42 protein-coding genes and 2 pseudogenes (2 of these 44 cut by a window edge) are annotated in these 57,671 nt (G+C 61.3%); 21 read left to right on the forward strand and 23 right to left on the reverse strand.

All coding sequences use genetic code 11. The features are described 5' to 3' along the window. Both hisZ and Tel_06695 read left to right on the forward strand, forming a co-directional pair. Nucleotides 1–980, forward strand: partial view of an ATP phosphoribosyltransferase regulatory subunit gene (gene hisZ, locus Tel_06690; protein ALP54761.1) — the 3' portion only. The gene continues 205 nt to the left of window position 1, outside the view; the window shows 980 of its 1,185 coding nt (coding positions 206–1,185); the start codon falls outside the window, past its left edge; its stop codon occupies nt 978–980. Nucleotides 981–1,026: 46 nt separating this feature from the next. Further along, complete coding sequence (locus tag Tel_06695; protein ID ALP52867.1) at nt 1,027–2,328, forward strand: adenylosuccinate synthetase; 1,302 nt, start codon at nt 1,027–1,029, stop codon at nt 2,326–2,328. Nucleotides 2,329–2,555: 227 nt separating this feature from the next. Here the strand turns inward: Tel_06695 and Tel_06700 are convergent, their stop codons facing one another. Then, complete coding sequence (locus Tel_06700; protein ID ALP52868.1) at nt 2,556–4,010, reverse strand: catalase; 1,455 nt, start codon at nt 4,008–4,010, stop codon at nt 2,556–2,558. Between the two features lie 416 nt (nt 4,011–4,426). Here Tel_06700 and Tel_06705 point away from each other — a divergent pair, with 416 nt between their 5' ends. Then, nucleotides 4,427–4,735, forward strand: a complete 309-nt coding sequence (locus Tel_06705; GenBank protein ALP52869.1) for a hypothetical protein — start codon at nt 4,427–4,429, stop codon at nt 4,733–4,735. Nucleotides 4,736–4,889: 154 nt separating this feature from the next. Here Tel_06705 and Tel_06710 read toward each other — a convergent pair whose 3' ends face one another. Then, complete coding sequence (locus Tel_06710) at nt 4,890–5,390, reverse strand: hypothetical protein (GenBank protein ALP52870.1); 501 nt, start codon at nt 5,388–5,390, stop codon at nt 4,890–4,892. A 457-nt stretch (nt 5,391–5,847) separates the two neighbouring features. Here Tel_06710 and Tel_06715 point away from each other — a divergent pair, with 457 nt between their 5' ends. Beyond that, nucleotides 5,848–6,801, forward strand: a complete 954-nt coding sequence (locus tag Tel_06715) for a hypothetical protein (protein ALP52871.1) — start codon at nt 5,848–5,850, stop codon at nt 6,799–6,801. A 49-nt stretch (nt 6,802–6,850) separates the two neighbouring features. Here Tel_06715 and Tel_06720 read toward each other — a convergent pair whose 3' ends face one another. Beyond that, the gene (locus tag Tel_06720) at nt 6,851–7,411 is read right to left on the reverse strand and encodes a hypothetical protein (protein ID ALP52872.1); all 561 of its coding nucleotides are present in this window, start codon (nt 7,409–7,411) and stop codon (nt 6,851–6,853) included. A gap of 130 nt (nt 7,412–7,541) precedes the next feature. After that, complete coding sequence (locus Tel_06725) at nt 7,542–8,024, reverse strand: peptidylprolyl isomerase (protein ID ALP52873.1); 483 nt, start codon at nt 8,022–8,024, stop codon at nt 7,542–7,544. Nucleotides 8,025–8,174: 150 nt separating this feature from the next. Between Tel_06725 and Tel_06730 the strand changes: the two genes are divergently transcribed. Next, a complete protein-coding gene (locus tag Tel_06730) occupies nt 8,175–8,603 on the forward strand; it encodes a hypothetical protein (protein ID ALP52874.1) in 429 nt (142 codons plus the stop codon). Next, nucleotides 8,600–8,983 (forward strand): hypothetical protein, encoded by a 384-nt coding sequence (locus Tel_06735; GenBank protein ID ALP52875.1) that lies wholly within the window; start codon nt 8,600–8,602, stop codon nt 8,981–8,983. The genes Tel_06730 and Tel_06735 overlap by 4 nt, the downstream gene beginning before the upstream one ends. A 29-nt stretch (nt 8,984–9,012) precedes the next feature. On the opposite strand, the gene Tel_06740 is transcribed toward Tel_06735, so the two are convergent. Together Tel_06740 and Tel_06745 are read right to left on the reverse strand one after the other, a co-directional pair. Beyond that, nucleotides 9,013–10,095: a hypothetical protein gene (locus tag Tel_06740; protein ID ALP52876.1), complete on the reverse strand. Its 1,083-nt coding sequence runs from the start codon at nt 10,093–10,095 to the stop codon at nt 9,013–9,015. 89 nt (nt 10,096–10,184) lie between these two features. Next, entirely contained in the window at nt 10,185–11,693 is a 1,509-nt protein-coding gene (locus tag Tel_06745; protein ALP52877.1) for a hypothetical protein, read from the reverse strand. Between the two features lie 73 nt (nt 11,694–11,766). Between Tel_06745 and Tel_06750 the strand changes: the two genes are divergently transcribed. The 5 genes from Tel_06750 (at nt 11,767) to Tel_06770 (ending at nt 18,864) form a co-directional block, all read left to right on the forward strand. Then, nucleotides 11,767–12,000, forward strand: coding sequence for a hypothetical protein (locus Tel_06750; GenBank protein ID ALP52878.1), 234 nt, complete (start codon nt 11,767–11,769; stop codon nt 11,998–12,000). 185 nt (nt 12,001–12,185) lie between these two features. Beyond that, nucleotides 12,186–13,802 (forward strand): hypothetical protein, encoded by a 1,617-nt coding sequence (locus Tel_06755; GenBank protein ID ALP52879.1) that lies wholly within the window; start codon nt 12,186–12,188, stop codon nt 13,800–13,802. Between the two features lie 131 nt (nt 13,803–13,933). Next, nucleotides 13,934–14,965, forward strand: a complete 1,032-nt coding sequence (locus Tel_06760) for an RND transporter (protein ID ALP52880.1) — start codon at nt 13,934–13,936, stop codon at nt 14,963–14,965. A gap of 10 nt (nt 14,966–14,975) precedes the next feature. Beyond that, entirely contained in the window at nt 14,976–18,194 is a 3,219-nt protein-coding gene (locus tag Tel_06765) for a multidrug transporter AcrB (GenBank protein ID ALP52881.1), read from the forward strand. 247 nt (nt 18,195–18,441) lie between these two features. Further along, on the forward strand, nt 18,442–18,864 hold the full coding sequence (locus Tel_06770; GenBank protein ALP52882.1) for a hypothetical protein: 423 nt from the start codon (nt 18,442–18,444) through the stop codon (nt 18,862–18,864). Between the two features lie 6 nt (nt 18,865–18,870). On the opposite strand, the gene Tel_06775 is transcribed toward Tel_06770, so the two are convergent. Continuing rightward, nucleotides 18,871–19,782 (reverse strand): D-hexose-6-phosphate mutarotase, encoded by a 912-nt coding sequence (locus Tel_06775; protein ALP54762.1) that lies wholly within the window; start codon nt 19,780–19,782, stop codon nt 18,871–18,873. 423 nt (nt 19,783–20,205) lie between these two features. On the opposite strand from Tel_06775, the gene Tel_06780 reads away from it, so the two are divergent. Together Tel_06780 and Tel_06785 are read left to right on the forward strand one after the other, a co-directional pair. Then, nucleotides 20,206–21,039, forward strand: coding sequence for an SAM-dependent methyltransferase (locus Tel_06780; protein ID ALP52883.1), 834 nt, complete (start codon nt 20,206–20,208; stop codon nt 21,037–21,039). Nucleotides 21,040–21,041: 2 nt separating this feature from the next. Next, on the forward strand, nt 21,042–21,878 hold the full coding sequence (locus tag Tel_06785) for a methyltransferase (GenBank protein ID ALP52884.1): 837 nt from the start codon (nt 21,042–21,044) through the stop codon (nt 21,876–21,878). A gap of 199 nt (nt 21,879–22,077) precedes the next feature. Here Tel_06785 and Tel_06790 read toward each other — a convergent pair whose 3' ends face one another. From Tel_06790 to Tel_06850, 13 genes are all read right to left on the reverse strand, one after another. Beyond that, entirely contained in the window at nt 22,078–22,821 is a 744-nt protein-coding gene (locus Tel_06790; GenBank protein ID ALP52885.1) for a cobalamin synthase, read from the reverse strand. A gap of 1 nt (nt 22,822) precedes the next feature. After that, nucleotides 22,823–23,422, reverse strand: coding sequence for an alpha-ribazole phosphatase (locus Tel_06795; protein ALP52886.1), 600 nt, complete (start codon nt 23,420–23,422; stop codon nt 22,823–22,825). Beyond that, nucleotides 23,422–24,480: a nicotinate-nucleotide--dimethylbenzimidazole phosphoribosyltransferase gene (locus Tel_06800; GenBank protein ID ALP52887.1), complete on the reverse strand. Its 1,059-nt coding sequence runs from the start codon at nt 24,478–24,480 to the stop codon at nt 23,422–23,424. The genes Tel_06795 and Tel_06800 overlap by 1 nt, the downstream gene beginning before the upstream one ends. Continuing rightward, nucleotides 24,477–25,007: an adenosylcobinamide kinase/adenosylcobinamide phosphate guanyltransferase gene (locus Tel_06805; GenBank protein ID ALP52888.1), complete on the reverse strand. Its 531-nt coding sequence runs from the start codon at nt 25,005–25,007 to the stop codon at nt 24,477–24,479. Before Tel_06805 ends, Tel_06800 begins: the two co-directional genes overlap by 4 nt. Beyond that, the gene (locus Tel_06810) at nt 25,004–26,479 is read right to left on the reverse strand and encodes a cobyric acid synthase (GenBank protein ALP52889.1); all 1,476 of its coding nucleotides are present in this window, start codon (nt 26,477–26,479) and stop codon (nt 25,004–25,006) included. The genes Tel_06805 and Tel_06810 overlap by 4 nt, the downstream gene beginning before the upstream one ends. Nucleotides 26,480–26,482: 3 nt before the next feature. Next, complete coding sequence (locus Tel_06815) at nt 26,483–27,358, reverse strand: ABC transporter substrate-binding protein (GenBank protein ID ALP52890.1); 876 nt, start codon at nt 27,356–27,358, stop codon at nt 26,483–26,485. After that, nucleotides 27,340–28,356 carry a threonine-phosphate decarboxylase gene (locus Tel_06820; protein ID ALP54763.1) on the reverse strand — a complete coding sequence of 339 codons (1,017 nt, stop codon included), beginning with the start codon at nt 28,354–28,356 and terminating at the stop codon, nt 27,340–27,342. Before Tel_06820 ends, Tel_06815 begins: the two co-directional genes overlap by 19 nt. Continuing rightward, complete coding sequence (locus tag Tel_06825; protein ALP52891.1) at nt 28,349–29,248, reverse strand: cobalamin biosynthesis protein; 900 nt, start codon at nt 29,246–29,248, stop codon at nt 28,349–28,351. The genes Tel_06820 and Tel_06825 overlap by 8 nt, the downstream gene beginning before the upstream one ends. Beyond that, nucleotides 29,245–30,057 carry an ABC transporter substrate-binding protein gene (locus tag Tel_06830; protein ALP52892.1) on the reverse strand — a complete coding sequence of 271 codons (813 nt, stop codon included), beginning with the start codon at nt 30,055–30,057 and terminating at the stop codon, nt 29,245–29,247. The genes Tel_06825 and Tel_06830 overlap by 4 nt, the downstream gene beginning before the upstream one ends. Then, the gene (locus Tel_06835) at nt 30,054–30,671 is read right to left on the reverse strand and encodes a cob(I)yrinic acid a,c-diamide adenosyltransferase (GenBank protein ID ALP52893.1); all 618 of its coding nucleotides are present in this window, start codon (nt 30,669–30,671) and stop codon (nt 30,054–30,056) included. Before Tel_06835 ends, Tel_06830 begins: the two co-directional genes overlap by 4 nt. 105 nt (nt 30,672–30,776) lie before the next feature. Then, on the reverse strand, nt 30,777–32,126 hold the full coding sequence (locus Tel_06840; protein ID ALP52894.1) for a cobyrinic acid a,c-diamide synthase: 1,350 nt from the start codon (nt 32,124–32,126) through the stop codon (nt 30,777–30,779). A gap of 5 nt (nt 32,127–32,131) precedes the next feature. Beyond that, nucleotides 32,132–32,707, reverse strand: coding sequence for a cobalamin ABC transporter (locus Tel_06845; protein ALP52895.1), 576 nt, complete (start codon nt 32,705–32,707; stop codon nt 32,132–32,134). 25 nt (nt 32,708–32,732) lie between these two features. After that, nucleotides 32,733–34,538, reverse strand: coding sequence for a ligand-gated channel protein (locus Tel_06850; protein ID ALP52896.1), 1,806 nt, complete (start codon nt 34,536–34,538; stop codon nt 32,733–32,735). A 461-nt stretch (nt 34,539–34,999) separates the two neighbouring features. Here Tel_06850 and Tel_06855 point away from each other — a divergent pair, with 461 nt between their 5' ends. The 3 genes from Tel_06855 to Tel_06865 are packed head-to-tail and all read left to right on the forward strand — an operon-like array spanning nt 35,000 to nt 40,372. Next, entirely contained in the window at nt 35,000–35,608 is a 609-nt protein-coding gene (locus tag Tel_06855) for a hypothetical protein (protein ID ALP52897.1), read from the forward strand. 12 nt (nt 35,609–35,620) lie between these two features. Next, the gene (locus Tel_06860) at nt 35,621–37,114 is read left to right on the forward strand and encodes a hypothetical protein (protein ID ALP52898.1); all 1,494 of its coding nucleotides are present in this window, start codon (nt 35,621–35,623) and stop codon (nt 37,112–37,114) included. A gap of 6 nt (nt 37,115–37,120) precedes the next feature. Then, on the forward strand, nt 37,121–40,372 hold the full coding sequence (locus tag Tel_06865; protein ALP52899.1) for a hypothetical protein: 3,252 nt from the start codon (nt 37,121–37,123) through the stop codon (nt 40,370–40,372). A gap of 299 nt (nt 40,373–40,671) precedes the next feature. Here the strand turns inward: Tel_06865 and Tel_06870 are convergent. Further along, nucleotides 40,672–42,207, reverse strand: a pseudogene (locus tag Tel_06870) (hypothetical protein). 157 nt (nt 42,208–42,364) lie between these two features. Beyond that, nucleotides 42,365–43,840: a glutamate synthase gene (locus Tel_06875; GenBank protein ID ALP52900.1), complete on the reverse strand. Its 1,476-nt coding sequence runs from the start codon at nt 43,838–43,840 to the stop codon at nt 42,365–42,367. 183 nt (nt 43,841–44,023) lie between these two features. Between Tel_06875 and Tel_06880 the strand changes: the two genes are divergently transcribed. After that, a complete protein-coding gene (locus Tel_06880) occupies nt 44,024–44,632 on the forward strand; it encodes a hypothetical protein (GenBank protein ALP52901.1) in 609 nt (202 codons plus the stop codon). Between the two features lie 280 nt (nt 44,633–44,912). Here the strand turns inward: Tel_06880 and Tel_06885 are convergent, their stop codons facing one another. After that, complete coding sequence (locus Tel_06885) at nt 44,913–47,762, reverse strand: ABC-ATPase UvrA (GenBank protein ID ALP52902.1); 2,850 nt, start codon at nt 47,760–47,762, stop codon at nt 44,913–44,915. 76 nt (nt 47,763–47,838) lie between these two features. Between Tel_06885 and Tel_06890 the strand changes: the two genes are divergently transcribed. The 4 genes and pseudogenes from Tel_06890 to Tel_06905 all read left to right on the forward strand — a co-directional run. Then, nucleotides 47,839–49,257 (forward strand): MFS transporter, encoded by a 1,419-nt coding sequence (locus Tel_06890; GenBank protein ID ALP52903.1) that lies wholly within the window; start codon nt 47,839–47,841, stop codon nt 49,255–49,257. A gap of 567 nt (nt 49,258–49,824) precedes the next feature. Further along, nucleotides 49,825–50,973: pseudogene (locus Tel_06895) on the forward strand (Ig-like domain-containing protein). A gap of 675 nt (nt 50,974–51,648) precedes the next feature. Then, nucleotides 51,649–52,293 (forward strand): hypothetical protein, encoded by a 645-nt coding sequence (locus Tel_06900; GenBank protein ALP52904.1) that lies wholly within the window; start codon nt 51,649–51,651, stop codon nt 52,291–52,293. A gap of 224 nt (nt 52,294–52,517) precedes the next feature. Beyond that, a protein-coding gene (locus Tel_06905) for a hypothetical protein (protein ID ALP52905.1) crosses the window boundary here: on the forward strand, nt 52,518–57,671 show its 5' portion. The gene runs 2,211 nt beyond the window's last position; only the first 5,154 of its 7,365 coding nucleotides appear in the window; its start codon is at nt 52,518–52,520; its stop codon lies off the right edge, out of view.

Below are 57,671 nucleotides of genomic sequence, written 5' to 3' on the forward strand. Positions count from 1 at the left end.
AACTCACCGACCAGCTCACCGGCCGCCTGATGGGGGTGCGCGCCGACATGACGCCGCAAGTGGCGCGCATCGATGCCCACGTGCTCAAGCGCGACCTGCCCACCCGGCTGTGTTACATCGGCCCGGTGCTGCATACCCGCCCCTCCGGTTTCGCACGCGCGCGCGCGCCGCTGCAGGTGGGGGCCGAACTCTACGGCCACGCCGGTATCGAGAGCGACGTGGAGATCCTGCGCCTGATGGTGGAGACCCTGAAACAGGCCGGCGTGGACAACATCCACATCGATCTGGGCCACGTCGGTATCTACCGCGAACTGGTGAAGGAGGCCGGTCTCAGCGCCGAGCAGGAAGTCACCTTGTTCGAGGCCCTGCAGCGCAAGGCCAAACCCGAGATAGACGCCTGCCTGGCGCAGTGGTCGGTCAAGCAGCCGCTGCGCCGCCAGCTCGCAGGCTTAGTGGATCTGAACGGCGACCGTTCCGTCTTGGAGCGCGCGCGCGAGGTGTTCGGCAATGCCGGCGCCGGCGTGCAGGCCGCGCTGGAGAACCTGACCCGCATCGCCGAAACGGCCGCGCGCCATATCGGCGACCTGCCTTTGTATTTTGATCTGGCCGAACTGCGCGGCTATCGCTATCAGACAGGCGTCGTGTTCGCCGCCTTTGTCCCCGGCCACGGTCAGGAGATCGCCCGCGGCGGCCGCTACGACGACATCGGCAAGGCCTTCGGCCGTGCCCGGCCGGCCACCGGTTTCAGCAGCGATCTCAAGACCCTGGTGGCCCTGAGTCAAAATCATCCGCCCACGCCGGCGGGGATCTTCGCCCCGGCGGTGGAGGATGCCGCCTTAGATGCTAAAATCGCCCAGCTGCGCGCACAGGGAGAGCGTGTCGTCGCCATGCTGCCGGGCCAGACCGGCGAGGCCGCGGATTTCGGCTGCGACCGTCGGCTGGCGCAGGGTGACACGGGTTGGGATGTAATGTCTGTTTAGCGGCTAAGCCACTTTAGCCACAATCTTTTTTAAATGGTGAACAACAATGAGCAGTGGTAAGAACATAGTTGTCATCGGCACCCAATGGGGCGATGAAGGCAAGGGCAAGATCGTCGATCTGCTGACCGACAAGGTCGCGGCCGTGGTGCGGTTTCAGGGCGGCCATAACGCCGGGCACACCCTGGTGATCAACGGCGAGAAGACGGTCCTGCATCTGATTCCTTCCGGCATCCTGCGCCAAAACGTGCAATGCCTGATCGGCAACGGTGTCGTGCTGTCCCCCGAAGCTTTGCTCACGGAGATCGAAGGCCTGGAGGCCAAGGGCGTGCCCGCGCGCGAGCGCCTCAAGATCAGCCCCTCCTGCCCCTTGATCCTTTCTTATCATGTCGCCCTCGACCAGGCGCGTGAAAAGGCGCGCGGCAAGCTGGCCATCGGCACTACCGGCCGCGGCATCGGCCCGGCCTATGAAGACAAAGTGGCCCGTCGCGGCCTGCGTGTCGACGACCTGTTCCACCGCGAGCGTTTCGCCGCCAAGCTGGGCGAGGTTCTCGATTATCACAATTTTGTTCTGCAGAACTACTACAAGACCGACCCGGTGGATTTTCAGCAAGTCCTGGAGCAGAGCATGAGCTGGGCCGAAGAGCTGGAGCCCATGGCGGCCGATGTCACCGGTATGCTGCACGCGTATCACGACCGCGGCGAAGACGTGCTCTATGAAGGCGCTCAGGGGGCCTTGCTCGACATCGACCATGGCACCTATCCCTTTGTCACCTCGTCCAACACCACCGCCGGTGGCGCCGCGACCGGCAGTGGCATGGGGCCGCGCGAATTGGACTACGTCATCGGCATTACCAAGGCCTACACCACCCGCGTCGGCGCCGGCCCGTTTCCCACCGAACTGTTCGACGAAATGGGCGAACACCTGGCCAGCCGCGGTCACGAATTCGGCTCCACCACCGGGCGTGCGCGCCGCTGCGGCTGGTTCGATGCCGTCGCCCTGCGCCGCTCCAACCAGATCAACAGTGTCACCGGGCTGTGCATCACCAAGCTTGATGTGCTCGACGGCCTCGACACCATCCGCATCTGCGTCGGCTACAACTGCAACGGGCAGGAATACAACTCAGCCTCCCTGGCCGCCGAAGTGCTGCAAGAGTGCCAACCGGTCTACGAAGACATGCCCGGCTGGAAGGAATCCACCGTCGGGGTCAAACGCTATGAAGAGCTGCCCGAAAGCGCGCGCGCTTATCTTAAACGTATCGAAGAGATCGTCGGTGTGCCGATTGACATCATCTCCACCGGGCCGGACCGGGAGGAGACCATTGTGCTCAGGAACCCGTTCGAGGACTAGCCCGGACCGATCCCGGTTGTGAAAAAGGCCGCAGCGCTGGCAATGCGCTGCGGCCTTTCGCTTTGAGGGACTGTGCCCACCCTTGGTCTATCACGGCTCAGGCGTGTCTTCGCGCTCCCCTTCACTCAAAGCGTAGTTGACAGCTAGGCCTTGTGCTCCGGCGCGGCGTCTACGAACACGAATCCTGCGCCTGCTCCCACGATCCCGGTGAGAAAGGCGGGCGCGAATTACTTGTCCTTGAACGCCTTGGCAATACGATCACCAACATCCCTATCGACCTTGCGCCAATACTCAAAGGCGCGCTCGAGCACGGCTTGAGTAACCCCGTCCTTGAGGTGGCCCACGACGTTCGAGACCAACCGATCCCTGGCGGCGGCGTCCATGACTTCGCGAACCAGGGTGCCGGGCTGGACAAAGTCGTCATCGTCCTCGTGCGGCGTGTAGGCGGCGTGCATGAACTCGCCACTGGCCTCCCATTTTTCCACGTAGGGATAGCGCTCGGGATCGGCCTGTGGGCCGCCCTTGGAATTCGGCGCGTAGACCGGATCGCTGACGTTCTGCACCCGCATCGCGCCGTCTTTGCTATAGCTGTGCACCGGCACTTGCGGCGAGTTGACCGGGATTTGTTTGTAGTTGACGCCGAGGCGCGCGCGATGGGCGTCGGCGTAGGAGAAGACGCGCGCCAGCAGCATCTTGTCCGGGCTGACACCGATGCCGGGCACCAGGTTGTTGGGCTCGAAGGCGGCCTGTTCGATCTCGGTGTGGAAGTCGGTGGGGTTGCGCGTGAGTGTCAACCGGCCGACCTCCATAGTCGGATAGTCGCTGTGCGGCCAGACCTTGGTCAGGTCGAAGGGGTTGAAGCGATAGTCTTTGGCATCGTCGAAGGGCATAATCTGCACCTTCAGGGTCCAGCTCGGGTGGTCGCCGCGTTGGATAGCGTCGAACAGGTCGCGACGGTGATAATCGGAATCCTCGCCGGCGATCCGGTCGGCGTCTGCCTGGGTGAGGAAGTCGATTCCCTGATCGGTCTTGAAGTGATACTTCACCCAGAAGCGCTGGCCCTTGGCATTGACCCACATGTAGGTGTGGCTGGAGTAACCGTTCATGTGCCGGTAGCTTTTGGGAATGCCGCGGTCACCCATCAGCCAGGTGACCTGGTGGGCCGACTCGGGTGACAGGGTCCAGAAATCCCACTGCATGTCGTGATCGCGCAGGCCGGAATCGGCGCGACGTTTTTGTGAGCGGATGAAATGTTGGAACTTCATCGGGTCCCGGATGAAGAACACCGGCGTGTTATTGCCCACCATATCGTAGTTGCCTTGGCGGGTGTAGAACTTCAGCGCGAAGCCGCGCGGGTCGCGCCAGGTGTCGGGGCTGCCGCGTTCGCCGGCGACGGTGGAAAAACGGATCAGGGTATCGGTCTTGGTGCCCGGCTGAAAGACCGCGGCCTTGGTGTATTCGCTGACGTCCTGAGTCACTTCGAAATGGCCGAAGGCGCCGGAGCCTTTGGCATGAGGCTGGCGCTCCGGGATGCGCTCGCGATTGAAGTTTGCCATCTGTTCGATGAGATAGTGATCCTGCAACAGAAGGGGGCCGTCTGGACCGACGGTGAGCGAGTACTCATCGCTGGGGACGGGTATACCGGCATCGTTCGTGGTGGGTGTGCGGTCATCTTTCTTCATTGTAATACCTCCGTTGTATGATGCGTTTCGACAATTGGCAATCATTGCCATTGAGTCCTGTTTGCGTCTTGAGTATATCGAGTGGCAGCATTGGCATGGAGAGCTTTGCTGCCTGATCGGCTTGATCGTGATGAGGGTCATGCCTTAGCTCATCCCTGCCTGCCCGCATAAAATAACACTTCTCAGGTGTGATCTTGTTATGCCACACTGGGAATCAGTCTTCCAGTTTTCACCGTCGTTCGTTTAGTTTTCTTGCTATGCACCGTAGCCCCTATCCTAGGAACACGTGAAATGACGGGCGTCCGGAATATTTTTCGTCATTGGCACGTCACTTGCTCACTCAGACGTGGGGGCAGCATCGCTGTCGCATCGCTTAGTTTTATATCGTCAATAATCAACCCGGGAGTTTCGCAACAATGAAAATACTAACAGCAGTCCAAGGGGTAGGGGTGTGTCTGGCCGTAATGTTGTTTGCGGCGCCGGTGTCGGCAGGTAATGCTCAGCAAGGCAAATCTTTGTCAGCGCAGTGCAGCAGCTGCCACGGCCCTGAGGGCCAGGGCATGGGCAGCAATCCGGCGCTGGCGGGGATGGACGCGGATGCTTTCGTTCAGAGTCTCAAGGCGTACCAGGCAGGCGAGCGCAAGCACATGATGATGGAGATGATGGCGAAAAAATTGAGCGAGCAGGAGATGGCCGATCTGGCTGCCTATTACGCCTCACTTTGATGCAGTGCCCCGGTTTTTGCACGGTCTTTGATCCATAAGTTCTCATCAGCAGGGGCATCGCGCTCGATGGGGGATTGATCTCTTGAAGCAAGACAGCTGACCCTTGCTGGCAGGCATTAGTAATCCTCACTGTCAGGCGGGCGCTGCCAGAGGCCTATCGTGCTTGGCCGTCATGCTCATCTAACCAGTGGCGCATCGCGTCCAGTTCGCCCTGGAGCAGGGCACGACCTTGGGACGCTACCTGACGCTGATACGTGCCAAGCGGCGCATGTGCCCGGCATGCATCGCGCAGTGCGTCGATATCCTCTTGCGCCCCTTCCTGTAGCGCTGCTTCAGCGGTCCTGAGGGCCTTGCGCGGCACCTCGACGCGGGAATGGTGCATGGTGTTGCCCACCACAAAAACAGAGACGACCAGATACGGCAGCGCGTAGACAGCAATGAACACGATGTCGCCCTCCGTGTTGGGATCGTTGACCACCGGCACCGCCACTAATAGGACGAAGCATACGATGGTTATGAGGGCGGTGACGGCCACGATCAGGAAGCGCTTGTCCAATGAACGCAGGCGTTGGTGCTCCGCCAGGAGCTCCGCCCGTACTGCAGCGATCCGCGCGCTGTCCGGCGGTGCGGACGTGATGTCGAAATCAAGTCCCATGCATTCTCCCCAAGAAAACCTCGTACTGATTTGTTATGAGTCTTATATTTGTATTTTCAGCACCATCCGGTGCCGTGCAAACATCATACTACGTATTTTTTGCAACAGCAGCATATTGGTCTCGGCTTCAAGAGTCTCATACGTTCAATAAACAGTGGCTTACAGCTGCGGTAGCGTGTCTGTGTCTGGAGCCGCCGCGACAGCGAGCCGATATAGTGGGGGAACTCATGGGCTGTATCTGGGTCTTATCGCCGCAATGCCGCAAGCGTTAAACAAATAGCACGTTTCTGGTTGGGTTGTGTCGTGCGTCAGCGGCGACGTCGTCATCTTTACTTTGGCAGGGAGTTGATTTTTGGATTCACTCACGCAATTTGCCCTCGGTGCTGCGGTCGGCGAGGCTACGCTGGGCCGGAAGGTTGGGCGTCGCGCGCTGTTGTGGGGTGGCATTTGCGGGACGTTGCCGGATCTGGATGTGCTGGTTCCGTTCGGGGATGCAGTACAAGACTTTATCTTCCACCGCTCGGCCAGTCATTCGCTGTTTGTGCTGGCTTTGTTGGCGCCGCTGGTGGCATACCTGATTACGCGCATCCATCCCCAGACGCGCCCCCATTACCGGGGGTGGCTGTTGTTGGTGTTCCTGGCCTTGTCCACCCATGTCCTGCTGGACAGCCTTACGGTGTTCGGCACCCAGATCTTCTGGCCCTGGGGCAGTGATCCGGTCACGTGGGGCACCATATTTATTATCGATCCTCTCTACACAGTGCCGTTGCTCGTTGGCGTCCTGGCGGCGTGGTTGTTGCGCTCCCGCTTAAAGGGACGGCAGTGGAACCAGCTGGGACTGACGCTGAGTTGTATCTACCTGGTGTGGACCGTGGGGGCGAAGGTTCATGTCAATGATATCGCCGACCACCAACTTGCGAGTGACGGTCAACCGCCCGCGCAGGTGGTGACCATGCCGACGCCTTTCAACAGCCTGTTGTGGCGTGTGGTGGCCGTGGACCAAGAGGCGTACCGCATCGGTTATTACTCACTGCTGCAGCAAGACAAGCCGATCCAATTCGAGCGTTTCCCGCGTAATCTCGGCGTGCTGGCCGGATTAGAGGACCACGAACCGGTCAGAAAGGTAAAATGGTTTACCAAAGGATTTTATGCCGCTGAGAAACGCAATGGCGATATCTTGATGATCGATCTGCGTGCCGGTCTGGAACCCGACTACGAATACTTTTTCAAGGTCGGCGAGCTTCAGGATCGCCAGGTGCGGCCGGTTCTTTCTCAACGGCTGCCGGTTCAGCGCAGCCTCGCCCGTCTGCCGTGGCTATGGGACAGCCTCACTGAACCCAGACCGATTCTCCGCGGTGCGCTTTTCAAGACCGCCGAGCTGGATACGCATACGTTGCTTGGCCCGCCATAGATCGATGCGGTCGGCGCGTAGCTGGGGCTGAGGGACGAGAGGGCCTAGCTTATTGCCGGTTCTCATCCTCCTTCTCAGTTCCCCATACTTTCTCCAGATACCCGGCACGCCCCGAACCGCTACGATACATCTTGTAGTGCAGCGGATTACTGCGGTAGTACTTTTGGTGATAGTCCTCGGCAGGGTAGAAGTTGGTGTAGGGCTCGACGGCGGTGGCGATGGATCGGTCGTAGCGGCCTGATTGTTCCAGCGCCTGTTTCGATTGTTCGGCGATGCGGCGCTGTTCGTCGTCGTGATAAAAGATCGCCGTGCGGTATTGCGAACCGACGTCGGCGAACTGGCGGTTTTCGGCGGTGGGGTCGATCTGGCGCCAGAAGACATCCAGGACCTCGTCGAAGCTGATTTTGCGCGTATCGAAGGTGACTTGAATCACTTCGGTATGACCGGTACTGCCACTGCAGACCTGTTCGTAGGTGGGGTTGTCCACGTGGCCGCCGGCATAGCCGGAAACGGTGGAGACCACGCCGTCCAAGTTGTCGAAGGGCGGCTCCATACACCAAAAGCAGCCGCCGGCCAGGGTCGCCTTTTCCAGATGCGCTTGTTCGTCCATGCCGTCACCTCCTTGATCACTGAGATTAGTTTGGGCGTGTTGTTTGACCCGGCAATCGGGCGTAGATTCAAACCGGCGCAACGAAAAAAGGAGGCCGGGGCCTCCTTTGTGTTTTTGTTAAGCGGCGCGCTCAGTGCTCGTGGCCGCCGGGGCCGTGCACGTGACCGTGTTCCAGCTCTTCCTCGGTGGCGTCGCGCACCTCCAGCACATCCACGTCGAAGTTCAAGGTGACGCCGGCGAGGGGGTGATTGCCGTCGATGGTGACGTCTTCACCTTCCACCTCGGTGACGGTGACGACACTCATGCCCTGGTTGGTCTGCGCATGAAACTGCATGCCGGGCTTCACTTCGTCGACGCCCTCGAACATCTCTTTGGAGAGGGTTTGTTTCAGATTGTCATCGCGCTCACCGTAGGCCTCGGCCGGCTCGATGGTGACACTCACCTGATCGCCGGCGGTCTTGCCTTCCAGGGCGTTTTCCAGGCCGGGAATGATATTGCCGACGCCGAGAATGAAGGCGAAGGGCTGGTTCTTGTCGGCCTGATCGATTAGGGTGCCCTGCTCGTCTTTGAGTGTATAGGCGATGGTCGCCACTTTGTTGGTTGCGAGTTGCATGATGATGTTCGCTCTGTTGCAGAATAAAGCGAATCAGTTTACGCCCCTGCCACTGTTGTGGCAAGGTTGGGGCCCCGCACAGAAAACGTCGCTTGTTCAAATTTACCGCCAAGTCATACTATTAGCTCTGATACGTAAGTGGATACATGAATGGAAGCCCCGATCGAGCAGACACCATCCAAGCGGCCGCGCCTCTCGGTCGGCGCGATTGTGCGTCACTTCGGCGGGGTGTTGCTGGTCAAGTGTGGCGATCGAGATGGCGCCGCCGCACAGTGGCGCTTGCCGCGCGCCGAGCAAGTGTGGGGCGAAACCTTGCAACAGACGGTTGCGCGCGCCGTGCAGCTGCAAACCGGCATACGGGTGGCGGCCGGGGATATTTTTCAGGTCTATGATTTGATCACGATAGACGGAGACGATCACACGGTAATGCTGGATTTCGAGGCGGCCTACGTGGACGGCGATCTCCGGCCGGGAGATTATGTGGAGGACGTGGCCTGGGCCAGCGGCCTGGCATTAAGATCCATGGAGGTCGAGGAGCACACGTCCGAACTGCTTTCCGATATGGGGTTATTAAGATGAAGCAAAAGTATCTCAGCCGTTATCAGGACATTGAACCGTTTATTACCAAGGACGGCTCGGTGATCCGTGAACTCATGCATCCCGGCCGCCATGCTGCGAAGCAGCAGAGTCTGGCCGAGGCGCGCGTCGCGGTGGGCGCCAAGACCGTGTTGCATCGCCATCACCACACCGAGGAATTGTATTACGTCACCGCGGGCCGGGGCCTGATGACTCTGGGGGATCAACGCTTCGAGGTGAAGGTGGGGGATAGTATTTGCATCGCGCCGGGCACGCCGCACTGTATCGAAAACACCGGCAGCGAGGAGCTGGCCTTACTGTGTTGCTGCAGCCCCGGTTACAGCCATGAGGATACCGAGCTGTTGGCGAGTCAGTTGGCCTAGCCGGCTTTTCTCACTGGGCTAAGGGGGGCCTATTGCATCGCCATTTCCATGAGTACGTCGCGCATCTTGACCTTGAGCATGTATTCGGTTTTTTCATAGACGCGCCGGATGGCGGCGCCTTCATCCAGCCCCGGCACTTCCACTTGCCACTCGGTGCTGCCCAGCACCCGGCCGGTGACCTTGTCTGTCAACACCAGCTTGAGCGTGCCGTGGCCTACGGCCCAGCCGTTGCGTTCACCGATCACCGCCGTCTCCAGGCTGCCGCGCAGCATGTAGTCCGCGTTTTCCGCCGCGGGGTTCAGGTCCTGGGTGAGCAGGCCGCCGCGGATTAATTGCGCTACCCGTTCGGCATTGGGTTCACCTTCCAGGCCGGCGGGTTGGATCTGCAGGGTGGTGAGCAGGTTTTCGGCGTCCTGTTTTATCAGTGCCAGATTGAATTCAGGTTTGATGCCGCGGCCGGTGAGGTCGGCGTGTTGCATGGATTGCTGCAGCTGGGCGCGGATTTGCTGGGCGCGCCAGGCCATGGCAATCGTGCCGGCCTGAACGAAGGGGTCGGGGTCACTGCGCGCCTGTTTCATGTACTCGCGCGTTTGCTCATCCAGGGCTTGAATCTGATCCTGCAGATAGCCTTTGGCGGTGTTGCGCGGTACCGCCGCCAGGGCGTGATACGTATTGGCGTCGTTATCGAACCACTGCTCCACGACCTCGATCTTTTCCAACACCCGTTCGACCTCGGGCGCGGCCACCGTTTGGGCGGACGGTCCCATGTGGCTGCGCTTGAGTTCATAGCCGGCGGCGTCGGCAGCTTGTTGCAGCGTCATGCCGACGGCCTCGGTATCAATGAGGAAGTAATCTGTCAGATTGGCCAGTGCCCGCTGTCGCGCCTGCTCGGCGCTATCGCCCCCGGTACGGCTGGTGAGATAGTGCAGGCGTGGATAGTCCTCGCTTGCGCCGGCCACCCAGTCCGGTTGCGGCCCCGCATCGATGGCGTCGGCCGCGGCTTGGGCGGCCGATGAACCGGTCTGTGGCGCGGCGATCTCGTTCGGTGCGGTGGCGCAGCCGCTGACGATGGTGGCGGCAGCCAGTGCGATCGCGGCAATGCGTCTGGCCATTGCTTCCCCTCTTATGTTTTTTTAAGCGACTGTTATTTTTGTTTGGTTAACTTAAATTCATTGCCCATTGCGGTCAATGATTAATTCGTTTACTGCTGCGCCTGAGTTTCTTGTTGCGCCAGGGCTTGGCGTTTGAGCAGGGTCAACTGGGCCTTGATGCGTTCGGTTTGAAAGCTATTGTCGGCGGCAGTGTGACTGAGGGCGTTTTCCAGCTGTTCGATGGCGGTGCGCAACTGGCCGATCATTTGGTAGTAATCGGCCAGGGCCATATAGGCGTTGCTCTGGCGGTCGGCGGCGCTCTCGGCCTTGGCCAGCAGCTGATAATACGACGGCAACACAAATTGCTGCGGTTTTTGAATCAGCTCGCGCAGGGTGTCGGCTGCCTGTTTGGGCCGGTCTGCCTGGATCAGGGCGCGCGCGTAGAGCACCGTCAGCTGGGGATGCAGGGGAAACAGTTTGAGCGCCTTTTGCAATCGCTGCAGTGCCGCCTCGTGTTCGCCCTGTTCCAACTCGACGTGCGCCCGCAGGGCAATGAATTGCTCCGACTCCGGGGTCTTCTGTAGCAGGGTGCGGCTGAATGTGTCGGCCTGCTCCAGGTTGCCGAGTTGCAGCTGGAACAGGGCGTATTCATATTGTTCCGCCGCCGATAAGGTGTCGGACTGCGACAGCCTGGCCTCGAGTTCCTTGAGCCGATAGCGGTGTTCCTGATCTGCCATGGCGCGCAGGCGCGCCTGAATGAAGGGAAAGCTGTCCGACTGGCGCTGCGTAATGTCGGGGTATTGGCCGGCGCGGTTCTGGGAATCGGCGATGCGGCTGGGCGTCACCGGGTGAGTGCGCAACAGCTCCGGCAGGTTGCTCTCCATGTAGCGGTAGGCCTCCTGCAGACGACCGAAGAAGGCGGGCATGTGGTAAGGATCGAAACCCGAGTTGACCAGGATGTCGATGCCGACACGGTCGGCCTCCTGCTCGTGGGCGCGGGTGAAGTTGAGTTGCTGCTGAATACTGCCCGCCGCCGCGGTGGCGATCATGGCGGAACTGAGCTGCGGCGAGCCCAACAAAATGGCGGCGATGATGGCCGCCGCGGTCTGCAACTGGCTGGCCGAGGCCTTCTGGAAGGCGCGTGCCAGGTGACGCTGGGTGACATGGGCGATTTCATGGGCCATCACCGCCGCCAATTCGCCTTCCGATTGGGCCGCCAGTATCAGGCCGCTGTGGATGCCGATATGGCCGCCGGGACCGGCAAAGGCATTGATGCTCGGGGCATCGACGATGAAAAAGTGAAAGGGCAGGTCGGTGCCCGCCGCCGCCAGCAGACGGTAGCCCAGTGAATTGATGTAGGCATTGAGTTCCGGATCTTCGATGATGTCCACATTCTGGCGCAGATTGCGCATAAAGGCCTGGCCGAGGCGGTAATCCTCTTGCGGCGAGAGGATGGTGGCCGAGGGGTCGCCCAGCTCCGGCAGGTGGGACATCTGGGCCGTGGCAGAGGCGCTGAGCAGCACGCAGAGCGCGGTAAACCAGGCCGCTAGTTGACGCGAGCGGCGGCCGTTGGCAAATGGCTTCATGGAGATGGAGTCAGCGTCTATGGGCATCATCATCAATAGGTGCGAGGTTAGACAGGATGATATCATTGGCCGTTCAATTTTTTGTGGCGCTTGAAGAGGTTGCCGGATGAGTACGCGTGTGGAAAAGGAACTCGACACCAGCGGTTTGAACTGCCCCCTGCCCATTTTGCGCCTCAAGCAGGCCCTGCGCGGCATGGACAGCGGTCAGCGTTTGCGCATGATCGCCACCGACCCTGGCTCCCAGTCCGACGTCGCCGCCTTCGCCGCCCAGACCGGTCATCGCCTGATTGAATCCCACGCCGAGGGCGACACGTTTTACTACTTAGTCGAAAAGGCCTGAGACTCGGCCGGTTTCCTCCCTGCGACGGTGCCAAACCGCCCCCTGTTGCGGTCCTGAAAGTGTCTCCAGTGATCCGTGTTGCGAGCCGTAAAGCTTTTCGCCCGGCTACCGACATAGTATGAGTAGATCGTAATACAATAAATTTATATATAAAAATTATATAGACATACCCCGGAGTATTTGCCATGAGACACCTGACCATCAAGCAGCTTTTCCGGGCGGCGATCGCCCTTATCGGGATACTCATTCTGTGTCAGGCCTTCTTTACGCTTAAGCAAACCGTTGCCGTCGAGCAACAGACCGTTCGCATGTTCAACAGCAGTCTGCCGACCCTGAAGCATGCCCGGGCCCTGCAGTTGCATATCGTGCAGGTGCAGCAGTGGCTCACCGATATCAGTGCCACCCGCGGCTTGGATGGCCTCGACGATGGCCTTAGCGAAGCCGCTCAGCACGCCACCGCGTTTGACAGCAAGATTGATGAATTGACGCAAATGGACCCCGCCCGGGCGGATCAATATCAAAGCATCAAAGCGGCCTTCGAAGGCTATTACCAGCAGGGCCAGATCATGGCGCGGGCCTATATCGATCAAGGCCCTATCGGGGGTAACGCCATGATGGGGGACTTTGACAAGGCCGCCGAGCGCCTGGCCAACCGCTTCGCGCCTACCATCGAAGCCATCGAGTCGGAAGTCACACAACAACAGGCATTTTTAGAGAACAGCGCCATCACCAGCCGGCAAACGGTATTGGGCTTCTCGCTGCTGTACGGGGGGATTCTGGTCGTGCTGTTCGTCAGCCTGAGACAGTTCATTATCAAACCGTTGTGCCAGACCGTGGTGATGTTCCGCGATCTGGCCCGAGGTAGCGGCGACTTGACGAAGCGCTTGCCCGAGAAGGCCATCGGCGAACTGGGCGAGTTGGCCGCCTGCACCAATGTCTTTGTCGCCAAGCTGCAGACAGAGATCTCCTTGGTCGGTGAAGCGGTCAAACAGCTGGACGGGGCCACGGAGCAACTGCACCAGACCACGCAGGATACCCATCAGGTGATGGGCAGACAGAAAGATGAAACCGATACCGTGGCCACCGCCATCGAAGAGATGAGCGCCACCGTGAACGAAGTGGCCAGGAACGCCGTAGACGCTGCTGACGCGGCGCGCCAGGCGGATGAACAGGCCCAAAACGGCGCCGCTGTCGTGAGCAATACCATCGGCGTAATCAATAAGCTGGCCCAGGAGATCGAACGGGCGGCGGCGGTGATCCGCACTGTGGAAACCCAGACCGACACTATCGGCAAGGTCTCCATCGTCATCAGTGAAATCGCCGATCAGACCAACCTGCTGGCCTTGAACGCCGCCATCGAGGCTGCCCGCGCCGGGGATCAGGGCCGGGGCTTTGCCGTGGTCGCCGACGAGGTGCGCGAACTGGCGCGCCGCACTCAGGATTCCACTGCCGAAATCCAGGGCATCATCGAGCAACTGCAAGCCAGCGCCAAGCAAGCCGTGGAGGTGATGGAGACCAGCCAGCAACAGACCGGCGTCAGCGTCGAACAGGCGCGGACGGCGGGCACCGCCCTGGATGAGATCACCGCCCAAGTGGGCAATATCAGTCACCTCAATACCCAGATCGCCAGTGCTGCCGAAGAGCAGGGCGCGGTGTCGGAGGAGATCAACCGCAGCGTGGTGAATATTCGCGACATCTCTGACCAGACCGTCACCGAAATGGACGCGCTGACGCAGTCGGAAACCCAGTTGCTGCACGTGGTCGGCGAGCTGAAAACCCTGGTGGGTAGATTTCATTACTAGCCCGATGAAAAAGACCCGGGAGCACCGGGCTTTTTTTGAGCTTGAAATATTAGATGGTTCTAATATATTATTATTGCCAGGCATTATTCACTATAGTGATAATGTGAACGGAAACTTCGGGGGATGCGAACGTGAGTCACACGCTGACTGCCTGGCTAATCGGACTAGCCTTTCTGTGTAGCAATCAATCTGTACTGGCGGCCGACCTGGCCGTTGCCACGGCCCAAGCTCAAACCATTCAACAGGAACGCGTCTTCGATGCCGTCATCGAGGCGGTGCATCAGTCCACCGTGTCGGCGCAGATCGTCGGCCGGGTGGTGGAGATCAATTACGATGTGGATGATTTCGTGCCCAAGGGCAGCGTCATCCTGCGGTTTCGTGACAGCGAGCAGCGCGCCCGCTTGGAGCAGGCCCAGGCCAGTCTGCAGGAGACCCAGGCACGCCTGAAAGAGGCGCAGGACGAGTACAGCCGCGTCAAGGATATCTACGCCAAGAAATTGGTCGCCAAGGCCGAGCTGGACAAGGCCGAAGCGGGGTTGAAGGCGGCGCGGGCACGGGTCGAGGCGGCCGCGGCGCGCCTGGCCGAGGGCCAGGAGCAGCTCGACCACACCGTCATCAAGGCGCCCTTCGCCGGCGTGGTCACCCAGCGCCATGTGGAACTGGGCGAGACCGTGGGCGTGGGCCAGCCGCTCATGACCGGTTTTTCCTTTGAGCACCTGCGCGCCACCACCCAGATCCCCCAGGCCTTCGTCACCGCCGTGCGCGAGCATGGCGAAGCCCGCATCTCGCTGCCGGACGGCAAGCGCGTGGCGGCCGAATCCTTGCGCGTGTTCCCCTTTGCCGACGAGCAGAGCCACGCCTTTAACGTGCGCGTCAATCTGCCCCAGGGTGATCACGGGGTGTACCCCGGCATGTTCGTCAAGGTCGCTTTCGTCACCGGTGACGCGGAACGCGTGTTGATTCCGGCGGTGGCGGTGGTCAAGCGCAGCGAATTGACGGGTGTCTATGTGGTAGACGCGGCAGGGACGGTGAGTCTGCGTCAGTTGCGTATCGGTGCCCGTCACGACGAACAGGTGGACGTGTTGGCCGGCCTGGAGGTGGGTGAGCAGGTGGCCCTGGACCCCATCGCCGCCGGAATCGCGCTCAAGCAACAACAACGCTAACGGACTTATCATGGCTAAGGAGACGCTGGGCATCTCGGGCAGCATCGCGCAAAAATTCCTGCGCAACCAATTGACGCCGCTGTTGGCCCTGGTCGGTATCCTCATGGGTGTTTTCGCCGTGCTGGTGACGCCGCGCGAAGAAGAGCCGCAGATCGATGTCACCTTCGCCAACGTATTTATTCCCTATCCCGGCGCCACCGCCGTGGAGGTGGAGAATTTGGTCAGCACCCCGACGGAGCAGGTGCTTTCCGAGATCAAAGGCGTGGAGCACGTCCTCTCGGTGTCGCGCCCCGGCATGGCGGTGCTCACTGTACAGTTCGAAGTGGGCGAGGAACGCACCGAGAGCATCGTCAACCTCTACAATCAGATCTATTCCAACGAAGACTGGTTGCCGCCCAATCTCGGCGTAGGGCGCGCCATCGTCAAGCCCAAGGGGATCGACGACGTGCCCATCGTCAGCCTGACCCTGTGGACGGATGACCCGAGCCGCGCCGGGTATGAACTGCAACAGGTGGCCCACACCCTCGAGGCGGAACTGAAGCGGGTGCCGGGCACGCGTGACATCTATACCATCGGCGGACCGCAACAGGTGGTGCACATCCTGCTCGATCCGCAGCGCATGGCCGGTTATGACATCGCCTTCGATGATCTGCGCGCCGCGCTCAGCGCCGCTAACGCCACCCGTGACGCCGGGGAGCTGGTCAGTGACAACCGTGAAATCGAAGTGCAGGCCGGCGCCTTTCTCACCACGCCCGCCGAGGTGGCGGAACTGGTGGTCGGCATGCATGACGGCGTGCCGGTCTATCTCAGCGACGTCGCCGAGGTGGCCTTGAAGCCGGATCAGCCGGAACAGTTTGTCTGGTTCGGCAGCGGCGCCGCCGCCGAACAAAAGGGATTGGCGGCACAAGGTGAGTTTCCCGCCGTCACGATTGCCATCGCCAAACAGCCCGGCACCAATGCCGCCACCATCGCCGATCAGGTGATCGAACGCGTGGAACAGCTCAAAGGCGTATTCATTCCCGCGGGCGTCGAGGTAACGGTGACGCGCAACTACGGCGCCACGGCCACCGACAAGGCCATGACCCTGATCAAGAAACTATTATTCGCCACCGCCTCGGTGGTGTTGCTGGTATTGTTCACCCTGGGTTGGCGCGAGGCCTTTATCGTCGGCAGCGCGGTGGTGATCACCCTGATGATCACCTTGTTCGCCTCTTGGGCCTGGGGCTTCACCCTCAACCGCGTGTCGCTGTTCGCCTTGATCTTTTCCATCGGCATACTGGTGGACGATGCCATCGTGGTGGTGGAAAACATACACCGCCATCGTCAGATGGGCGGCAAGCCTCTGCTGGAGGCCATCCCCCTGGCGGTGGATGAGGTGGGGGGGCCGACGATTCTGGCGACCTTTACCGTCATCGCCGCGCTGCTGCCCATGGCCTTCGTCAGCGGTTTGATGGGGCCTTATATGAGCCCCATCCCCATCAACGCCAGCATGGGCATGTTTATCTCATTGGCGGTGGCGTTTGTCGTTACGCCGTGGCTCACCTATAAGGTTTTCAGCAAACAAAACCAGACACACGAGCACACTGAAGCCGCAGTCGACCAGCGGCTCTACACTCTTTTCAATCGCGCTGTCGGCCCCTTCCTCGCCGGCGACGCCGGCCGTGGCCGCCGTTGGGGACTGCTCGGCGGCGTGATGCTGTTGATCTTGATCGCCGTCGGTCTGGCCTTCGTCAAACTGGTCATTCTCAAAATGTTGCCCTTCGATAACAAATCGGAGTTTCAGGTGGTGGTGGACATGCCCGAAGGCAGCAGCGTGGAGCAGACCAACCGCGTGTTGCAGGAACTGGCGCAATACATCGCCACCGTGCCTGAAGTGACCGACTATCAGATCTATGCCGGCACCGCCGCGCCCATCAACTTCAACGGCCTGGTGCGGCAATACTATTTGCGCAGCGGCGCCAACGTGGGTGACATCCAGGTCAACCTGGTGGACAAGGCCGAGCGTGATCGCCAGAGCCACGCTATCGCGCTATCGGTGCGCCATCCGCTGCAGGCGATCGGTGCGCGCTTCAACGCCAATGTCAAGATCGTCGAGGTGCCGCCGGGGCCGCCGGTGCAGTCGCCGCTGGTGGCGGAGATCTACGGTCTCGACTATTCGGGTCAGATCCAAGTGGCCAAACAGGTGCGTGAGATTTTCGAACAGACCGATGAAGTGGTGGATGTGGACGACAGTGTCGAACATCGCGCCCCGCGTCTGATCGTTGAAGTGGATCGCCAGAAGGCCGCGCGCCTGGGTGTGGCGCAACAGACTGTAGTGGCCACCCTCACCGCCGCCGTCGGCGGTGAGGACGTGGGGTATCTGCACGGCACCACCGACAAGTATCCCATGCCCTTGCGCGTGGAATTGCCGGTGGCCCACAAGGCCGACGCTCAGGCATTGCTTGATCTTCAAGTGCGTAGCCAAAGCGGTACCTTGGTGCGGCTATCGGAGATCGTTGAGTTGGTCCAGGGCGAACGCGAATACACCATCTATCACAAAGACCTGCTGCCGGTGGTGTTCGTTACCGGCAACGTGGCGGGGGAGAGTGACAGCCCGCTCTACGGCATGTTCAGCATCCTGGCAACGTTGAATGACACGCCGGTGCAGGGTGAGAATGTGCTGGAGCAGACCCTGCTGGACCAGCCGGAAAACCCCTATCGCTACAGTCTCAAATGGGACGGTGAATGGCAGATCACCTACGAGACCTTTCGCGACATGGGCATCGCCTATGGCGTGGGCATGATCCTGATCTATGTGCTGGTGGTGGCCCAGTTTCGTTCCTATCTGGTGCCGCTCATTATCATGGCACCCATCCCGTTGACCATCATCGGCGTCATGCCCGGGCACGCCTTGCTGGGCGCCAACTTCACCGCCACCTCCATGATCGGCATGATCGCCTTGGCCGGTATTATCGTGCGCAACTCGATTTTGTTGGTGGACTTCATCAATCAGTCCTATGCCGCCGGTATGCCCCTCGAGGAGGCGGTGATCCGTGCCGGCGCCGTGCGCGCCAAGCCTATCGTGCTGACGGGCCTGGCGGCCATGATCGGCGCCTTCTTCATTCTCGATGACCCCATCTTCAACGGCCTGGCCATCGCGCTGGTCTTCGGTATCTTCGTCTCCACCCTGCTGACGTTGCTGGTGATCCCGGTGATGTATTACGCCTTTATGCGCAAGCGCATGGGCTAATCCTTCGACGAAAGCGCCCGGCGCGAGCGTGTTCCAGTCATGGCGTCGTCTGAGGCGACAGTTAAAAAAACGTATTAAAACAGTGTACTGCATCTATTATGTAAGGTGATGGCTGATATCGGAGGGTGAGGGTATTTGCTTGATCTTTTCACTCAGGAACTATACTTGTGGGTAGAAGGAAACACAGTATTGCCAGGCATGTCGGCAATGGAGAAATTTAGTTGGCAGCCATTAGGAGGGATTCGTTATGAACAGCCAAGTTCAACAGACCCAAGACACCATCGACTGGTCGGAAGTGGTGTTTCTGACCTTCATCTATGCCCTGTATCTGCTCTTTGTTACCGCCCCGATCGGCGCCATTATCAGCGCAATCAAAGTCTACCGCTTTAAGAAACTGGCCGAGCAGGAGGGTGCACAGCTTTCCCATGAACAGGTGCTGATTGCCACCCACCACGAGTGGCTGGCGCGCAGCTTCGTCGTGATGATAGTGCTGTTGATGGTGGCCCTGGGCACGCTGGTCTATATGCTTGGCTACGCGGTATTTTGGGGGGCGGTAATCTGGTGGTTTTACCGCGTGTTCCGCGGTATCGGTGCCCTGATCGCGCATAAGGAGATGCCGGCGCAAATCTGCACCCGGGCGCAGTGCTACGGCCAGGTGAACCCCGCCTGATACGCTTCAAGTCCCGAGCGGCTCGACGGCGTAACGCAGCTGTAGGCGGTGTTCGTCGCCGGGCGCCAGGGTGACCGCATTCTCGGCCGCATTGGCGCTTTCTACGCAGACCATTGTCAGATAGCCGTCTTCCCCCAGGTCGCCCATGCGGGCGGCCTTTTCGGTCCAGGGATTCCATACCACGGTGCTGTCGCTGCCCTGCTTGCTGATGCGGATCTGGCGCGCCAGGCCGGGATCGAGAATCAGACAATCGGCGCGGCTGTCGAGATAGATTCGGTCCACCTCGCCGGCGAAGGTGACGGCGCCGGCCTGCCGCTTGCGCCGAAAATCGTCGACTTTATCGAGATAGTCGCAACCGTCCAGGCCCGTGACGCTGATCTGGCGTACGTCGCTGACATTGAAATAGGTATGCAAGGCCTCGCTGAGGGTAACCGGCTGCTGGCCTTGGTGCTGCGTGACCAGCTCCATTTCCAATGTGTCACCCACGGTAATTCGGCACTGTAGCGACGTGGGGTGGGGCCACAGCCGGCTCGGTATCTGCGCCGCTGGCAGGGCTAAACTGAGCCGGGTGGAACCATCGTCCAATCCCAGGCACTCTTGCACCTGCCACACTGCCGTCCGGGCAAAGCCGTGGGCTGGCCAGTCATTGTGTTCGGCATGAGCGCCGAACCAGGGCCAGCACACCGGCGCGCCGCCGCGAATGGCCTTGCCGGGGGCGAACAGGGCGGCCTTTGACAGCCAGATCACCGGATCGGCGTTATTGGGTTGCCAGGCGAGCAGCTGACTACCCTGCAGGGCGACGGCGGCACTGGCGTGGCGATTGTCGATGCGCGCCAGCGCCCGGCCGTCCGGCGCGGGTTCAAAGCAGAGATGATCGGGCACGGCGAAGCGTTTGTTCAGGTCTGCGATCTCGTTCATCAGGCGTGATCCCGGCTGCGCCGTCTGGTCGGCTATGTACATAGATGTATGCTTATTGAGTCTATGTCAAGTCTTTGTAAAGAGTCTATGTATCGCCGCGGAGTCGCTATGATTCTAAAGTCGATCATGGTCTTTGCGGATGCCGAAGCCCTGCATCACTTTGTGCTTTTCCGCGGTCTGCGTTAAACTATGGCGCTGTTACCAGCTCATAAGCATGCCGAGCGTTGCACCAACGCGATCCGGTGTATGCGATTTTTTCAGGCGGGCACCGCCCCGCCACTCAATTTTGGCCTAACGAGCCATACATCAATTGTCCGCTTGGGCAAATCGATAAGATGAATCTGTAGCAAGACGACGGCCCGTCGCTAACTGGCAGCAGGTGGGTTATTACACCTGAAAATTCCTTAAATTGGTGAAACGAATATGCGAGGCAAATACGTGAACCAGACAACACAAGCACAATCCTTTGGCAAAGACCCAACAACCGTCCGAGACACAAGCCACTACAAAGAAGAATACGTCAAAAGCTTTGTCGAAAAGTGGGACGAACTCATCGACTGGGACAGACGTTGGCAGAGCGAGGGCGAATTTTTTATCGAACAGCTGCGCTCCTACGGAGTTGAGCGCGTGCTCGACGTGGCCTGCGGCACCGGCTTCCATTCCGTCCGGCTGCTGAGCGCCGGCTTCGACGTGGTGAGCGCCGACGGCGCACCCGAAATGCTGGCGCGCGCGTTTCAGAATGCCCGCGACCGTGGCTATATTCTGCGCACCGTGCAGGCCGACTGGCGCTGGTTGAATCGCACCGTCCATGAGCAGTTCGACGCCGTGATCTGTTTGGGTAACTCATTTACCCATCTGTTCAAGGAGCACGATCGTCGTAAATCGCTGGCCGAATACTACGCCACGCTCAATCATGACGGCATCCTGATGCTGGACCAGCGTAACTACGATGCCATTCTCGATGAAGGCTTCAGCACCAAACACCAATACTACTATTGCGGTGAAGACGTGATAGCCGAGCCCGAGCACGTCGATGAAGGTTTGGCCCGTTTCCGTTATACCTTTCCCGATAAGTCCTCCTATCACCTCAACATGTATCCGCTGCGCAAGAAATACACCCGCCGCCTGATGCACGAAGTGGGTTTTCAGCACATCGAGACCTACGGTGATTTCCAGGAGACCTTTAAAGCCAATGACCCGGATTTTCTAGTGCATGTGGCCGAGAAGTCCTATCAGGAAGAAGACGAGGAAAGCTAAGCATGAGCAGTCAATACTCGGACGCGGTGAATACCGCCCGTGAATATTACAACAGCGAAGACGCCGACAATTTCTATGCCATCATTTGGGGTGGTGAGGATATTCATATAGGCCTGTATCAGTCGGACGACGAGTCCATCCCCGAGGCCAGCCACCGCACCGTGCGGCACATGGCGGAGAAGACCAAACTGACGCCGCAAGACAAGGTGCTGGATATCGGCTCCGGTTACGGCGGCCTGGCGCGGTATCTGGCCGAGACCTTCGGGTGTTCCGTGGTGGCGCTCAACCTGAGCGAAAAGGAAAACGAGCGCGCTCGTAAGCTGAATAAAGAGCGTGGCCTGGACGACAAGATCGAAGTGGTGGACGGCAGCTTCGAAAACATTCCTGCCGAAGACAAGGCCTTCGATGTGATCTTTTCCCAAGACGCTATTTTGCACAGCGGCCAGCGCGAAAAGGTGTTGCAAGAGGTGGCGCGGGTGTTGAAACCGGGCGGCAAGTTCATCTTCACCGATCCCATGGCGGCGGATGACTGCCCCGCGGGCGTGCTGGAACCCATCCTCAACCGCATTCATTTGTCTTCTCTAGGGTCGCCCGCCTTCTATCGCGAGACCGCGGCCAAGTTCGGCATGAAAGAGCTCAACTTTGAGGAGCTCACCCATCAGCTGGTGAATCACTACAGCCGCGTACTGCAAGAGACCGAAAAGCACGAGGCCGAACTCACCAAGAAGGTCGACAAGGCCTATGTGGAACGCATGAAGACCGGGCTGGGCCACTGGATCAACGGTGGCAAAAACGGCCATCTCGCCTGGGGCTTTTTCGTTTTCGAAAAAGAGGCCTAAGCACCGCGCTTTGGCGACATGAACAGTCGGGTCCACCGTCACAACGGTAAGACCCTCCCGGATATCAACCTGGCGATATGATTATATCCCCGGTGTTGATTCCGGGGTTTGTGTTGCTCCCCTTCAGCATTGCCCGTGTCTTAAGCGACACAACCCCCTACCGATATAAATTCCCCCCACAGTTGTTTTTCCGAGGTGCTTATTGCACCAGGAGTGCGCTTAGCAGCACAACGGTTTCCGTGATCTCCACCAGCGCGCCGGCAGTGTCACCGGTGGTGCCGCCGATACGTCTGAGCATGAATAGGCGTGCCAGCACCAACGTGACGCCCGCGGCGGCGAGCGGCCAAAGCGCCGCTACACCCAATGCGGCGATGACCGAGGTCAGGGTAATGAGTAGCACGATCTTGGCGCTGCGGCGCGGCAAGTGGTCCGCGAGCATACTGCCGAGCCCGCCGGGGCGGACGTAAGGGGTGGTGAAAAACAGCAGCAACAAGGCCGTGCGGCCGAGCAGCGGGGCGAGCAACAGCAGCGCCCAGTTGGCGTCGGCGATGAGTTGGGTCAGAGCGGTGAACTTGAGCAGCAGCACCAGCACCAGAATCACCACCGCCGCCGGACCGCAGCGGGGATCCTTCATGATCGCAAGTGTTCTGTCGCGATCGCCCAGACCGCCGATCCAGGCATCGGCGCTGTCGGCCAGGCCGTCCAGATGCAGCAGGCCGGTGGATAGCACCCACGCGGCCAGCAGTAGCGCGGCGGCGATGAACGCTGGCGCGCTGCTCAGTCCCCAGCCAAGTCCGGCGAGCAGGGTACCGATCAGCAGGCCGACCAGTGGGTAGAATAGCAGCGAGCGGCCGACCGCTTCGTTGGCCGGTGCGGCCTCGAGGCGTATGGGTAAGGCGGTGAGAAACTGCAGGGCGATAAACATGGGGCGGGGAGGGAGCATGTTATCCCCGACCGAGCGGTTGGAGCGCGGCGCTCCGCTTGTCGCTGCCATCGATACGCAGGCTCAACAATGCGCCGTGCCGGACCTCGATCTCCAACAGCTTGCCGAGCGGGCGGTTCTGAACGTGACTGAGCAGCACCCGGATCACGCCGCCGTGGGTAACGAGCAGCAGCCGCTCGCCGGCGTATTGCCGGGTAATGTCACCCCAGGCCTCCAATACGCGGGCGCGGAACAGCGCCAGGGGTTCACCGCCGGGCGCTGAGTGCTGTTCGGGGTCGTTCCAGAAACGGGCCAGTGCATCCGGGGTGTGCGCCATGATATCGGCGGCAGGCAATCCTTCCCAGGCGCCGAAATGCATTTCCTGCAAGCGTTCATCCACCACCAGGGGCAGAGATCGCTGCCAGGCGAACTCCTCGGCAAAACCGGCGCAGCGTTGCAGTGGCGAAGTGATAACGCGGTCCCAACCACGCTTGGTGCCGGTGGCGCGCCACATCTGCTGTAAGCCGATGTCGGTCAGGGGGTCATCGGTGCTGCCGCGAAACGCACTGCCGCCCTGGACCTCGCCGTGACGCAGCAGATCAATCATTGTCAGCGCACCCATCACAGCTGTTCCGACACCCGGGCCTGTGCAAAGGTCGCCATGTCGTTATGCAGGGCGCAGGCCATGCGCAACAGTGGCACGGCGACGGCGGCGCCGCTGGCTTCACCCAGGCGCATCTGCAACGCCAACAGCGGCCGGGCGCCGAGGGCGTCGAGTACCCGGGCGTGGCCCGGTTCGGCCGAACTGTGTGAGAACAGCAACCACGCCTCCATACCGGGGCGCAGCCGCACGGCGACCAGCGCCGCCACCGAGCTGATGAAACCGTCCACCAGGACCGGCTGGCCCATTTGCGCGCAGGCGATGTAGGCCCCGGCCAGGGCGGCGATCTCGAACCCGCCGAGCCGTCGCAACGCCTCATGGGCCGAGTCGAGGTGGTCGCCATGCCGTTCCAGCGCCGCTTGAATGACCCGCACTTTGTGGGCGATGCCGCGCTCGTCGAGCCCCGTGCCGGGGCCGGCGAGCTGTTTCGGTTCGCAATCGAGCAGGGCGCAGGCGAGCGCGGTTGCCGCTGTGGTATTGCCGATGCCCATCTCGCCACCGATGAACAGCTGGGCGTGGTCCAGCCGGGCGCGTTCGGCGGCGTGGCGGCCGGCCGCCAGGGCCCGCCCCAGCTGGTGTTCGCTCATCGCCGCTTGCTGCAGGAAATTGGCGCTGCCCGGGCCGAGATCGTAATGCTTGACCCCTTTCAGGGGGCCGGTATCGTGCGCCGTGCCCAGATTGATGACCTCCAGCTGCGCGTCGATCTGCCGGGCCGCTGCGTTGATGGCGGCGCCGCCGCGGGCGAAGTTCTTCACCATCTCGGCGGTGACGGCCTGGGGAAAGGCGGACACGCCCTCGGCCACCACGCCGTGGTCGCCGGCGAAGACAGTGATCTGTACCCGCTCCACTCCCGGTCGCGCGGTGCCCTGCAGCGCGGCGAGGTGGATAGCGGTCTCTTCCAGACGCCCGAGTGAGCCGTGCGGTTTGGTGAGTTGCGCCTGGCGCGCCTCGGCGGCCTGCCGGGCGTCCTCGTCCGGGGCGGCGGCCGGCACCTCCAGCCATAAGATGTTTTCATTCACAGGGGTTCTCCTTTTAACACTTGGGGCAGCCCGGCGACGGTCAGTACCACCCGGTCGCACAGTTGCGCCAATTCCTGATGCAGGCGGCCGACCTCGTCACAGTAGCGGCGGCTCAGTTCACCCAGCGGGGTGACGCCCATGTTGGTCTCGTTGCCGACCAGAATGATTTCGCCCGGCAATGTCGGCAGCGTGGCCAGCAGCGCCTCATGTTCACGCGCGAACAATGTCGCGTCGTCCGCGGTTAGCAGATTGGTGAGCCAGAGGGTCAGGCAGTCCACCAGTACGCAGTGGCCGGCGGCGGCATGTTGGTCGAGCGCCGTCGCTAATTGCAGCGGCTCTTCGACCAGCTGCCAGTCGTTCGGCCGGCGCCGTTGGTGATCGGCGATGCGGCTCTCCATTTCACCGTCCCCGGCCGTCGCGGTGGCGATGTAGGTCACCGGCAGGCGGCTGGCGGTGGCCAGGCGCTCCGCCAGCCGGCTCTTGCCTGAGCGCACGCCGCCGAGAATGAGGGTTTTGCGTGTCGTCATGCCGGCATCTCCTTTGTTTGTATCAGTTCGAGTAATCCAGCGCCGTCCAGGTGTTGCGCCACCGCGTCGGCCAGCCGCTCGATGGCGGCGTCGCGCAGGGCGAAGTAGTCGAGTGGCTCCGCATCCGCCAGCCCGGCCCAGGCGAGCAGGGCCTGGCTGGCGCTGGGCGTGTCGAACAGGCCATGCAGATAAGTGCCGAGAATCAGCCCGTCGTCGCTGAGCGCCCCGTCCGGCCCGTGCGCCAGTTGTAACGCCGGGCGCTGCAGCGCGGGGCCTGTGCTGACGCCCGCGTGGATCTCATAGCCACTGACCGGTGCATCATCGAGCGCAAGCGTGCCCTGCACGTTGCGCAGCTGTTTTTCCGCTGCCAGGGTCGTCTCCATGTCGAACAGTCCCAGGCCGTTGCTGCTGCCCGGTTCGCCTTCGATGCCGTCAGGGTCGTGAATGGCCCGGCCGAGCATCTGAAAGCCGCCGCAGATGCCGATCAGCTTGCCGCCGTAGCGCAGGTGGCGTCGGATGGCCGTCTCCCACCCCTGGTCACGCAGCCAGGCCAGATCGGCACGTACGCTCTTGGAGCCGGGCAGGATGATGAGATCGGCGGCGGGGGGTGTTTCGCCCGGGCCGACGAAGCGCAATGTCACCTGGGGGTGCAGGCGCAAGGCGTCGAAATCGGTGTGGTTGCTGATGCGCGGCAGCGCCGGCACAACGACATCCAGTGTCGTGGCGGCCTTGGCCGAAACGGTCTCACGCGGCAGGGCGTCTTCCGCTTCCAGGTGCAGATCCTGCAGATAGGGCAACACGCCCAGCACCGGCTTGCCGGTCTCCTGTTCCAGCCACTTTAGCCCCGGCTCCAATAAAGAAATGTCACCGCGAAAACGGTTGATGACGAAGCCCTTCACCCGCGCCCGTTCACTCTCGCTGAGCAGGGCCAGGGTGCCCACCAGATGGGCGAAGACGCCGCCGCGGTCGATGTCGGCCACCAGGATCACCGGACAGTCCACCGCCTCGGCAAAGCCCATGTTGGCGATATCGTTGTGGCGCAGATTGATCTCCGCCGGTGAACCCGCCCCTTCCACAATGACCGCATCGTAACGCTGCGCCAAGCGCGCGTGGGAGTCGAGCACCGCCGCGCGGGCAGTGCGCTTGTAATCGTGATAACTGGCGGCATCCATCTCGCTGATGGCGCGACCGTGGATGATGACCTGGGCGCCGGTATCGGAGTTGGGTTTGAGCAGTATCGGATTCATATCGGTATGCGTCTCCAGGCCGCAGGCCTGGGCCTGCACCGCCTGGGCGCGGCCGATCTCGCCGCCATCGGCGGTGACCGCGCTGTTCAAGGCCATGTTCTGCGGTTTGAATGGCGCCACGTGCACGCCCCGGCGTGCCAACCAGCGGCACAGTGCCGTGACCAGCAGGCTCTTGCCGGCGTCCGAGGTGGTGCCCTGGATCATCAATGTCTTGTTCGTTGGCATGGTTTATCTCTGTTGACGTGCCTGTTGCAAAAAGCGGCACAACTGTTCGGCGCCGTCCAACACTCTGGGCGTGGCGCGTTGCAACAATTCCGGCGGGATAAAAAACAGCCGTTCGTGTTTCACCGCACTCAGTTGCGGCCACTGGCGCCAGTCATCCAGCCACTCCGGGCGCTCCTCGCCCATGCCGCTGGCGACGATTACCTGCGGATTGCGCTTCAACACCGCCTCGGTGTTGATGTGGGTCGACAGCGTTTTCAAATCGGCGAACACGTTGCGCCCGCCGCACAGGGCGATGACCTGACTGATAAGGTGGTCGCCGTTGATGGTCATCAGCGGTTGGTTCCAGGTCTCGTAGAAAACCGACAGTGGCGGCTGGTCGGCGTGGCGGCGCCGTAGTTCGGCGACCCGGGTCTGGAACGCCGCGGCGGCCCGATCGGCCACGGTGGCGGTGCCGGCCAGTTTGCCCAGGCGGCGGATGTTGTCGGCCACATCGCCCAGCCGGCGCGGTTCGCTGAGGTAGAGGGGCAGACCGAGGTCACGTAGTTTGTCCAGATTGGCGCTGTTATTGCCGCTGACCCAGCCCACCACCAGGTCCGGCTGCAGGGCCAGGATGGCCTCCAGGTCCACCGACTTGTAGCCGCCGATGCGGGGAATGTCATTGGCCGCCGGCGGATAGTCGCTGTAGGAGACCGCCCCGACGATGCGCTCACCGGCACCGGCGGCGAACAGCAGCTCGGTGTTGTGGGGGGCCAGGCTGACGATGCGCTGCGCCGGTGCCACGAGCTGAACCAGCGTGCCGGCGTCGTCGCGCACCTGAATCGCCGCCCAGGCGGGCATACTGAGTGCAAGTAGCACCAACGTTAAGCAACGGTGAAGCATGTGTATGTCTCCTTGATCTGCGAGTCGATATGGGACAGCGCCTGTGCCAGGCGTTGCCATTGCGCCGCGTCGGCGGGCAGGCCGAAGCGTAATGCGGCCGGTTGTTCGAAGCGCCGCACCAGAATGCCGTGCTGCGCCAGGGCGTGTTGAATGGCCGCCGCCTGTGGCGTCAGCACGCGCTGGAACAGGGCCGTGCCGCCGTCCGGGGGCAGTCCGTGTTCGCTCAGCAGCCGCGCCAGGCGTTCCCCCGCGTGTCGCAGTTGCGCACGCGTCGCCTGCTGCCACACCCGGTCGGCCAGGGCCTGTTGTGCCACCCAGCGGGCGGGGCCCGCCACGCTCCAGGGGCCGAGACGCGCCTCCAGTTCGGTGAGCCACGCGGCCGCGGCCAGGGCGAACCCCACCCGCGCCCCGGCCAGACCGAAAAACTTGCCCAGCGACCGCAGCACCACCAGACCGGGGCGGCTGGAATAGGGGGCCAGACTCTGATCCGGCGTACAGTCCATGAAGGCCTCGTCCACCACCAGCCGGCCGCCGCGCCGCCGCAGGCGGTCGTGCAGGGCCAGTAGTTCAGCCACGGCGAAACGATGGCCGGTGGGGTTGTTCGGGTTGATGATGACCACCGTGTCCAGATCGGTCGCCGCCGGTAACACATGCGGCGGCAGCGCCACCACGTTATGCCCGGCGCGCCGCCAGGCGTGGGCGTGTTCGGCATAGCCCGGCGTGGGGATACCCACCCGGCCCGGCGGCTGCAGGGCGGGCAGGGCCTGAATCGCCGCCTGGGAGCCGGCCAGGGGCAACACTGCCGGGGCGCCGTAATAGGCGGCGGCGCTGGCAGACAGACCGTCTTCGGCCTCCGGCAGGCGGGTCCACACGTCGGGTGGAATGGGCGGCACCGGCCAGCCATTGGGGTTGATGCCGGTGGAGAGGTCCAGCCACTGTTCGGCCGGGATGCCGTAGTCCTGTGCCGCCTGCAACAATCGTCCGCCGTGTTCAAGCAAGCCGGAGACCTCCACTGATGACTATCACCCCGAGCCAAAGCCAGGTGGCGTTGCGCACCAGAGCCAGTGCCGCGTCGATATGGTGGGGGGCGGGCGGCGCGCCCCGACCCAGCACGGGGCGCTGTTTTATACACCCGTGGTAGCGGGCCGCCCCGCCCAGCGCCACCCCCAGGGCACCGGCGCCCGCCGCCATCACCGGTCCGGCGTTGGGGCTCTCCCAGCGACGGCCCTGCGTTTGCCAACAGTGCAAGGCGTTTTTGCAATGCCCGACCAGGGTGTAGCTCAGCGCCGTCAGACGCGCCGGGATGTAGTTGAGCAGGTCGTCCAGTCGTGCCGCGGCCCAGCCGAAGGCCTGGTAACGCGCTGTGCGGTAGCCCCACATGGCGTCCAGGGTGTTGCTGAGCCGGTACAGCACCACGCCCGGCGCGCCTGCCACCACAAACCAAAACAGGGCGCCGAAGAGGGCGTCGTTGCTGTTTTCCAATACCGACTCCAGTGTTGCCCGGGTGACCCCGTCGCGGTCCAGGGTGTCGGTATCGCGGCTGACCATGAAGCCGGCGCCCTGCCGTGCCGCATCAAGATCATGGTGACGCAGGGCGTCGCGGACCCGGCGGGCGTGCTGGCCGAGACTGCGGTGGCCGATGGCCAGATAGAGCAGGGCGATATCCAGCATGATGCTCCCCGGCAGGCCGCCGGCGAACAGCGCCAGCAGGGTCAATGGGGCGATAAGCAGGATGACGGCGCTGAGGCCGCGCATGCGGCTGTCGCCATACAGACGCCGCTCCAGCGCCTGGGCCAGGCGGCCGAAGCCGACCAGGGGATGATAACGGCGCGGTTCGCCCAACGCGGCGTCGAGCAGTAGCGCGGCGGAAACGACCAGTGCCGTCATCATGCGTGTTGTGCCGCCCAGGTTTTGATGATCGTATGCAGTTGGCGCACGCCGTCGGTGAGGGCGGCCGGCCCGGGCTGCAGAATATCGGCCGATTTGATTTCATGGAGTTGGCCCGTGCGCACGGCGGGGATGCGCTCCCAGCCCGGTCGTGCCTGCACCTGCTCGGGGCGGAAGCGTTTGCCGCACCAGGAGCCGATGATGATATCGGGGGCCCGTCGCACCACCTCGGCCGGAGCGGCGATGATGCGCTCCCGGGCCGATTGGGCCGCCGCCAGGTCGGCAAAACAGTCGCGACCGCCGGCGCTATCGATCAATTCCGATACCCAGCGGATGCCGCTGATCAAGGGGTCGTTCCACTCCTCAAAATAGACGCGCGGGCGGCCGGGCAGGGCGGCGGCGCTGCGCATGATCGCGTCCAGCCCCTGGCGCAGCTCGTCGATGAGCGCCTCGCTCCGGGGGGTGGCGTGAACCAGGGCGCCCAGGGTGCGGATCATATCGAATATGCCCGCCACACTGCGCTGATTGAACACGTGGACGGCAATACCGGCACGGATCAGTTCGGCGGCGATGTCGGCCTGTAGATCGGAAAAGCCCAGCACCAGGTCCGGCTCCAGTTCCAGAATCTTGTCGATCTTGGCGCTGGTAAAGGCGGCGACCTTGGCTTTGTCCCGGCGCGCCTCGGGCGGTCGGACCGTATAGCCGGAGATGCCGACGATACGGTCCTGCTCACCCAGCAGATACAGGGTTTCGGTGGTCTCCTCGGTGAGGCAGACGATGCGTTGCGGGCCGTTGCCATGGCCGAAGTTCATAGGTCCACCCCGGTCTGTGCCTTCACACCGGCGCGGAAGGCGTGTTTCACGTCGCGTAATTCGGTCACCGTGTCGGCCGCCTCGATCAATGTCTCGGGAGCGCCGCGGCCGGTGATGACCACATGCTGCATGGCGGGCCGGGCGCGCAGGTCGGCCAGCACGGTGTCCAGGTCCAGCCAGCCGTATTTCAGTGGATAGGTGAGTTCATCCAGGATGACCAGCCCCACCGACGCGTCGCGCAACATCTCGCGCACAATGGCCCAGCCGCGTTGCGCGGTTTCGATATCGCGCTCGCGGTTTTGCGTCTCCCAGGTAAAGCCCTCGCCGAGCACGTGCCAGACCAGACCGGATTGGCGGCGCAGAAAGCCCTCTTCACCGGTGTCCGAGCGGCCTTTAATAAATTGGGCCACGCCCACCTGCATGCCGTGGCCGAGGGCCCGCACCGCCATGCCGAAGGCCGAGCTGGATTTGCCCTTGCCGTTGCCGGTGAGCACCAGCAACACGCCCCGTTCCGCATCGGCCTTGGCGATCGAGGCGTCGATGACCGCCTTTTTGCGCTGCATGCGTTGGCGGTGGCGTTCGTCGCGCTGCTGTGGATTGTCGTGACTACTCATTTGCTGTCTCCGATCAGTTTGCCGCTTTCCGGGTCCCTGGTAGACCCGCTCGGGCAGTAGAAAAATTCGTGTAAATCACATTAAGTACATTATTTAATTAATTGTTTATAAATTAATTTTATTGCGCTGAAACAGCGCCGCGGCGGCCGCCGGGTTGGCGGGGAAGTACCAGTGCACATAGCTGGCCAACAGTGAGCCGTGGCGATACAGGGCCTCGCCTTGCCGGCCCTTGCGCTGGCCCACGGCATGGCCGACGGGGTCCAGCGCCATCTCCGCGGCGGAGTGGTGGAAGGTGTGGCCGCGCAGTTCGCCTTGCTCAAATTGCGCCGCCTGCATGCCGAGGCTGACCAACCGCTCCTGCATGCGGGCGCGGCCGGGCAGCAGCCCCACCATGGCCCCTTCATGGCCGTCTCGGTCGGTCAGTGATTCGAGCAGATACAGCATGCCGCCACACTCGGCCAGCAGCGGTTTGCCGGCGTCATGATGGGCGCGGATGGAGGTCTTCATGGACTCGTTGGCCGCCAGCCGCTCCAGGTGCAGCTCGGGATAGCCGCCGGGCAGGTAGACGGCATCGGCCGCCGGCACAGCCGGGTCGGTCAGTGGTGAGAAAAACGCCAACCTGGCCCCGAGTTCTTCGAGCAAGTCCAGGTTGGCGCGGTAGATGAAGGAGAAGGCGGCGTCCCGGGCCATGGCGAGGGTGGTGCCGGTCAGCGGCTTGCCTGAATCGGGGGCGACCACCGGCGCAAACGGCACCGCCGCGGGCAGGGTGTCATCGACCAATTGCAGGGCGTCGGCGGCGCGCTCCAGGCGTTGATCCAGATCCTCCAGCTCGGCGGCCTGCACCAGCCCCAGATGACGCTCGGGCAGGGTGAACTGCGCCTCACGCGGCAGCCAGCCGACGCCCCGCAGGTCCGGCGGCAGGGATTCGGCCACCATCTCGTAATGCGCCGCGCTGCCGACCCGGTTGGCCAACACCCCGGCCATGGGGAGGTCGGGGCGATAGCTGGCCAGGCCGTGGGCCAGGGCGCCGAAGGTCTGGGCCATGGCGCCGGCGTCGATCACCGCCAGCACCGGCATGCCGAAGCGGGCGGCCAGGTCGGCGCTGGAGCTGTCACCGTCGAACAGTCCCATTACCCCTTCCACCAGGATCAGGTCCGCGCTGGCGGCGGCGTCATAGAGCAGGCGCCGGCAATGGTCCTCGCCGCCCATCCACAGATCGAGCTGGTAGACGGGATTGCCGCAGGCCTGTTCCAGCAGGGTCGGGTCGATGAAGTCCGGCCCGGTCTTGAACACCCGGACATCTCTACCCAGGCGGCGATGATAGCGCGCCAGGGCGGCCGTGACCGTGGTCTTGCCCTGGCCGGAGGCGGGGGCGCTGATCAACAGGGCGGGGCAACGGCGCAATTCGCCGCCTGCGTCGTTTGTCCTGTCCTGATTGGGCTCGTGTTGCGGCATCGGCGTTACCCTGCGGCTTGGTGGCGCTTCACCACATCGCGCAGTGCCACCACGGCCAGGTGGATGAGCGCCGCGCCGCCGACATAAACGAGCAGGTTGGTCAGCATGCCGGGGAAGTACTGCAGCAGGCGGCCGCCGAACTCGGCCAGGGTCGGCTCCGCGAAGCGCCCGGAGAGGAAATAAAAGCCGCCGCTGGACAACAGCTCGCAGAGGGTGGCGCCGCCCAGCAGGCTGACGCCCAGCGGCATCAGGGTGCGCCATTGAAAACTATAGCAACGGGCATACCAGCGCCCGGCCAGCCACAGGGCGCCGTAGGCGGGCAGCAGAAAGCCGTAGGCGGGACTGATGCAGAAGCTGCTGACGCCGCCCCAGGTCACGGCGGCGAAATCGAGCAGGCCCGCCCCGGCCAGCAGGGCGGGAAACGCCCAGCGTGAGCTGAGATAGACACCGGCGAGGAAGAAAATGGCCCAGGAGGCGCTGGGGAGTGCCGCCACACTGGCGACGTGATGCCCCCGCGTCATGATCAAGAGTAATACCAGGCCCAGGCCGATCAGCCATTGGTGGCGTGTAGTGAGTGTCATTGCGGACTCCTTGTCTGTGATTGGATCAGGGTTGATAGCGCACGGTCAGATAGGCGCCGCGCCCGGGTTGGTTGTAGTCGGCGGCGGTCTGGTAGTCGCGATCGAAGAGGTTGTCGATGCGCAGTTGGGCGCGCCAGGCCGGGCTCAGGCGATACTCAGCGCGCAGCGCCACCACGCCGTAGCCCGCCAGCCGCTCGCGGTTGGCCAGGTCGTCATAGCGCTGGCCGAAGGCCACCAGGGTGGCGCCGATACTGTGCGCGCCGATGGCCCGATCCGCCGTCAGGCGCAGACTGCGTTGGGCGCGGCGCGGCAGCACATTGCCCTGATTGCTCCCCGCGGTGCGCACCTCCGGGTCCAGCACACTGGCGCCGGCGTTGAAGCGCCAGGCGGCTATCTGCACACCGGCGTCGGCCTCCAGGCCGCGGATGCGGGCCGCGGCGATATTGGCTGGTGAGAAGGTGGCGGCATTGAAGGCGATCAGATTGTCGATATCGGTTTGGTAGGCATGCAGCGACCAGTGGGCGTGCGCCGTATTGCGCTTGATGCCCACCTCGACGCTGCCGGACTCCTCGGGTTGCAGGCCGGGATCACCGTAGCCCGGGAAGTAGAGCTCATTGAAGCTGGGCGCCTTGAAGGCGGTGCCGTAGGCGACGGTGAGGCGGGTCGCCTCGCTCAGGTCATAGCCCCAGGCGGCGCTGCCGGTGGTGTGAGCGTCGAACTGTTCGTTGTCGTCGCGGCGCAGGCTGAACTGCAGATCATGGTCGCCCAGGTCGCCCTGGTACTGGCCGAACAGGGCGGTATTGTCGCGCTCGGTGACGGTGTAGGCGGTGGTGCTGTCCACCGCGTCCTGCCGGTGGTCCACGCCAAGGGTGAGCAGGTGGGCGGCGCCCAGGCTCAGGTCGTTCTGCCAGCTGAGGCTGTCGCGTTGCGTGTCGAAGCGGCTTTGGGCGACGCCGTTGGCGAGGTTCTCCGACTCATCCTGGCTGCGCCCGACCTGCAGGCGGGTATACCAGCCGTTCAACGGCGTGGCGCTGAGCTTGACGCCCATGATCTGCTGCAGGGTCTCTGCCGTGTCGCTGGCGCTGCCGTCGAATTCCGTCTCGCCGGCGGCGCGCAGCCAATGCAGTTCCGCCTCCATGTCGTTGCTGAAACGGTAGCCGGCGCGCAGGGCGGCGGAGAGGTTTTGGTAGCCGTCGCGGTCCGGATTGTGGCCGGCGTCGTTTTTGGCGTCGAAGCCCTCGGTATCCGAGCCGCTGGCGTTGAGGTTGTACCAGCCGCGCGGATTGCCGCCGGCGACCCCGCCGCCCAAGCCGTAGCTGGAATAGCTGCCGCCGCTCACATAGGCATGGGGGCTGGTTTCGCCGTCGCCCTTGCGGGTGAAGATCTGGATCACCCCGCCGATGGCCTCGGAGCCGTACAGGCTGGAGCGCGGCCCGCGCACGATCTCGATACGTTCGATTGCGTGGATGGGCAGGTCTTCAATGGCCGCCTGGCCGGTGGTGGCCGAGCCCATCTCGATGCCGTCGATCAGCACCAGTACGTGATCGGAGGCCGTGCCGCGCAGGAACAGGGAGGTGGCCTTGCCGCGGCCGCCGTTGTTGCTGAAATCCACGCCGGGGGTGGCGCGCAGCAGCTCGGTCACGGAGGTCGCCTGTTGGCGTTCGATGTCGTCGCGGTTGATAACCGTCACCGGCGCCAGGGTCTGGTCGCCGGTCTGGGCCGTGCGGGTGGCGGTGACGATGATGGGGTCGCTGGCGACGGCCTGGGCCGTCCAACTGGAACTCAGACCAAACAGCAAGGCGGTCTGCAGAGTAATGGAACCGGTCTTCATGAAATTTTCCTCCGGCGCACACACCCGTGCGCATAGCATGTAATCGCGACATGCGGAGGAAAAAACAGACGAAAACAGACATATAGCTGCCGTCGTCGCATCGCCCTCCGCAATGCCAACCAACAGCTACAGGCCGGTCTCCGGACTCACGAGTGGGGACGTCTCCCCGGGGCTGCGCCTTCCCGTGTCATGACACAGTGGCGTGTAAATGCAGACCCTTGACTCGTTTACCGTTGCGGGGGCAGTGCCGGGATGGTTGGTTGCCTAAGGGCAACAACGCACCGGCTTCCCGTTTCATCCGGCGGGTGAAAACCCGCCTGGACACCTGAAGCAAGGGGCGGAAATCTATAGCAACGCCAAGGGGGTGTCAAGCAAGAAGGCAGAGGTGATTGCCAATTCCGGACACGGCTCTTATACTGTACAAATAAACAGTAGTTAGGAATAAAGGACGCGGCAGTCGAATGGATGGAGCACTACAACAGCTGTTACGCAATAACCGCCTGCTATGGCGCGGCCGGGGTGGTGTCATGCCGGCGGGCGGCGGCCTGGCGACGGGTTTTGCGGCACTGGACACCATCCTGCCTGAGGGCGGCTGGCCGCGCGACGCCTTGTTGGAGCTGGTAGTGCCGCAGTGGGGGATCGGTGAGTTGCAGTTGCTGCTGCCGGCGATGCAGGCCGTTGCCCGCGCGGGGCGCTGGGTGGTGTGGATTGCGCCGCCCCATATTCCCTATGCCCCGGCCTTGGCCGACGGCGATGTGCCGTTGAACCGCGTGCTGTTGCTGCAGCCGCGGCGCCAGGAGGATATCCCCTGGGCCATGGAAAAGGCGCTGCATAGACATGCCCTGGTGCTGGCCTGGCCGGGGCGCTTGAAACCGGTGATGGTGCGGCGCCTGCAACTGGCGGCCGAGGCGGGGCGTAGCCTGGGGGTACTGTTTCAGACACGCGACCGGGGCGCCTCGCCGGCGGCATTGCGCCTGCGCTTACAGCCCACGGTGTCCGGGCTGCAGGTCCATATTCTCAAGAGCCGGGCCGCCGACCGTCGCCAGACGGTTGAGCTGGCCCTGATGTGACGGGCGTGACGCATGGCCAAATCCGCGCCCGTTCTGCCGCTGCAGCAATCGCTTTTCCCACCGCCTCCGCCGCAGTCCACGCCGGTGGCTGCAGCCGCCAAAACTTCCTTATGGGCGGCGCTGGTGTTTCCCCGGCTGGCCCTGGAGGTATTGCGCGAGCCGGTGGATGAGTCGCCCTGGGTCGTGGTGCAGGCGCAGCGCGGTCAGTCGTTGGTGTATGCCGCCTCCGAGCCGGCGCGTGCGCAGGGAGTGGCGATGGGCATGGCGCTCACGGCTGCCTACGCCCTGTGTCCGGTGCTGCAAACAGAAGAACGCGATGCGGCGGCCGAGCAGAGTTGCCTCGCCGCCCTGGCCGACCGGGCCGGGCAGTACAGTTCCATGGTCAGTCTGGAGCCCGACGGCCTGCTGCTGGAGATCGGCGCCAGCCTGAAACTGTTCGGCGGACTGGGGGCGCTGCAGGCGCAGTTGCGGCACACCCTGCAGCAACTGCCTCATGTCGTAAGCATGGCCGTCACTCCCACGCCCCAGGCGGCCCTGCTGTTGGCCCGTTGCGCTGTCGAGGCGACGGTGACCGAGGCGGAGGCGCTGCGCGCCGCCCTGGGCGATCTGCCGCTGGCGGCGCTGTCGGTGAGTAACAAACAGGCACGGCTGTTCAGCCGTCTGGGGCTGCGCAATCTGCGTGACCTGTGGCGTCTGCCCGGCGATGGCCTGGCCAGGCGTTTCGGCCGTGAGTTTGTCGATTATCTGAACCGCCTGCTGGGCCACACACCCGAGCCGCGTCCGGCCCACCAAGGCGCGCCTGAGTTCAGCACCCGCTGGGTCTTTCCCATCGAGACCGACAACACCACCTTTATCCTGCACGCCCTGGAGCAACTGCTGCCGCAACTGATCCGCTTCATGCGCGCGCGCGAGTTGGCGCTGGAGCGGCTGCAGATTATGTTTTATCACCCCGGCAAACAGATCAGTCGTCTCGAATTGGGCATGCAGCGCCTGTGTCGCGATGCGGCGCATATGCTGGAACTGTTGCGCGAACGCTTGGAACGGGAAGTGTTGATCGCACCGGTGTTGGAGCTTGAGTTAAGCGCCGACGAATTGCATCCCTTCAACGCGCATAATGCGCCGCTGTTCAGCCGGGATGATGAGGACGACGGCGAGTGGCAACAACTGCTCGACCAACTGCAAAACCGCCTGGGCGCGGCGGCGGTGACAGGCCTGCAACTGTTGGATGAACACCGGCCGGAGCATGCCTGGGACTACGGTCCGGCGCAGTCGGGGGAGACGGCGCCCGGCCGGCCGTTGTGGTTGTTGCCGCAGCCGAGCCCGTTACCGGGCGGGATACGCGGCATGACACTGTTGTCCGAGCCGGAGCGCATCGAAAGCGGCTGGTGGGACGGTCGCGACCTGCGCCGTGATTATTACCGCGCCCGTGACAAAAACGGCCGGCGTTTGTGGCTGTTTCGCGATCTCAACGACGGGCGTTGGTATCTGCACGGCCTGTTTGGTTGAAGGGTGATGCACGACTACGCCGAGCTGCACTGCATCAGCAACTTCACCTTCCTGCGCGGCGCCTCTCATCCCGAGGAGCTGGTGGCGCGTGCCGCGCGGTTGGGCTACCGCGCCCTGGCGCTCACCGACGAGTGCTCTCTGGCCGGGGGGGTGCGCGCCCACGTGGCGGCCAAACAGCACGATTTGCAATTGCTCATCGGCAGCCGCTTGCAGCTCGACGACGGCCTGCGTTTGGTGCTGCTGGCCACGGACCGGCGGGCCTATGGTCGCTTATCCTCATTGATCTCCCTGGCCCGACGCGGTGCCGCCAAGGGCCGTTATCACCTGACGCGGACACAGTTGGCGCAACACGATCTGGACGGCTGTTTGGCGTTGTGGTTGCCGGGTACCAATGATGATGAACTCCCGTTTCTGCGTGAACTGTTTCCCGAGCGCTTATGGATTGCTGCGGCGTTGTTGTTGCGCGGCAATGATCGACAACAGCTCCAACGCCTGCAAACGCTGGGCGAGCGTTACGGCGTGCCGTTGTGTGCCGTCGGCAACGTGGAGATGCACAGTCGTGGTCGGCGCGTGTTGCACGACACCCTGACGGCCATTCGTTTAAACACACCGTTGCCGCAACTGGGAAAGCAACTGGCGCCCAATGGCGAACACCATCTGCGGTCTTATGAACGTCTGCTACAACTCTATCCGGCGGAACTGTTACAAGAGACGGTGCGCATTGCCGCGCGCTGCTGTTTCTCCCTCGACGAACTGCGTTATGAATACCCGCATGAATTGGTGCCGCCGGGTTACACCCCGGCGCAGTGGTTGCGCGAGCAGGTGGAGAAGGGGGCGGTGCGGCGTTGGCCTGCGGGTGTGCCGGAGAAGGTGTTGAAGGCCATCGAGCATGAACTGCAACTGGTGGCGGAGCTCAACTACGAACCCTATTTTCTCACTGTTTACGATATCGTCCGTTTCGCCCGCAGCCGCAATATTCTCTGTCAGGGACGTGGTTCGTCGGCCAACTCGGCCATCTGTTACTGCCTGGGCATCACCGAGGTGGACCCGGCGCGCATGAACCTGTTGTTCGAACGCTTCATCTCCAAAGAGCGCAACGAGCCGCCGGATATCGATGTGGATTTCGAGCACGAACGGCGCGAAGAGGTGATTCAATACATTTATCAAAAATACGGTCGCGACCGGGCCGCCCTGGCGGCGACGGTGATCAGCTACCGGCCGCGCAGCGCCATTCGCGATGTGGGCAAGGCGCTGGGATTCAGCCCGGTGCAGGTGGAACGCTTGGCGACGTCATCGCAATGGTGGGACGGCCAAACCCCAGCCCGCATTTCTCACCACTCTCCTACTGCGAACGCCAATCCATCTGATTTGACGGGGCGTTCTCACTCCAGCCGGCTTGACGTAGTGTCGACTACGCCTGCACCGTCTTCCGCTCCGAGCACCCCGTCAAATCAGCGCCTTGGCGCTCTCGCAACGAACAGTGGTGAGAAATGCGGGCTAGACCCCGAGTGTTTGCGCGAGATGGGCTTCGCGCCGGACAGCCCGTTCATCCAACGCCTCACCGTGCTGGTGCAGCTGCTGCTCGGCTTTCCGCGTCATTTGTCACAACACGTGGGCGGCTTCGTTATCTCCGCCGGGCCGTTGACCGAGCTGGTGCCCATCGAAAACGCCGCCATGGCGGAGCGCACCGTCATTCAGTGGGAAAAGGATGACCTGGAGGCCCTGGGTTTGCTCAAGGTGGATGTGCTGGCGCTGGGCATGCTCAGCGCCATTCGCAAGGCGCTGAACTATATTGGTGACTATCAAGGGCGCACGCTCACCATGGCCCATATCCCGGCCGAAGACCCGGCGGTCTACGACATGATCGGCCGCGCCGACACCATGGGCGTGTTTCAGATCGAATCGCGGGCGCAGATGTCCATGCTGCCGCGGCTGCGGCCGCGCAACTACTACGACCTGGTGATCCAGATCGCCATCGTCCGTCCCGGGCCGATCCAGGGCGACATGGTGCACCCTTATCTGATGCGGCGCAGTGGCCGCGCCCCGGTGAGCTATCCGAGTGCGGCGGTGAAGTCGGTGCTGGCGCGCACCCTGGGCGTGCCCATCTTCCAGGAGCAGGTGATGCAGATCGCCATGGTGGCGGCCGGCTTCACCGCCGGCGAGGCGGACCAACTGCGCCGCGCCATGGCCGCCTGGAAACGCAAGGGCGGGCTGGAGCCTTTCGAAGAGAAGCTGCTCGCCGGTATGCGGGCGCGCGGTTACTCCGATGCATTCGCGCAGCAGATCTTCAATCAGATTCGCGGCTTTGGCGATTACGGCTTTCCCGAATCCCACTCGGCCAGTTTCGCCTTGTTGGCCTATGTCTCGTCGTGGTTGAAACGCTATCACCCGGCCGCCTTCTGCTGCGCCCTGCTCAACAGTCAACCCATGGGCTTCTACGCCCCGACCCAGCTGGTGCAGGATGCGCGTCGTCACGGCGTGGAAGTGCGGCCGGTGGATGTGCGCCATAGCGCTATCGATTGTTCCCTTGAATACGAGAATGACGCAGAGCGACCCGCGCTGCGTCTCGGCCTGCGCATGGTCAAAGGTCTGGCCGATGAGGCCATGCAGAAATTGGTTGAAGTGCGGGCGCAACAATCATTCGCCAGTGTCGACGACCTGGCCAAACGCGCCCGACTCAGCCGTGTCGATTTAGAAGCCCTGGCCGCCGCCGATGCCCTGCGCGGTCTGGCCGGTGACCGCCATCGTGCCCAGTGGCAGGTGAGTGGCATCGAGGCGCCGTTGCCGCTGTTCACGCACGCCGCTCAGCCCGAACCGATGGTTATGTTGCCCAAACCCGGCGAAGGACAAAACATTATCGCCGACTACGCCAGCAACGGCCTGAGCCTGCGTCGCCATCCGCTAGCGTTATTGCGGCCGCGTCTTAACCAACGCCGCGTGCGCAGCGCCACCGAGTTGTGGTCGCTGCGCAACGGCGCCGTTGCGCGGGTGGCCGGGCTGGTGATCGGCCGCCAACGGCCGGGCAGCGCCGCCGGGGTGATCTTTGTGACGTTGGAGGATGAGACCGGCCAGGCCAACGTGGTGGTCTGGTCCAAGGTGGCGCAGGCCCAGCGTCGGGCGTTGTTGCAATCACAACTGCTGGAGGTGACCGGCACGGTGCAGCAGGAGGAGGGTGTGTTGCACCTGGTGGCCGGACGGCTGACGGATCTGAGCGAATGGCTGGGTGGGCTGCACACCCAATCGCGGGATTTTCATTAGCCGGACTGTTCAATATGTTCAGCGATGGCCGTCATATGATTTGAGACTCAATTCATCCAAGCGTTTTCAAGTGCGGCCAAAAAATTTAAAAAAGGCCCGTACGCTAAGCGAGCGGAACAGGCTTGATCGGGCCGTCGATATCTATTATTCAGAGTCGCCCTTAAATGAATCAGGTGCGGCGAAAAGGGACGATGTTAGTCGCTTTGATCTTTATTGGTGGGCTTTTCATCGGCGCGCGATGATTCACCGCGCTGGTTAAGATTGAGGCCGGGTAGCGCTGGCGTCTTGCCGCTGACGAGTTGTTCAGGCGAGGGGACGCCGCGACTGGCATAGTCCACGCGCAGCGCCCGTATCAGACCATAGACCGCGATAAGAATAAAAGCCGCCATCGGCAGTCCTGTTGTCAGCGAAGCGGCGCGCAGAGCGGTGAGACCGCCGGCATACAGCAGCACCCCGGCGACCGTGCCTTCGGCCAGGGCCCAGAACAGACGTTGTACCCGGGGCGGATTGGGGTGGCCGCCAGAGGTGACCATGTCGTCCACCAGCGAGCCTGAGTCAGACGAGGTCACAAAAAAGATAATGATCAGCAGCGTGGCCAGACCCCACATCAAGCTGCTGAAGGGCAGATGGTCGAGAACGGCGAATAGTGCCAGCGCTTCGTTCTGTCGGGCCGTCTCGGCAATGCCACCGGGGCCGAAGCGTTCCAGGTGCAGGCCCGTGCCGCCCAACGCGGAAAACCACAAAAAGCCTCCCAGGCTGGGTACCGCCAGGGTAGTAATGATGAATTCGCGAATGGTGCGTCCCTTAGAGATGCGCGCCACAAACACGCCGACAAAAGGAGACCAGGAGATCCACCAACTCCAATAAAACAGCGTCCATTGCGCTTGCCAGTCGCCCTTGGCGCCGGGGTCGATGTGCAGACTGGTGAAGGGGAATTTTTGCAAGTAGTAGCCCAGGCTGTCGAGAAACAGCTCCAGAATAAAGACCGTCGGGCCGGTCACTACCACAAAGGCGAAGATGACCACGGCCAGACCGATGTTGAATTCGCTGAGACGGCGGATTCCTTTGTGTAAGCCTGTGACCACCGACACCGTAGCAATGGCGGTGATGCCCCCCACCAACAGCAATTGCGCCGTGGTGCCTTGCGGCATATCGAATAGCCGGTTAAAACCGGCGTTGACTTGAATCGCCCCCAGCCCCAGCGACGTGGCAACGCCGAACAGCGTGCCCACCGTGCATAAAATATCAACTGCATGACCGATCGGCCCGCGGATGCGCTCGCCCAGCAAAGGGTAAAGCAGAGAACGGGGCGCCAGCGGTAAGCCGTGACGGAAATGAAAATAGGCCAAGGGCAATGCCAAGGCAGTGTAAATCGCCCACGGATGCAGTCCCCAATGATAGAAGGTGTAACGCATCGCCTCGCGCACGGCGGCGTCGGTTTCGGCCTCACCGTGGGGTGGATTGAGATAGTGTTGCAACGGTTCGGCGACGCCGAAGAAAACGATTCCGATCCCCATGCCGGCGCTCATGAGCATGCTGAACCAGCTGAGGTGGCTAAACTCCGGTCGAGCATCGTCACCGCCCAGGCGTATGCGCCCGAAGCGGCTGAACAACAGCCATATCACCACCCCCAGCAGGATGCTGGCGGTGAGAATATAGAACCAGCCAAACGTCTCCACGATGCTGCTCTGTAAGGACTGAAAGGTTTGCCGGGTGGTTTCGGTGAATACCGTGCCGAAAAAGACAAACCCCACCACCAGTCCTGCCGCGGGTAGAAAGACCCAAGGTTCCATAGCCTGGAACAGACGTTGGCTGAGCGTGCGATATAAGCCCATAACGATTTGAGTATAAGAAACATTATTCCCAAGCGAAAGGCAGCGCGCCGGCGAGCTTGCACAGGTTTTTGTTAATACGTCACGTTTTGCATGAGGTGTTGGCGCTTCCAGTGAGTGCATCTCTTAACAACTGTCTGCGACACTAATATGCCCGCCGTCAAATCCGTTGACTCAGCTGCCACTCCGTTCCGTGCATAAATATCTCGGGGCTGAGATCTTCCACCCGTCTCACACCGCTGGCGGCCATCATCGCCAACGCCGTGTGTACAGTGTTCTTATGAAAGTTGGTGACGCGTGTCTTTTTGTCTTCTACCACCAGACCTTGTACCAAGCGGGGATTCTGGGTGGTGATGCCGGTGGGGCATTGGTTGGTATTGCAGCGCAAGGCCTGGATGCAGCCGAGGGCCAACATAAAGCCGCGGGCGGAGTTACATATATCGGCGCCCAGTGCCAGCATTTTGATGATGGACACGGCCGTGAGGATTTTGCCGCTGGCGATGAGTTTGATGTGATCACGGAGGCCGCGGTCTTGAAGGCTTTGGTGTACGAATTTCAATGCCGGTTCCAACGGCATGCCCACTGAGTCGGAGAACTCCAGTTGCGCGGCGCCGGTGCCGCCTTCGGCACCGTCCACGGTGATAAAGTCCGGATAGATGCCGGTGGCCTGCATGGTGTCGCAAAGTGTTGTAAATTCCTCGCGCCGTCCGACGCAAAGTTTGAACCCCACCGGTTTGCCGTTGCTGAGTGCGCGCAAGCGTTGGATGAAGCGTAACAAGCCAGTGGCATCGTTGAACACCTTGTGCCCCGGCGGTGAAACCACCCGGGTGTGGGGGTCGATCATGCGGAATTCGGCAATTTCGGACGTGTTTTTGATGGCCGGCAAGACGCCGCCATAGCCCGGCTTGGCACCCTGGGAGAGCTTGAGTTCGATCATTTTTATTTGCTCATGAGCCGCGCTTTCCCGGAAGGCGTTCGGGTCAAAGCGGCCGTCTTGGGTGCGGCAGCCAAAATAGGCGGTGCCGATTTGCCAAACCAAATCACCACCGCCTTGCAGATGATACTTGCTCACGCCGCCTTCACCGGTGTTATGGTAAAAACCACCCATACGGGCGCCCTGGTTCAGCGCCAGAATCGCATTTTTACTGATGGCGCCGAAGCTCATGGCTGAGATGTTGAGTAGGGCGGCGCTATAGGGCTGGCTGCATTGTTCATTGCCGATGCGAATGCGGGGTGCCGCCTCGGGAATCTCGGCAGGATAAATGGAATGTTTTAAACCTTCATAAGACGGGTCGTATAGGTTCAGCTCAGTTCCATAAGGGTGAGTATCATTGGTCTCTTTGGCGCGCTGATACACGATTCTGCGGTAATTGCGCGAAAACGGCGTGCCATCAGTATGACGCTCGATGAAATACTGCTGGATCTCCGGACTGATAAACTCGAACAGATAGCGAAAATGCCCGATAATGGGAAAATTACGCAGAATTGTATGCTTGTGCTGCACCATATCGTAAACGCCCAGCAACAGCAGGGGGGCGATAATAACCATTGCCCACCAGAAGCCAGGATAAAACCAACTGATAAGGGCGATGCCGGACAATATGCCCGCACTCGAAAGCATAAACAGTTTTCTCATTGAGGTTCTCTCCAGCGGCCCCGCAAAACGCTAATATTTTATACCGATTGGCACATGATTCGATTGATGTTTATCAATGTAAGTTGGGCTAAAGCGCATAAGATATTGCGTTAATCATCGCTACAAGAGGAGTGACTCCAAGTGAGAAACATCGCCCCGACATTGATAAGCAGCACCCTGGCATTGGCGCTTTTCGCCAGTCCCGCCGCGGCCGAATCGAAGTCTATGGATGGTGACGATCATAAGTCCGCAAACGCCAATGCGGGCTACAAGAGTACGGATGTGGTCGGTCGTGAAGTCGTGAGTCAGGACGGACGATCGCTGGGTACGATCCAAGACCTGGTGTTCGACAGCTCCGGACGGTTGATCTATTTTGTGCTTTCAGGCGTCGGCTCTCATGGTAAGAACCTGGACAAAATGCTGGTGCCGTGGGCGCGGCTCGATCACACATCCGAGCCCTATAGGGTCGATTTCCATGCCGAAAAAATGACCAATGCCCCGACCCTGTCATCCCGGGATATCGATAATTTCGCCGATCCCCAGACCCGACGCGAGGCGGATAGCCATTTCGAACCGAATACGTTTAAGGATGTCGGCATGGCGGGCAAACTCAACGAAGAAAAGATCCGCCACCTATTCGCAAAATACGACAGCGATTCCGACGGTGCGCTGGGTCGCGGCGAGTTCGGTGATGCCACCGGGCTGATCTCCATGTTTCGGGAGTTTGACAGTGACGACAATGGGTCTATCAGTCGGTCGGAATTCGGTCATTTCGTTAGGATGAACCGATAGGCGCTGCCCAAGTAGCCGGCCTTATAGTCAGTGAACGCAAACGGGGGGTACTGTACGACAACCCGGGCCAATGCCTTGCGTTTTTGGTTGGTCGGCGCCAAATGGGATATGTGGGCGGCACCATTGGCAGCCGCTTGTTCATTCACCGCGGTGATGACTCGCGGGCTGTCGTTGACCCTGAGTCGAGCGCCCTTCCTGCTCGCCTGTATGAAACGGTTCTGATGTGACGGGCCTACCCTGGGTGCCTTATTCACAGGCTCGAATCGCTGGCGTAGAAAACCTATGAAGCCTTCTTGCGCTTGGCGGGTGGTTTAAGCATCGGTTTTAAAAACCGACCAGTGTGCGAGCTTGTGTGCTGGGCGACATCTTCCGGTGTACCGCAGATCACGATCTCTCCACCTTTGTCTCCGCCCTCCGGGCCGACATCGATAATCCAGTCGGCGGTTTTGATGACATCCAGATTATGCTCGATGATGACGATGGTATTGCCGTGGTCGCGCAGGCGGCTGAGTACGCTGAGCAGCTGTTCGATGTCGTGGAAATGTAGGCCGGTGGTGGGCTCGTCCAATATGTAAATGGTCTTGCCGGTATCGCGCTTGGAGAGCTCGCGCGCCAGTTTGACCCGCTGTGCCTCGCCACCGGACAGCGTCGTGGCGTTCTGTCCCAGGGTGATGTAGCTCAGGCCCACGTCCATCAGGGTTTGCAGCTTGCGTTGGATGGCGGGCACGGCGCTGAAGAATTGCAGCGCCTCTTCGACGGTCATCTCCAGCACTTCGTAGATATTCTTGCCTTTGTATTTTACGTCCAAGGTTTCGCGGTTGTAGCGTTGGCCTTTGCAGACGTCGCAGGGGACGTAGATGTCCGGCAAAAAGTGCATCTCGACTTTGATGACGCCGTCGCCCTGGCAGGCCTCGCAACGGCCGCCCTTGACGTTGAAGCTGAAACGGCCGGGACCGTAGCCGCGCGAGCGTGCCTCCTGGGTACCGGCGAACAGATCACGGATCGGCGTGAACAGGCCGGTGTAGGTGGCGGGATTGGAGCGCGGTGTGCGGCCGATGGGGCTCTGGTCGATGTCGACCACCTTGTCGAATTGTTCCAGGCCGAGCATTTCGGCACAGGGCGCCGGGTCTTCGCCGGCTTTGTTGATGATGATGGCGGCATTGCGATAGAGGGTGTCGTTGATGAGCGTGGATTTGCCCGAGCCGGAGACGCCGGTGACACAGGTCATCAGCCCTACCGGGATGTCGACGTTGATACCTTTCAGGTTGTTGCCGGAGGCGCCGCGAATGCTCAGCATGCGTTCGGGATCGACGGGCGTGCGCGCGGCGGGAATGGCGATCTCCTTCTTGCCGCTGAGATACTGGCCGGTCTCCGAGGCCGGGTTGTTCATGACCTGTTCGGCTGTGCCCTGGGCGACGATCTCACCGCCGTGGACGCCGGCGCCGGGGCCGATGTCGATGACGTAGTCGGCGCTGCGGATGGCCTCTTCGTCGTGTTCCACCACGATCACTGTGTTGCCCAGGTCGCGCAGGTAGGTGAGGGTGGAGAGTAAGCGCTCGTTGTCGCGCTGGTGCAGGCCGATGGAGGGTTCGTCCAGCACGTACATGACCCCCACCAGTCCGGCGCCGATCTGGCTGGCCAATCGAATCCGTTGCGCCTCGCCGCCGGATAGGGTGTCGGCGCTGCGTTCCAGGCTGAGATAATCCAGACCCACGTTGACCAGGAACTTGAGCCGCTCCTGTACCTCTTTGACGATCTTGGCGGCGATCTGGCCGCGTTTGCCCGGCAGGCTCAGGTCACCGAAAAACGTATGGGCCCGGCCCACCGCCATGGCGGTGATGTCAGGTAGGTTGTGGCCGGCGATGAAGACGTTGCGCGCCTCGGTGCGCAGCCGCGCGCCGCCGCAATCGGGGCAGGGCTGGTGGCTGAGATACTTGGCCAGTTCGTCGCGCACCACATTGGATTCGGTCTCGCGATACCGCCGTTCCATGTTGGGGATGATCCCTTCGAAGGGCGCCTTTTTGGTGCGCGGCAGGCCGCGGTCGCTGAAGAAGGTCATCTCGATCTTTTCGGACCCGCTGCCGTAAAGCAGCACCTGGCGGTGATGTTCATCCAGGTCTTGGAAGGGCGTGTCAAGATCGAAGCCGTAATGCTTGGCCAGGGATTGCAGCAGCTGAAAATAATAGGCGTTGCGGCGGTCCCAGCCGCGGATGGCGCCGCTGGCCAGACTGGACTCCGGATGATGCACCACGCGGCCGGCATCGAAGAACTGTTTTACACCGAGGCCGTCGCAGCTGGGGCAGGCGCCGAAGGGATTGTTGAAAGAGAACAGTCGCGGTTCCAGTTCGGTCAGGCTGTAGCCGCAGTGCGGGCAGGCGAACTTGGCCGAGAACACCAGGTCCTGTTTTTTATCCTGGTCTAAGTAGGCCACACGAGCGATGCCGTCGGAAAGGTGCAGCGCGGTTTCAAAGGATTCGGCCAGCCGCTGCTTCAGGTCATCGCGCACCTTGAAGCGGTCCACCACGGCCTCGATGGTGTGCTTTCGCTTTTTGTCCAGTTCCGGCACCTGGTCCAGCTCGACAATCTGGCCGTCGATGCGGGCACGGATAAAACCCTGGGCGCGCAGCTCGGCCAGCACCTGTAAATGCTCACCCTTGCGGCCGTCGATGACCGGCGCCAGCAGCATCAGCTTGGTGCCCTCGGGCATTTCCAGCACGTGGTCGACCATCTGGCTGACGGTCTGGGCCTCCAGTACCACATCGTGTTCGGGACAGCGTGGTTCGCCGACGCGGGCGAACAGCAGGCGCAGATAATCGTAGATTTCGGTGACCGTGCCGACGGTGGAGCGCGGGTTGTGCGAGGTGGATTTCTGCTCGATGGAGATGGCCGGTGACAGTCCCTCGATATGGTCCACGTCCGGCTTTTCCATCATCGATAGAAACTGGCGCGCATAGCTGGACAGCGACTCCACATAACGCCGTTGACCCTCGGCATAGATGGTGTCGAAGGCCAGGGACGACTTGCCCGAACCGGACAGGCCGGTGATGACGATCAGCTTGTCGCGGGGCAGGTCGAGGTCGATGTTTTTGAGATTGTGGGTGCGCGCACCGCGGATGTGGATGGTATCCATACTGCATTTTCCGTCGCTAAGTGAACCTGTTAATATACGATCTTTTCACTCCACGAAGCAAAGTGATTTAAGCCTGATGAAGAATTCCGGGATGACCCCCACCGAACGCCGCGCCGCCGTGTCGCTGGCGGGTATTTTCAGTACGCGCATGCTGGGTCTGTTCATGATTCTGCCGGTGTTCGCCCTCTACACCGAACACCTGGAAGGCGCCACGCCGTTTCTGATCGGCCTGGCCATCGGCATCTACGGCCTGACCCAGGCCATCCTGCAAATTCCCTTCGGCATGTTGTCCGACCGCATCGGCCGCAAGCCGGTGATCTACGGCGGCCTGTTGATCTTCGCCCTCGGCAGCGTGGTGGCGGCCATGTCGGACTCCATCACCGGCATCATCCTCGGCCGTGCCCTGCAGGGCGGCGGCGCCATCGCCGCGGCGGTGATGGCGCTGGCGGCCGACCTGACCCGCGAGGAGCACCGTCTCAAGGCCATGGCCATCATGGGCATGAGCATGGGGGTGTCGTTTTCCATCTCGCTGATCCTGGGGCCGCTGTTCGACAGCTGGTTTGGCGTGCATGGTCTGTTCTGGATGACCGCCATGCTGGCCCTGGTGGCCATGGCCATCCTGGCCCTGGCGGTGCCCACGCCCACGGTCAGCCGTTTTCACCGCGACGCCGAGCCGGTGCCGGCCCAATTCAAGAACGTGCTCGGGGACAGCCAGTTGCTGCGCCTCGATTTCGGCATCTTCGTACTGCACCTGATCCTGACGGCCATCTTTGTCGCCGTGCCGCTGGACCTGCAGAACAAGGCCGGCCTGGCCAGCGAACATCACTGGATGGTGTATCTGTTTGTCATGCTGCTGTCATTTGCGGGCATGGTGCCCTTCATCATCATCGCCGAGAAACGACGCAAGATGAAACAGATATTCGTCGGCGCCATTGCGCTGCTGATTGTGGCCGTACTCTCCATGAGCCAGGTCAGCACCTCGCTGGTCGGCATGGTGGCGGCCTTGTTGGGATTTTTTCTGGCCTTCAACCTGCTCGAGGCCTCGCTGCCCTCACTGGTGGCCAAGATCGCCCCGGCGGACATGAAGGGCACGGCCATGGGGGTCTACACCAGCTCTCAGTTTCTGGGCGCTTTTACCGGCGGCGTCGCCGGCGGTTGGATCTATCAACACGTGAGCGCAGAAGGGGTATTCATTTTCTGCGGCTTCATGGCCTCGCTTTGGGTGATCCTGGCCAGTACCATGAAGGCGCCGCGTCATCTCGGCAGCTACATGATTCATGTGGGGCCTGTGTCCAGGGCTCAGGCCGTCGAGTTATCGGGTGAAATCGCTACAGTCGTCGGGGTGGTTGAAGTGGTGGTCATCCCTGAAGACGAGGTGGCCTATCTCAAGGTGGATAACCAACGGCTGGATCAGGACGCATTGGCCCGGTTTTCCGTGGCCGACCCCGACGCGCAGGACGGCCACCCGTCCGCGCCGGTGACTGCAAACTCCTGAGTTGTGCGTGGCCCGCATTTCCCAACGGGATCGCGGGTTAATTCCCAGTGCTTCGACCGGGGGCTGATACATCGTTATGCCCAAGCGTCGAGATATTTTACATTTTTCGTCACGGCGGCGGGCGTCCGCCGGTAGCGCCGCTGCGCAGGGAAGCGTGCTTGACTGAAAAACGCACAATTCGCGCAATATCAGCCTTAATGGCGTTGCGCATGCCGTGCCATCGGCGCGCCGCTGTCAATGAATTTTACACATTGGCTTATGGTGGTGCTTTAAACACTGTTCTATATTTTGGTAAGCCTTTAGAATACTTGCGCTTAGCACGAATTGGTCTATTTCATGCATCCCGGCATGTCGAGCGTGATGGCTGACAGTATTGCCCAGCCTATGCGTCACCCGTCTCGGGTAACATGGCCGAGCCGCATAGAAACAGCGTATAAATAATGGAATAAAAAACCAAGAATGGGAGTAAGCATGAGTACCGAAAATCGATATGCGAAAATGGTTCGACGTGTGGTTCGCGAATCGGGCGGGTCAATCACCGGAGTCGGCAAGGCGATCGTCGCCGCGATGCTGATTTTATCCTCCCTGATCATGGCGCCGGCCATGGCGCAACAGGCCGATTCCAAGGGCACGGATTTTTGGCTGATGTTCAACGGTAACCTGGCGGGTGGCGGTGAAGTCGTTAATCTGTTTCTAACCGGCGACACGGCGGCCACCGGCACGGTGGAGATCCCTGGCCTCGCATTTTCGACGCCATTCTCGGTCACGCCGGGGACCGTGACCACGGTCACCCTGCCGTTGGCGGTGCGGGTTGACAGCAGCGATACCGTCGAGAATAAGGGGGTGCATGTGACGGCGGACCAAGAGGTTACGGTCTACGGACTCAACCGCCGCGATTCGACCACCGATGCCTTCATCGGGCTGCCGACCGACATCCTCGGCACGGACTACATCAACCTCGGCTATGCCAATGTGAATGTGGTGAATGGCACCCAATTCGGCATTGTCGCCAGCCAAGACAACACCACGGTCACCATAACCCCCAGCGTCACCACCGGTGCGCGCACTGCCGGTGTGCCCTACAACATCACCCTGAACCAGGGGGAAACCTATCAGCTGCGCAATGCCTCACCGGCGCCCGCCGATTTGAGCGGTACCATCATTCAGTCGGATCTGCCCATCGCGGTGTTCGGGAGCCATCAGTGCGCCAACATCCCGCAGGGCTTTACGGCCTGTGATCACATCGTGGAGCAGCTGCCGCCCACCACCACCTGGGGCACGGCCTTTGTTACCTTTCCGCTGGCGACGCGGCTGAACGGCGATACCTTTCGTATCCTGGCCGCCGAGGATGTCACCACGGTGAGCATCAACGGCAGCGTTGTCGCCACCCTCAACCGCGCAGAATTCCACGAGACGATTCTTACCGCCGGTTCCGTCATCAACACGGATAAGCCGGTGCTGGTGGCGCAATACTCCCACGGTACCTCGTTTGATGGGGTGACCTCGGATCCGTTCGAAGTGCTGGTGCCGCCGTTCGAGCAGTTCCTGGCTGGATACACGGTGACCACGCCCGCCACGGGCTTTGCCATCAACTTCGTCAGCGTGGTCGCGCCCAACGCCGCGGTTGGGGCCATCACCCTGGATGGCGCGCCCATTCCGGCGGGTGACTATACGCCCATCGGCGCCAGTGGTTTTTCCGGCGTAGCAGTGCCGGTGAGTCTCGGCAGCCACAACCTGGCCGGGCCGTTGCCGTTCGGACTTTCCAGCTACGGTTTTGATTCCGCCGATTCCTATGGTTATCCGGGCGGTCTGGGACTGGCCCAGGTGGCCGAACTCACCGACCTGGGCCTGACCCCGGCGACGGCGACCAACCCCATCAATACCCAGCATTGCGTGATTGCCACTACCCTGGATCAGGGCGGCAATCCCTTGCCCGGGATTCGCGTGGATTTCACTGTCGCCGGGGTGAATCCGAATAGCGGATTCATTTTCACTGACGCCAATGGTGAAGCAGAGTTCTGCTACACCGGTACAGTAGTGGGGGATGATATCGTCACCGCCACCGTCGGAAACCTCTCCGCCACGGCGTCGAAGACCTGGACCGATATCGCGGTGCAGCGTTGTGATGTGGATAGTAGTGGCGTGGTGGATATCAGCGATATCCGCGCCATCGCAGCGGCACGCAATACGCCGGCCGCGGGCCCCACTGATCCGCGCGATGCCGACGGCAACGGTATCATCAGAGCCAATGATGCGCGTAAGTGTGTACTACAGTGCACCAACTCGCGTTGCGCGCCTTAAGCAAGCAGTCAATTGCCGGGGGCCAAAAGCTCCCGGCAAGCCGTTTTAGTTTAATGGGAAATAATTAAGATTAAGTAAGGAGTAATCCCCATGAAGAAGTTTATGACCCCTATTTTCGGCCTGGCACTGTTGGCCGTTACCACCCAGGCAGGGGCGGTGGTGCTGAGTCTGGAACCGTCCTCGCAAGATGCGGTGCCGACGGATGCCGTCAGTCTGGATCTCACCGTAAGCGGGCTGAGTGCCGGCGGCCCCGATTCCTTGGGTGATTTTGATCTGGATATCTTTTATGACACCGCTGCGCTTACCTTCAGCGGTTATAGCCTGGGGGGTTTCCTCGGTGATATCGGTCTGGGCGAGGCGCTGGATTTCAGTCTGGGCGATCTGGGCGGCGGCATTATCAATCTTCACGAAGTGAGCCTGCTGGAAGCGGATGCGGTGAGCTGTGTCTTTTGTGCGGGCCCGTACCTGGATGATATCCAGCCCGGTAGCTTTGTCTTGGCGACCCTGGATTTCATTGTTGACGTTCTGCCGGTGGGCAGCAGCACCACGGTCGGGATTGGCGGCATCTTTTCACTGGATGACGGCTTCGGCGATCCGCTGGCCATCACCGGCACCGCCGATGCCGTGATTCGCAACCCGGCCCCTGCGAGTGTGCCGGAGCCGGCAACGCTTGCGCTGCTCATGCTCGGCCTGGTGGGGATGACCTTGATGCATCAACGCCGATCGCGGGCCTGAGTTGATGTCCCGCTAGTAACTTAAGCCCCGGGTAAGCACTCGGGGGCAATGGGGTAATCATCGGGCTGATCCTGATTGCAAAGGTACACTTGCCCTATCACGGCTGAGGGTGTAGTAATAGTGAAATCACAAAAATGAGACGGCCCGAAGATAGGCTCGGCGCATGAGATTGCATTGAGAACGTCTGGTGGTTAGTAGCGGGTTTGGCATGAGTGGGGGTCACCATGACACACCGGATACAGGCAATCCTTGCCTCGGTCCTATTATATTTTTCTCTTTTCGGACCCGCACTGGCGGCGGATGTGTGTCCGTCCGGGTGTGCGCACGCCAGCATCCAAGACGCCCTCGATGCTGCAACCTGGGGTGCCACGATAACCGTCGGCCCAGGAGTCTATAGAGAAACCATCGTCACAACAACCAAGTATGTGACCTTGCAAAGTGTAGCGGGCGCCTCGGATACCATTATCGACGCTACCGGGCTGGGGGAGCGTGTTATCACCATCAACACATGGCCCGATGTGGTACTGGAGCGCTGCGATGTGGATGGCGACTATGTCGTGGACATTAATGATATTAGAGCCATCATGGCGGTGCGTAACACGCCTGCAGATGGTCCCGACGACCCGCGCGATGCCAGCGGCGACGGTATAATAGACGCCAACGATGCGCGTCAGTGTGTATTGCAATGCACCTATTCACGTTGTGTGCCCAACCAACCCTTTGTCATCGACGGCTTTACCATTAAAGGCGGGGTGTCAAGCAACGGCGCCGGGATATATGTCAATGGCCGTGCCACCATTCTCAACAACATCGTTAAGAACAATGTCGCTGATCAATCCGGTGGCGGCATCTATGTGCTAGACCAGCGCGATGTAACCGTTGACGCCAATACGTTTGCATCCAACAGCGCTGCCATCCGAGGTGGCGCCATTGCCTTGAGTAGTGATGCCACACAGATTGTCAGCGGAAATATCTTTACCAATAACTCAGCCGTCAGTGGTGGCGCGATTGCCAGCGCGCCTTACGGCAGCGATACCGTTAGAAACAATCTGTTTATCAGCAACACCAATACCCTGTATCTATCCAGTTATGCCAACACCCAGTTAGCCAACAACACGATTGTCAGCAGCGCAGGCTATGCGGCCCAGAAAGGCCCGGACGGAAGCATGAGTATGATCAACGGCATACTCTGGAATAACGAGACCGATCTTCAGGGTGCGGGCTGGACTGAACAAAACTCGCTCATCGGCGTGGATCCCCTGTTTGTGGATGTTGCCAATGGTGACTATCATGTTCGACCCGGTTCGCCGGCCATTGACACGGGCATGGATACGTCCGGCTATGGCGTCATTGCGGATTATGACGGCGTCGCGCGCCCGCAAGACGGAGACAGGCAGGGCGCTGGTGCGACGGGGGATGGCTCGGATTATGATATCGGTGCTTATGAATACGTTGTTGTCGATATTCCGCTGACCGTCACCGTAGATGCGCCGGTCGACGGGATGATGACCAACCAGGCCGCACAGAATATTGTCGGCTATTTGAGCAAGCCTGCCTTCCTCACTATCAACGGCGGCCCGGTTACGGTCAACCCTGACTACAGCTTCAGCCATGCCATCAACTTGGGGGAGGGGCTCAATACTTATATTTTATTGGCCGAGGCCGGTGATGGCGAGGCTGTTCAGGTCTCCTTAGACCTCATCCTGGACACTACGCCGCCTCTTGCGCCCAATAGTGCTCTCATCTCCACGAGTGATGTCTCCGGCGGCATTGCCACGGTCACCGGCGCAGCGGGGAGTGTTGAAGCCAATAGCCAGGTTACGATTACTAATATCCACACCGGTGAAACGGTCACTATCCTCTTGGCGGATGATGAGGGTGGTTTCATCACTCAGATCAGCGCTCAGGACGGCGATACCTTGTCTATCATTAGTACAGACAGTGTCGGTAATGTGAGTGAATCCAGTTCCGTAATCGTGGTGGCCTTGCCGCCGAATCCAGCGGTCATTGCACCGCCGCCTGACCCCTCTGTCGCCACTACGGTCTATACTTCTACGCAATTCCTGTATACCGGCAGCGATCCGATCCAGAGCGGCGTCGCCCCCGGTACCATCGAACTCGAACGGGCGGCGGTGCTGCGTGGTCGGGTGCTGGATCGCAGCAACACCCCCTTGTCCGGTGTCACGATCACCATCAAGGACCATCCCGAGCTCGGCCGGACCTTAAGCCGTGCCGACGGGGTGTTCGACATGGCCGTCAACGGCGGTGGACTGCTCACCGTCAATTATGAAAAAGCGGGCTACCTGCCGGTGCAGCGCCAGTTGCAGAGTCCCTGGCAGGACTACGCATGGGTCGAAGACGTGGTGATGATCGCGCTGGATCCGGCGGTTACCGCCATCGACCTTAACGATACCGCTCAGCCCTTCCAAGTCGCCCAGGGGAGTACTGTGATGGATGTTGACGGTGCCCGACAAGCCACCATCCTTTTTCCGCAGGGCGTGAGCGCAACAATGATGCTGCCCGATGGCACTGCCCAGCCGCTCCCCACAATCAATGTGCGCGCTACCGAATACACTGTCGGCGACAACGGCCCCGAGGCCATGCCCGGCGAACTGCCGCCCACCAGCGCCTACACCTACGCGGTGGAGCTTTCCGTGGACGAAGCCATCGCCGCCGGGGCGACCCGGGTCGATTTCGACCAACCGTTGCCCTTTTATGTTGACAACTTTCTTAACTTCCCAGTCGGCGAGGCCGTCCCCGCCGGTTGGTACGACCGCGAAACAGCCGCCTGGATTCCCTCCGATAACGGCTTGATTATCGGTGTACTCGCCATTGTCAACGGGATGGCCGAGCTGGATGTAGACGGCAGCGGAAGCGCCGCCAGCGCTACTCAACTTGTCGCGCTGGGTATTACCGATTCCGAGCGCGCCCAACTTGCCGCTCTGTATACCGCAGGCAAGAGTCTTTGGCGTGTACCCATCACTCATTTTACGCCTTGGGATTGCAATTGGCCCTATGGTCCACCAGCGGATGCCGAACCGCCACCGTCACCTCCTCCTCCCCAAGATCCGCCACCGGACGAAGATGAGAATGAATGTCCTGGCTGCATCATCCAGCCCCAGAGTCAGTCCCTGGGTGAAAAACTGCCGGTCGTTGGAACACCGTTCAGTCTGTATTACCAGAGCGAGCGCATGCCCGGCAACATCGCCGCGCGCAGCCTGACCATTCCGCTGTCCGGGGACACCGTGCCGGGCAGCCTGGAGGCTATTGAGCTCACCATTGACGTTGCAGGCCAGACCTTCAGGCAATCGTTTCCGGCAACACCGAACCAGAATTACACCTTCGTTTGGGACGGCAAAGACGCCTATGGCCGGCCGATGCATCACCAAACCGCGACGATCCGCCTAGATTACCGCTACCAGCTGGCTTATTTGTCTGCTGCCAGCGGCCGTGCTTTTGCCCGGGTTTCAAGTAGTGGCGCGGCATTTATAGGTAGTCGGGGTAACATGACTATGCGCTCCAGTCGGCAATGGCAACAGAGCCTCACCGGTATCGCAGCAGCGCCTAATCTGGCAAGCAGCGCGCTAGGCGGCTGGGGGCTGGAGATTCATCATGGCTACAATCCCGCAACGAGAACAGTCTACAAGGGAGACGGCTCCAAGCGTACGGACCAAGAAATACAGGAGCGTCTTGAGCTTATTGCCAACGTTTCGGCTCGCGATATCAGCGTTGCGTCGGACGGCAGTATTTACTACTCGGAGCAGCGCCGTATCCTCTCTCTCGATCCCGACGGGACTACACGGGTACTGGTAGGCAACGGAACAGCAGCCAGCCCGGGAAGTAATGATGGCTCTATCGCTACCGATGTAGGCACCGGCTACATCATGGCCTTTGAGATAGGCAGAGACGATACGGTTTACTTTGTCGAAACTAACAGCGGAGGAAGTAGCGGTTCGGTGGTACGGCATGTAACATCGGATGGTCGGCTGGAGACCATTACCGCTGCCTATGCCGGGAGCGATGTAACCGATATCGATATGGGACCGGACAGCGCCCTCTACATCACTCGCGAAGCGGCCAACCGGGTAACACGGATCGGGCCGGACGGTTCAACCGCGGATGTTGCCTCGGTGAATTACTGGCCCTGGGGCGTCGACGCCCATCCCGACGGCACAATCTATATTTCAACTACATTCGGCCATGTTGTGGATGTTATTCGCCCGGATGGAACGAAGGCGCAGATACCTGTCAACTCCCCTCAGGATGTGACATGGGATCAACAGAACAACCTCTATATCGCTGGCTCAAATTACAGCTATGCGGCCAACGGCCTCTATTATTATAACGGCACGGGCAGCCCCATAAAAATATCTGGTGAATCAACGGACCCAGATCCCTTCCCCGGTGCGCATATAGGCGAAGTTAAGCTATGGGCTCGTGAGGTACACTATTCCAGCAAGTATGGCGGTGTACTCATTCCCTATCAGGGCCGCATCTGGTTGCTGGCTGAAAAGAGCAGTAAACTGATTGACGCAGGAGATAAACTCATCTCCTCGCGAAATGGCAATGAACTCTACCGGTTCGATTCGACAGGCCGGCACCTCCAAACTCTCGAAGCCATCACCGGCGCTGCCATTTACACCTTCGACTATAATGTCGATGGACAACTGATCGCCATCACCGATGCCGACGGCGACATTACTCGTATTGAACGCGATGGTTCAGGGAGTCCACAGGCTATCGTCGCCACGGATGGCCAGCGTACCAACGTGTCACTAAATAACAACGGTTACCTCAACACAGTGAGCGATCCCGCAAATGAATCATGGCAGATGGAATACACTGCCACAGGTCTCATGACTGCTTTCATCGACCGTAACGGCAACCGCTCCAACTACACTTTCGATACAGCCGGCCGCCTGCTCCAGGACGTTAATCCCGTCAACGGCGGCTGGCAACTGGCGCGAACGGAAACGGAGAACGGCTACAGCGTCTCCATGACCAGTGGTGAAGGCCGCGTTAGCACATTCCAGGTGGAGCGCCTGCAGGACGGCGTTCGCCGCCAGACCAACACGGCCACAGATGGCAGTATCACCATCACCGAATACGCCAATGCGGTCACCGCCACGACACTGCCCAACGGCGCCATCACCACCGTCACCGAAGGCCCCGACCCACGCTTTGGCATGGCGAGCCCGATACCGAAAAGCTCCACGCAAAGCACCCCGGGCGGCCTGATGCGCTCTGTTACCGTCGCCGCACAGGCCGAGCTGTCTGATCCCAATGATCTGTTCAGTCACACCTCCCTCACGGAAACAGTTACGGTGAACGGCAACGCCACGGTGAGCGAATACGACACCGCCACCCGCACCTGGACA

It is taken from the genome of Candidatus Tenderia electrophaga, assembly GCA_001447805.1.
Taxonomy (GTDB): domain Bacteria; phylum Pseudomonadota; class Gammaproteobacteria; order Tenderiales; family Tenderiaceae; genus Tenderia; species Tenderia electrophaga.

Excerpts from the sequence above, each read along its gene's own strand:
- Tel_06780 (ALP52883.1), top strand. The coding sequence starts at position 20,206 with ATGCGAGGCAAATACGTGAACCAGACAACACAAGCACAATCCTTTGGC.
- Tel_06900 (ALP52904.1), top strand. The coding sequence starts at position 51,649 with ATGAAGAAGTTTATGACCCCTATTTTCGGCCTGGCACTGTTGGCCGTT.
- Tel_06815 (ALP52890.1), bottom strand. The coding sequence starts at position 27,358 with ATGCTTCACCGTTGCTTAACGTTGGTGCTACTTGCACTCAGTATGCCC.
- Tel_06725 (ALP52873.1), bottom strand. The coding sequence starts at position 8,024 with ATGCAACTCGCAACCAACAAAGTGGCGACCATCGCCTATACACTCAAA.
- Tel_06730 (ALP52874.1), top strand. The coding sequence starts at position 8,175 with ATGGAAGCCCCGATCGAGCAGACACCATCCAAGCGGCCGCGCCTCTCG.
- Tel_06740 (ALP52876.1), bottom strand. The coding sequence starts at position 10,095 with ATGGCCAGACGCATTGCCGCGATCGCACTGGCTGCCGCCACCATCGTC.
- Tel_06705 (ALP52869.1), top strand. The coding sequence starts at position 4,427 with ATGAAAATACTAACAGCAGTCCAAGGGGTAGGGGTGTGTCTGGCCGTA.
- Tel_06710 (ALP52870.1), bottom strand. The coding sequence starts at position 5,390 with ATGGGACTTGATTTCGACATCACGTCCGCACCGCCGGACAGCGCGCGG.
- Tel_06835 (ALP52893.1), bottom strand. The coding sequence starts at position 30,671 with ATGAGTAGTCACGACAATCCACAGCAGCGCGACGAACGCCACCGCCAA.
- Tel_06845 (ALP52895.1), bottom strand. The coding sequence starts at position 32,707 with ATGACACTCACTACACGCCACCAATGGCTGATCGGCCTGGGCCTGGTA.
- Tel_06790 (ALP52885.1), bottom strand. The coding sequence starts at position 22,821 with ATGCTCCCTCCCCGCCCCATGTTTATCGCCCTGCAGTTTCTCACCGCC.
- Tel_06695 (ALP52867.1), top strand. The coding sequence starts at position 1,027 with ATGAGCAGTGGTAAGAACATAGTTGTCATCGGCACCCAATGGGGCGAT.
- Tel_06825 (ALP52891.1), bottom strand. The coding sequence starts at position 29,248 with ATGATGACGGCACTGGTCGTTTCCGCCGCGCTACTGCTCGACGCCGCG.
- Tel_06755 (ALP52879.1), top strand. The coding sequence starts at position 12,186 with ATGAGACACCTGACCATCAAGCAGCTTTTCCGGGCGGCGATCGCCCTT.
- Tel_06855 (ALP52897.1), top strand. The coding sequence starts at position 35,000 with ATGGATGGAGCACTACAACAGCTGTTACGCAATAACCGCCTGCTATGG.
- Tel_06770 (ALP52882.1), top strand. The coding sequence starts at position 18,442 with ATGAACAGCCAAGTTCAACAGACCCAAGACACCATCGACTGGTCGGAA.
- Tel_06875 (ALP52900.1), bottom strand. The coding sequence starts at position 43,840 with ATGAGAAAACTGTTTATGCTTTCGAGTGCGGGCATATTGTCCGGCATC.
- Tel_06700 (ALP52868.1), bottom strand. The coding sequence starts at position 4,010 with ATGAAGAAAGATGACCGCACACCCACCACGAACGATGCCGGTATACCC.
- Tel_06865 (ALP52899.1), top strand. The coding sequence starts at position 37,121 with ATGCACGACTACGCCGAGCTGCACTGCATCAGCAACTTCACCTTCCTG.
- Tel_06850 (ALP52896.1), bottom strand. The coding sequence starts at position 34,538 with ATGAAGACCGGTTCCATTACTCTGCAGACCGCCTTGCTGTTTGGTCTG.
- Tel_06810 (ALP52889.1), bottom strand. The coding sequence starts at position 26,479 with ATGCCAACGAACAAGACATTGATGATCCAGGGCACCACCTCGGACGCC.
- Tel_06860 (ALP52898.1), top strand. The coding sequence starts at position 35,621 with ATGGCCAAATCCGCGCCCGTTCTGCCGCTGCAGCAATCGCTTTTCCCA.
- Tel_06830 (ALP52892.1), bottom strand. The coding sequence starts at position 30,057 with ATGAACTTCGGCCATGGCAACGGCCCGCAACGCATCGTCTGCCTCACC.
- Tel_06805 (ALP52888.1), bottom strand. The coding sequence starts at position 25,007 with ATGACGACACGCAAAACCCTCATTCTCGGCGGCGTGCGCTCAGGCAAG.
- Tel_06795 (ALP52886.1), bottom strand. The coding sequence starts at position 23,422 with ATGGGTGCGCTGACAATGATTGATCTGCTGCGTCACGGCGAGGTCCAG.
- Tel_06890 (ALP52903.1), top strand. The coding sequence starts at position 47,839 with ATGAAGAATTCCGGGATGACCCCCACCGAACGCCGCGCCGCCGTGTCG.
- Tel_06745 (ALP52877.1), bottom strand. The coding sequence starts at position 11,693 with ATGATGATGCCCATAGACGCTGACTCCATCTCCATGAAGCCATTTGCC.
- Tel_06735 (ALP52875.1), top strand. The coding sequence starts at position 8,600 with ATGAAGCAAAAGTATCTCAGCCGTTATCAGGACATTGAACCGTTTATT.
- Tel_06765 (ALP52881.1), top strand. The coding sequence starts at position 14,976 with ATGGCTAAGGAGACGCTGGGCATCTCGGGCAGCATCGCGCAAAAATTC.
- Tel_06775 (ALP54762.1), bottom strand. The coding sequence starts at position 19,782 with ATGAACGAGATCGCAGACCTGAACAAACGCTTCGCCGTGCCCGATCAT.
- Tel_06885 (ALP52902.1), bottom strand. The coding sequence starts at position 47,762 with ATGGATACCATCCACATCCGCGGTGCGCGCACCCACAATCTCAAAAAC.
- Tel_06720 (ALP52872.1), bottom strand. The coding sequence starts at position 7,411 with ATGGACGAACAAGCGCATCTGGAAAAGGCGACCCTGGCCGGCGGCTGC.
- Tel_06750 (ALP52878.1), top strand. The coding sequence starts at position 11,767 with ATGAGTACGCGTGTGGAAAAGGAACTCGACACCAGCGGTTTGAACTGC.
- Tel_06840 (ALP52894.1), bottom strand. The coding sequence starts at position 32,126 with ATGCCGCAACACGAGCCCAATCAGGACAGGACAAACGACGCAGGCGGC.
- Tel_06785 (ALP52884.1), top strand. The coding sequence starts at position 21,042 with ATGAGCAGTCAATACTCGGACGCGGTGAATACCGCCCGTGAATATTAC.